The sequence below is a fragment of the Sphingopyxis sp. genome, assembly GCF_051861155.1.
Lineage (GTDB): Bacteria > Pseudomonadota > Alphaproteobacteria > Sphingomonadales > Sphingomonadaceae > Sphingopyxis.
Map to the genome: position 1 here is coordinate 1 of NZ_JBHYDE010000005.1, position 55822 is coordinate 55822.

At 64.0% G+C, this 55822-nt stretch carries 55 protein-coding genes, 1 tRNA gene and 2 rRNA genes (1 of these 58 cut by a window edge); 31 read left to right on the forward strand and 27 right to left on the reverse strand.

What is annotated here, in order from left to right:
- From ACTIFP_RS10005 to ACTIFP_RS10015, 3 genes are all read left to right on the forward strand, one after another.
- A 23S ribosomal RNA gene (locus tag ACTIFP_RS10005) occupies positions 1–205 on the forward strand; the annotation flags it as partial.
- Positions 206–323: 118 nt separating this feature from the next.
- Positions 324–438, forward strand: a 5S ribosomal RNA gene (gene rrf / locus ACTIFP_RS10010).
- Between the two features lie 116 nt (positions 439–554).
- Positions 555–631, forward strand: a tRNA-Met gene (locus ACTIFP_RS10015).
- A gap of 107 nt (positions 632–738) precedes the next feature.
- On the opposite strand, the gene ACTIFP_RS10020 is transcribed toward ACTIFP_RS10015, so the two are convergent.
- Both ACTIFP_RS10020 and ACTIFP_RS10025 read right to left on the reverse strand, forming a co-directional pair.
- Positions 739–1170, reverse strand: coding sequence for a DUF6188 family protein (locus tag ACTIFP_RS10020; RefSeq protein WP_439568576.1), 432 nt, complete (start codon positions 1168–1170; stop codon positions 739–741).
- Positions 1171–1308: 138 nt separating this feature from the next.
- Complete coding sequence (locus tag ACTIFP_RS10025; protein ID WP_439568877.1) at positions 1309–1731, reverse strand: VOC family protein; 423 nt, start codon at positions 1729–1731, stop codon at positions 1309–1311.
- Positions 1732–1812: 81 nt separating this feature from the next.
- On the opposite strand from ACTIFP_RS10025, the gene ACTIFP_RS10030 reads away from it, so the two are divergent.
- From ACTIFP_RS10030 to ACTIFP_RS10040, 3 genes are all read left to right on the forward strand, one after another.
- Positions 1813–3681 (forward strand): ABC-F family ATP-binding cassette domain-containing protein, encoded by a 1869-nt coding sequence (locus ACTIFP_RS10030; protein WP_439568577.1) that lies wholly within the window; start codon positions 1813–1815, stop codon positions 3679–3681.
- A 168-nt stretch (positions 3682–3849) separates the two neighbouring features.
- The gene (gene hppD / locus ACTIFP_RS10035) at positions 3850–4935 is read left to right on the forward strand and encodes a 4-hydroxyphenylpyruvate dioxygenase (RefSeq protein ID WP_439568878.1); all 1086 of its coding nucleotides are present in this window, start codon (positions 3850–3852) and stop codon (positions 4933–4935) included.
- 105 nt (positions 4936–5040) lie between these two features.
- The gene (locus ACTIFP_RS10040) at positions 5041–5592 is read left to right on the forward strand and encodes a VOC family protein (protein WP_439568578.1); all 552 of its coding nucleotides are present in this window, start codon (positions 5041–5043) and stop codon (positions 5590–5592) included.
- Positions 5593–5644: 52 nt separating this feature from the next.
- On the opposite strand, the gene ACTIFP_RS10045 is transcribed toward ACTIFP_RS10040, so the two are convergent.
- The 3 genes from ACTIFP_RS10045 to ACTIFP_RS10055 form a co-directional block, all read right to left on the reverse strand.
- The gene (locus ACTIFP_RS10045) at positions 5645–6298 is read right to left on the reverse strand and encodes a YqaA family protein (RefSeq protein WP_439568879.1); all 654 of its coding nucleotides are present in this window, start codon (positions 6296–6298) and stop codon (positions 5645–5647) included.
- Positions 6299–6456: 158 nt separating this feature from the next.
- A complete protein-coding gene (gene purH, locus ACTIFP_RS10050; protein WP_439568579.1) occupies positions 6457–8049 on the reverse strand; it encodes a bifunctional phosphoribosylaminoimidazolecarboxamide formyltransferase/IMP cyclohydrolase in 1593 nt (530 codons plus the stop codon).
- 288 nt (positions 8050–8337) lie between these two features.
- Positions 8338–9363 (reverse strand): phytase, encoded by a 1026-nt coding sequence (locus ACTIFP_RS10055; protein ID WP_439568580.1) that lies wholly within the window; start codon positions 9361–9363, stop codon positions 8338–8340.
- Positions 9364–9546: 183 nt separating this feature from the next.
- Here ACTIFP_RS10055 and ACTIFP_RS10060 point away from each other — a divergent pair, with 183 nt between their 5' ends.
- Positions 9547–11907 (forward strand): TonB-dependent receptor plug domain-containing protein, encoded by a 2361-nt coding sequence (locus ACTIFP_RS10060; RefSeq protein WP_439568581.1) that lies wholly within the window; start codon positions 9547–9549, stop codon positions 11905–11907.
- A 155-nt stretch (positions 11908–12062) separates the two neighbouring features.
- On the opposite strand, the gene ACTIFP_RS10065 is transcribed toward ACTIFP_RS10060, so the two are convergent.
- The 7 genes from ACTIFP_RS10065 to ACTIFP_RS10095 all read right to left on the reverse strand — a co-directional run bounded on the left by ACTIFP_RS10065 (position 12063) and on the right by ACTIFP_RS10095 (position 17768).
- Positions 12063–13841 carry a heparinase II/III family protein gene (locus tag ACTIFP_RS10065; RefSeq protein WP_439568582.1) on the reverse strand — a complete coding sequence of 593 codons (1779 nt, stop codon included), beginning with the start codon at positions 13839–13841 and terminating at the stop codon, positions 12063–12065.
- A 3-nt stretch (positions 13842–13844) separates the two neighbouring features.
- A complete protein-coding gene (rpe, locus tag ACTIFP_RS10070; RefSeq protein ID WP_439568583.1) occupies positions 13845–14519 on the reverse strand; it encodes a ribulose-phosphate 3-epimerase in 675 nt (224 codons plus the stop codon).
- 225 nt (positions 14520–14744) lie between these two features.
- Positions 14745–14948 carry a toxin-antitoxin system HicB family antitoxin gene (locus ACTIFP_RS10075; RefSeq protein WP_137753440.1) on the reverse strand — a complete coding sequence of 68 codons (204 nt, stop codon included), beginning with the start codon at positions 14946–14948 and terminating at the stop codon, positions 14745–14747.
- 20 nt (positions 14949–14968) lie between these two features.
- Positions 14969–15871, reverse strand: a complete 903-nt coding sequence (locus ACTIFP_RS10080; protein ID WP_439568584.1) for an SPFH domain-containing protein — start codon at positions 15869–15871, stop codon at positions 14969–14971.
- 99 nt (positions 15872–15970) lie between these two features.
- The gene (locus tag ACTIFP_RS10085; RefSeq protein ID WP_439568585.1) at positions 15971–16690 is read right to left on the reverse strand and encodes a YdeI/OmpD-associated family protein; all 720 of its coding nucleotides are present in this window, start codon (positions 16688–16690) and stop codon (positions 15971–15973) included.
- A complete protein-coding gene (locus ACTIFP_RS10090; protein WP_439568586.1) occupies positions 16623–17030 on the reverse strand; it encodes a VOC family protein in 408 nt (135 codons plus the stop codon). The genes ACTIFP_RS10085 and ACTIFP_RS10090 overlap by 68 nt, the downstream gene beginning before the upstream one ends.
- Before the next feature lie 135 nt (positions 17031–17165).
- Entirely contained in the window at positions 17166–17768 is a 603-nt protein-coding gene (locus ACTIFP_RS10095; RefSeq protein ID WP_439568587.1) for a Crp/Fnr family transcriptional regulator, read from the reverse strand.
- A gap of 265 nt (positions 17769–18033) precedes the next feature.
- Here ACTIFP_RS10095 and ACTIFP_RS10100 point away from each other — a divergent pair, with 265 nt between their 5' ends.
- From ACTIFP_RS10100 to ACTIFP_RS10115, 4 genes are read left to right on the forward strand one after another with little or no spacing between them, the layout of a single operon-like run.
- Complete coding sequence (locus ACTIFP_RS10100) at positions 18034–19542, forward strand: serine hydrolase domain-containing protein (protein ID WP_439568588.1); 1509 nt, start codon at positions 18034–18036, stop codon at positions 19540–19542.
- Between the two features lie 52 nt (positions 19543–19594).
- Entirely contained in the window at positions 19595–19969 is a 375-nt protein-coding gene (locus ACTIFP_RS10105; RefSeq protein ID WP_439568589.1) for a DUF6249 domain-containing protein, read from the forward strand.
- Positions 19962–20537 carry an RNA polymerase sigma factor gene (locus ACTIFP_RS10110; protein WP_439568590.1) on the forward strand — a complete coding sequence of 192 codons (576 nt, stop codon included), beginning with the start codon at positions 19962–19964 and terminating at the stop codon, positions 20535–20537. The genes ACTIFP_RS10105 and ACTIFP_RS10110 overlap by 8 nt, the downstream gene beginning before the upstream one ends.
- Positions 20534–20881 (forward strand): hypothetical protein, encoded by a 348-nt coding sequence (locus ACTIFP_RS10115; protein WP_439568591.1) that lies wholly within the window; start codon positions 20534–20536, stop codon positions 20879–20881. The genes ACTIFP_RS10110 and ACTIFP_RS10115 overlap by 4 nt, the downstream gene beginning before the upstream one ends.
- A gap of 144 nt (positions 20882–21025) precedes the next feature.
- Here ACTIFP_RS10115 and ACTIFP_RS10120 read toward each other — a convergent pair whose 3' ends face one another.
- Entirely contained in the window at positions 21026–23137 is a 2112-nt protein-coding gene (locus ACTIFP_RS10120) for a M3 family metallopeptidase (protein ID WP_439568592.1), read from the reverse strand.
- A 264-nt stretch (positions 23138–23401) separates the two neighbouring features.
- Positions 23402–24271 (reverse strand): SMP-30/gluconolactonase/LRE family protein, encoded by an 870-nt coding sequence (locus ACTIFP_RS10125; RefSeq protein WP_439568593.1) that lies wholly within the window; start codon positions 24269–24271, stop codon positions 23402–23404.
- A gap of 502 nt (positions 24272–24773) precedes the next feature.
- Between ACTIFP_RS10125 and ACTIFP_RS10130 the strand changes: the two genes are divergently transcribed.
- From ACTIFP_RS10130 to ACTIFP_RS10145, 4 genes are all read left to right on the forward strand, one after another.
- Complete coding sequence (locus ACTIFP_RS10130) at positions 24774–25928, forward strand: acyl-CoA dehydrogenase family protein (RefSeq protein ID WP_439568594.1); 1155 nt, start codon at positions 24774–24776, stop codon at positions 25926–25928.
- A 194-nt stretch (positions 25929–26122) separates the two neighbouring features.
- Positions 26123–27292 carry an acetyl-CoA C-acetyltransferase gene (locus tag ACTIFP_RS10135; protein WP_439568595.1) on the forward strand — a complete coding sequence of 390 codons (1170 nt, stop codon included), beginning with the start codon at positions 26123–26125 and terminating at the stop codon, positions 27290–27292.
- Between the two features lie 122 nt (positions 27293–27414).
- Positions 27415–28197 (forward strand): SDR family NAD(P)-dependent oxidoreductase, encoded by a 783-nt coding sequence (locus ACTIFP_RS10140; protein WP_439568596.1) that lies wholly within the window; start codon positions 27415–27417, stop codon positions 28195–28197.
- A gap of 1 nt (position 28198) precedes the next feature.
- Positions 28199–28639, forward strand: coding sequence for an acyl-CoA thioesterase (locus tag ACTIFP_RS10145; RefSeq protein WP_439568597.1), 441 nt, complete (start codon positions 28199–28201; stop codon positions 28637–28639).
- 86 nt (positions 28640–28725) lie between these two features.
- Here the strand turns inward: ACTIFP_RS10145 and gmk are convergent, their stop codons facing one another.
- Complete coding sequence (gene gmk / locus ACTIFP_RS10150) at positions 28726–29388, reverse strand: guanylate kinase (protein ID WP_439568598.1); 663 nt, start codon at positions 29386–29388, stop codon at positions 28726–28728.
- Between the two features lie 52 nt (positions 29389–29440).
- Between gmk and ACTIFP_RS10155 the strand changes: the two genes are divergently transcribed.
- Positions 29441–30004: a DUF2585 domain-containing protein gene (locus ACTIFP_RS10155; protein ID WP_439568599.1), complete on the forward strand. Its 564-nt coding sequence runs from the start codon at positions 29441–29443 to the stop codon at positions 30002–30004.
- On the opposite strand, the gene ACTIFP_RS10160 is transcribed toward ACTIFP_RS10155, so the two are convergent.
- Positions 29979–30617, reverse strand: coding sequence for a LysE family translocator (locus ACTIFP_RS10160; RefSeq protein WP_439568600.1), 639 nt, complete (start codon positions 30615–30617; stop codon positions 29979–29981). The genes ACTIFP_RS10155 and ACTIFP_RS10160 overlap by 26 nt on opposite strands.
- Positions 30618–30722: 105 nt before the next feature.
- Between ACTIFP_RS10160 and ACTIFP_RS10165 the strand changes: the two genes are divergently transcribed.
- Positions 30723–31553 carry a LysR family transcriptional regulator gene (locus tag ACTIFP_RS10165; RefSeq protein WP_439568601.1) on the forward strand — a complete coding sequence of 277 codons (831 nt, stop codon included), beginning with the start codon at positions 30723–30725 and terminating at the stop codon, positions 31551–31553.
- 448 nt (positions 31554–32001) lie between these two features.
- On the opposite strand, the gene ACTIFP_RS10170 is transcribed toward ACTIFP_RS10165, so the two are convergent.
- The 8 genes from ACTIFP_RS10170 to ACTIFP_RS10205 all read right to left on the reverse strand — a co-directional run bounded on the left by ACTIFP_RS10170 (position 32002) and on the right by ACTIFP_RS10205 (position 41387).
- On the reverse strand, positions 32002–32754 hold the full coding sequence (locus tag ACTIFP_RS10170; RefSeq protein ID WP_439568602.1) for a transposase: 753 nt from the start codon (positions 32752–32754) through the stop codon (positions 32002–32004).
- Positions 32755–33506: 752 nt separating this feature from the next.
- Positions 33507–33986, reverse strand: coding sequence for a tetratricopeptide repeat protein (locus ACTIFP_RS10175; RefSeq protein WP_439568603.1), 480 nt, complete (start codon positions 33984–33986; stop codon positions 33507–33509).
- Entirely contained in the window at positions 33983–37978 is a 3996-nt protein-coding gene (locus tag ACTIFP_RS10180; protein WP_439568604.1) for an RHS repeat domain-containing protein, read from the reverse strand. Before ACTIFP_RS10180 ends, ACTIFP_RS10175 begins: the two co-directional genes overlap by 4 nt.
- A gap of 74 nt (positions 37979–38052) precedes the next feature.
- Entirely contained in the window at positions 38053–38277 is a 225-nt protein-coding gene (locus ACTIFP_RS10185) for a hypothetical protein (RefSeq protein ID WP_439568605.1), read from the reverse strand.
- Between the two features lie 235 nt (positions 38278–38512).
- Positions 38513–38893, reverse strand: coding sequence for a hypothetical protein (locus ACTIFP_RS10190; protein WP_439568606.1), 381 nt, complete (start codon positions 38891–38893; stop codon positions 38513–38515).
- A 23-nt stretch (positions 38894–38916) separates the two neighbouring features.
- Complete coding sequence (gene fumC, locus ACTIFP_RS10195) at positions 38917–40329, reverse strand: class II fumarate hydratase (protein ID WP_439568607.1); 1413 nt, start codon at positions 40327–40329, stop codon at positions 38917–38919.
- Positions 40326–40637, reverse strand: coding sequence for a hypothetical protein (locus ACTIFP_RS10200; protein WP_439568608.1), 312 nt, complete (start codon positions 40635–40637; stop codon positions 40326–40328). Before ACTIFP_RS10200 ends, fumC begins: the two co-directional genes overlap by 4 nt.
- A 267-nt stretch (positions 40638–40904) precedes the next feature.
- On the reverse strand, positions 40905–41387 hold the full coding sequence (locus ACTIFP_RS10205; protein WP_439568609.1) for an SspB family protein: 483 nt from the start codon (positions 41385–41387) through the stop codon (positions 40905–40907).
- An 87-nt stretch (positions 41388–41474) separates the two neighbouring features.
- Between ACTIFP_RS10205 and hisB the strand changes: the two genes are divergently transcribed.
- The 5 genes from hisB (at position 41475) to ACTIFP_RS10230 (ending at position 45850) form a co-directional block, all read left to right on the forward strand.
- Positions 41475–42062 carry an imidazoleglycerol-phosphate dehydratase HisB gene (gene hisB, locus ACTIFP_RS10210; protein ID WP_439568610.1) on the forward strand — a complete coding sequence of 196 codons (588 nt, stop codon included), beginning with the start codon at positions 41475–41477 and terminating at the stop codon, positions 42060–42062.
- Between the two features lie 106 nt (positions 42063–42168).
- Positions 42169–42774 (forward strand): imidazole glycerol phosphate synthase subunit HisH, encoded by a 606-nt coding sequence (gene hisH / locus ACTIFP_RS10215; protein ID WP_439568611.1) that lies wholly within the window; start codon positions 42169–42171, stop codon positions 42772–42774.
- 145 nt (positions 42775–42919) lie between these two features.
- Positions 42920–43648 carry a 1-(5-phosphoribosyl)-5-[(5-phosphoribosylamino)methylideneamino]imidazole-4-carboxamide isomerase gene (hisA, locus tag ACTIFP_RS10220; RefSeq protein ID WP_439568612.1) on the forward strand — a complete coding sequence of 243 codons (729 nt, stop codon included), beginning with the start codon at positions 42920–42922 and terminating at the stop codon, positions 43646–43648.
- Between the two features lie 118 nt (positions 43649–43766).
- Positions 43767–44531 carry an imidazole glycerol phosphate synthase subunit HisF gene (gene hisF, locus ACTIFP_RS10225; RefSeq protein ID WP_439568613.1) on the forward strand — a complete coding sequence of 255 codons (765 nt, stop codon included), beginning with the start codon at positions 43767–43769 and terminating at the stop codon, positions 44529–44531.
- Positions 44532–44761: 230 nt separating this feature from the next.
- On the forward strand, positions 44762–45850 hold the full coding sequence (locus ACTIFP_RS10230; RefSeq protein WP_439568614.1) for a calcium:proton antiporter: 1089 nt from the start codon (positions 44762–44764) through the stop codon (positions 45848–45850).
- A gap of 139 nt (positions 45851–45989) precedes the next feature.
- Here ACTIFP_RS10230 and ACTIFP_RS10235 read toward each other — a convergent pair whose 3' ends face one another.
- On the reverse strand, positions 45990–47126 hold the full coding sequence (locus ACTIFP_RS10235) for a beta-ketoacyl-ACP synthase III (protein ID WP_439568615.1): 1137 nt from the start codon (positions 47124–47126) through the stop codon (positions 45990–45992).
- Between the two features lie 193 nt (positions 47127–47319).
- On the opposite strand from ACTIFP_RS10235, the gene ACTIFP_RS10240 reads away from it, so the two are divergent.
- Positions 47320–47871 (forward strand): hypothetical protein, encoded by a 552-nt coding sequence (locus ACTIFP_RS10240; protein ID WP_439568616.1) that lies wholly within the window; start codon positions 47320–47322, stop codon positions 47869–47871.
- A gap of 37 nt (positions 47872–47908) precedes the next feature.
- Here ACTIFP_RS10240 and ACTIFP_RS10245 read toward each other — a convergent pair whose 3' ends face one another.
- Positions 47909–48676, reverse strand: coding sequence for a sulfite exporter TauE/SafE family protein (locus ACTIFP_RS10245; protein WP_439568617.1), 768 nt, complete (start codon positions 48674–48676; stop codon positions 47909–47911).
- Between the two features lie 123 nt (positions 48677–48799).
- A complete protein-coding gene (locus ACTIFP_RS10250) occupies positions 48800–49726 on the reverse strand; it encodes a LysR family transcriptional regulator (protein ID WP_439568618.1) in 927 nt (308 codons plus the stop codon).
- 83 nt (positions 49727–49809) lie between these two features.
- On the opposite strand from ACTIFP_RS10250, the gene ACTIFP_RS10255 reads away from it, so the two are divergent.
- The 8 genes from ACTIFP_RS10255 to ACTIFP_RS10290 form a co-directional block, all read left to right on the forward strand.
- The gene (locus ACTIFP_RS10255; RefSeq protein WP_137752014.1) at positions 49810–50145 is read left to right on the forward strand and encodes a hypothetical protein; all 336 of its coding nucleotides are present in this window, start codon (positions 49810–49812) and stop codon (positions 50143–50145) included.
- A 235-nt stretch (positions 50146–50380) separates the two neighbouring features.
- Positions 50381–51145 (forward strand): SDR family NAD(P)-dependent oxidoreductase, encoded by a 765-nt coding sequence (locus ACTIFP_RS10260; RefSeq protein ID WP_439568619.1) that lies wholly within the window; start codon positions 50381–50383, stop codon positions 51143–51145.
- 13 nt (positions 51146–51158) lie between these two features.
- A complete protein-coding gene (locus ACTIFP_RS10265) occupies positions 51159–51806 on the forward strand; it encodes a glutathione S-transferase family protein (protein ID WP_439568620.1) in 648 nt (215 codons plus the stop codon).
- Entirely contained in the window at positions 51803–52783 is a 981-nt protein-coding gene (locus ACTIFP_RS10270) for a thiamine pyrophosphate-dependent dehydrogenase E1 component subunit alpha (RefSeq protein WP_439568621.1), read from the forward strand. Before ACTIFP_RS10265 ends, ACTIFP_RS10270 begins: the two co-directional genes overlap by 4 nt.
- Complete coding sequence (locus ACTIFP_RS10275) at positions 52780–53769, forward strand: alpha-ketoacid dehydrogenase subunit beta (RefSeq protein WP_439568622.1); 990 nt, start codon at positions 52780–52782, stop codon at positions 53767–53769. Before ACTIFP_RS10270 ends, ACTIFP_RS10275 begins: the two co-directional genes overlap by 4 nt.
- Positions 53770–53773: 4 nt before the next feature.
- On the forward strand, positions 53774–54004 hold the full coding sequence (locus tag ACTIFP_RS10280) for a biotin/lipoyl-containing protein (RefSeq protein ID WP_439568623.1): 231 nt from the start codon (positions 53774–53776) through the stop codon (positions 54002–54004).
- Positions 54001–54396 carry a nuclear transport factor 2 family protein gene (locus tag ACTIFP_RS10285; protein ID WP_439568624.1) on the forward strand — a complete coding sequence of 132 codons (396 nt, stop codon included), beginning with the start codon at positions 54001–54003 and terminating at the stop codon, positions 54394–54396. The genes ACTIFP_RS10280 and ACTIFP_RS10285 overlap by 4 nt, the downstream gene beginning before the upstream one ends.
- 3 nt (positions 54397–54399) lie before the next feature.
- A protein-coding gene (locus ACTIFP_RS10290) for an FAD-dependent oxidoreductase (RefSeq protein ID WP_439568625.1) crosses the window boundary here: on the forward strand, positions 54400–55822 show its 5' portion. It continues 209 nt past the right edge of the window; only the first 1423 of its 1632 coding nucleotides appear in the window; its start codon is at positions 54400–54402; its stop codon lies beyond the right edge, outside the window.

A 55822-nucleotide genomic window follows, 5' to 3' on the forward strand; every position in this document is an offset into this window, starting at 1 on the left:
TACCTCTGGTGTACCTGTCGTGGCGCCAGCCGCGCAGCAGGGTAGCTATGTATGGACGGGATAACCGCTGAAAGCATCTAAGCGGGAAGCCTCCCTCAAGATAAGATTTCTTAGAGCCGTGGAAGACCACCACGTTGATAGATCGGATGTAGAAGCGCGGTAACGCGTGGAGCTAACCGATACTAATTGCTCTATTCGCACTTAAGAGTCCCACCATCAACGACACTCCTGAGTGAGTGTCCGCGAAGTGGATGATTGTAAAATAGTCCAAATTGCACGGGCATTCGATTGAAACCCAAATTCGACCCACGCCGGCTTCATTGCTTGGTGACCATGGCGTCAGTGACCCACCCGATCCCATCTCGAACTCGGCCGTGAAACCTGACAGCGCCGATGGTACTATGGCTCAAGCCCTGGAAGAGTAGGACGTCGCCAGGCATTGCAGCCGACGTGAGGACGAATATGGAAAAACCCATTCACAAAGTTAGAGGCCGGCAGAAATGCCGTCCTTTTGCTGTTTTCGCGGAACGCTGTTGGCGCCGCGACATTGGTGGCGCGGGATGGAGCAGCCCGGTAGCTCGTCAGGCTCATAACCTGAAGGTCGTAGGTTCAAATCCTACTCCCGCAACCAAAATAATCCCGCCTTCTCAATGAGTTGGCGGGATTTTTGTGCCTGACGCGAGCTTGCCGATTACGCCGCGGATTGACCGAACGGGGATGAGGGCTGCCGTTACGCTCTTAGCCGGGAACGATCGCAAGCTCGCCGCCGCCTATTGCGATGACGCCCCATCGCTCGCCTCCGGCAATGTAGTGGGCATCCCATCCTTCATAACCGGACGACTGGTTGAACACGTCTATGCGCGTGTTGCCGTCGAACTCGATCCGTAGATCACCCGTTTCCTCGTCAACTTGCAGGGTTCTGACGATTAACGCACCAAGCACGGACGCCGCCCGTTCCTCACCATCGAGCGGCTCGGCGAGCCCGAACAGTTGGCCATCATCCTGGTCGCCAAATGCTACCCGGCCATTTGCGACAATACGCCACGGCACCCTGAAGGCGATCGTGAACTGATCGCCGAAGTCTGCGCGCCAGAACGGTGGTTCCCGCCCAATTAAGCAGGTCCGCCCGACGAACGCCTGTTTGAAATTTTCGATATGATCCCGTTTCATACGCCGATGCTCGCATCCAAGGCGAATGTCTGCAAGTGGTCGTCGACCGGCCTTTGCCGCTTTGCAAATCCTCACTCGCTCTTCGTTATCTTGGCGCGAGCGAGAGGAGAGCTGTCGAGTGGACAGAATCGACGTGGTTCAAGTCGCGAACAATTGCCCCAAATCGGCAAATGCCTTGAACTCGAGCGCGTTACCCGCCGGGTCGAGAAAGAACATCGCTGACTGCTCGCCCGGCTGGCCGGGAAAGCGCGTGTGCGGTTCGATGACAAAGGCGACGCCATGCGCGACTAGCCGCTCGGCGAGTGCCTGCCATTCGGCGGGCGGCAGCACGACCCCGAAATGCGGCACCGGCACTGCATGGCCATCGACCGGATTATGCCCCGCGACGCGGCGCGGCGTATCGACGCGGTGCGCGACGATCTGATGCCCAAAGAGGTTGAAATCAATCCAGTCGGCATCGCTGCGCCCCTCGGGGCAGCCGATGATGGTGCCATAGAAATGGCGCGCGGCGGCCAGATCGTCGACGGGAAAGGCGATGTGAAAGGGGGCAAGGCCGGTCATGCCGACCGTCTTGCCGTAAACGACCCCGATATGCCAGTCATCGGCTTGGGTTGTGCGCCGCAACATGCTAGGCGCGCGCGCATGTTGACGATCAATGGCCTCACGGTTCGCCTCGGCGGACGCACGATACTCGACCGCGCCGCGGCCAGCCTGCCGGCGAAAAGCCGCGTCGGGCTGATCGGGCGCAACGGCGCGGGCAAATCGACGCTGATGAAGGTGATGATCGGCCAGCTCGAGGCCGACGAGGGCGGCATCGAAATGCCGCGCAAGACGCGGCTCGGCTATATCGCGCAGGAAGCGCCGAGCGGCACCGCGACGCCCTTCGACACCGTGCTCGCCGCCGACACCGAACGCGCGGCTTTGCTCACCGCGTCGGAAACCGAACAGGATCCGGGCCAGCTTGGCGACATCCACGAACGGCTGATCGCGATCGACGCCTATACCGCCCCGGCACGCGCCGCGCGCATCCTGATCGGGCTGGGGTTCGACGAGGATATGCAGGGCCAGCCGCTCGACAGCTTTTCGGGTGGATGGAAGATGCGCGTCGCGCTCGCGGCGCTGCTCTTTTCCGAACCCGATCTGTTGCTGCTCGACGAACCGTCGAACCACCTCGACCTTGAAGCGACCTTGTGGCTCGAAAATTTCCTGCGCGCCTATCCGGGCCAGCTCGTCGTCATCAGCCACGAACGCGACCTGCTCAACAATGTCGTCGATCATATCCTGCATCTGGAGGGCGGCAAGGTGACGCTCTATCCCGGCGGCTATGACGCATTCGAGCGCCAGCGCGCCGAACGCGCCGCGCAGCTCGCGGCGGCAAAGGCGTCGCAGGATGCCCAGCGCGCCAAGCTCCAGGATTATGTCGCACGCAACAGCGCGCGCGCCTCGACCGCGAAACAGGCGCAGTCGCGCGCCAAGCTGCTCGCCAAGATGCAGCCGATCGCCGCGCTCGCGGAGGATCAGACGCTCGCGTTCGATTTCCCCAGCCCCGACGAGCTCAAGCCGCCGCTGATCACCCTCGACCTCGCCAGCGTGGGCTATGCGGAACGCCCGGTGCTGCAGCGGCTCAACCTGCGCATCGATCCCGACGACCGCATCGCGCTGCTCGGTCGCAACGGCAATGGCAAGACGACCCTGGCGCGGCTGCTCGCGGCGCAGCTCAGCCCGATGGCGGGCGCGATGGCCGCATCGGGCAAGATGCGCGTCGGCTATTTCACCCAGTACCAGGTCGAGGAACTCGATGGCGCGGACACCCCGCTTGCGCATATGACGCGGGTGATGGAGGGCAAGACGCAGGGCGCGGTGCGTGCCCAGCTCGGCCGCTTCGGCTTTTCGGGTAACAAGGCGACGACCGAGGTCGCAAAACTGTCGGGCGGCGAAAAGGCGCGGCTGGCGCTGGCGCTCATCACCCGCGACGCGCCGCATCTGCTGATCCTCGACGAACCGACCAACCATTTGGACGTCGACGCGCGCGAGGCGCTGGTGCAGGCGCTGAACGGCTTCGACGGCGCGGTGGTGCTGGTCAGCCACGACCGCCACATGCTCGAACTCACCGCCGATCGGCTGGTACTCGTCGACGACGGCACCGCGCGCGAATATTCGGGCAGCATGGACGATTATGTCGACATGATCCTCGGCAAGGGGGCGCCCAAGGACAAGGTGTCGAAGGCCGACAAGAAGGGCGACCGCAAGGCCGCGGCGGCGGCGCGCGAGGCCGCGGCGAAAATCCGCAAGGACGTGTCCGATGCCGAGGCGGACCTTGCCAAATATCAGGTGATCCTCTCCGCGATCGACCGCGCGATGTTCGACCCGCAAGGCGCCGCGAACGAATATAAAGGGCTGACGATGAGCGAGCTGTCGCAGCGCCGCGGCAAGATCGTCGCCGCGCAGGAAGCCGCCGAAGCGCGCTGGGTCGCGGCGGGCGAGGCGCTGGAGGCGTTCGAGGGGGCGTAAACCCCGTCCAAATTTCGTCACCTCGGCGAAGGCCGGGGCCTCTCCATTATGTGCTGATGCGACGTCGAGATCCCGGCCTTCATCGGGATGACCGAAGTGGGAAGTCATTGACTCCCTCACCCCAATCCATCATAATAGTTTCAATTGAAACTAGATGGGACAATGATCATGGCCGACCTGTTCGACAATCCGCTGGGCCTCGACGGTTTTGAATTCGTCGAATTCTCCGCCCCCGAAAAGGGCGTGCTCGAACCGGTTTTCCAGGCGATGGGTTTCGCCCAGATCGCGCATCACCGTTCGAAGGACGTCCAGCTATGGCGGCAGGGCGGCATCAACCTGATCGCCAATTACGAACCCAAATCGCCCGCCGCCTATTTCGCCGCCGAACATGGCCCGTCGGCATGCGGGATGGGCTGGCGCGTCCGCGACGCCGCCAAGGCCTATGCCGAGGCAATCGCGCGCGGCGCCGAGCCGGTCGAAACCACGCCCGGCCCGATGGAATTGCGCCTGCCCGCGATCCGCGGTATCGGCGGCTCGATCATCTATCTGATCGATCGCTATGGCGACGACCTGTCGATCTACGACATCGACTTCGTTTACGAAGAGGGCGTCGATCGCCATCCCGTCGGCGCGGGGATGCAGCTGATCGATCACCTGACCCACAATGTCTATGGCGGCCGCATGGCGCATTGGGCAGCGTTCTACGAGCGTATCGCGGGTTTCCGCGAAATCCGTTATTTCGACATCAAGGGCGAATATACCGGGCTGACATCAAAGGCGATGACCGCCCCCGACGGCAAGATCCGCATTCCGCTGAACGAAGAAGGCGCCGGCGGCGGCGGCCAGATCGAGGAATATCTGCGCGCCTATAATGGCGAGGGCATCCAGCATATCGCGTTCAGCTGCGACAATCTCTACGTCGCGTGGGACAAGCTCAAAGCCCTCGGCAACCCCTTCGCCCCCGCGCCGCCCGCGACCTATTACGAGATGCTCGCCGATCGTCTGCCCGGCCATGGCGAACCGGTCGAGGCGCTGCAATCGCGCGGCATATTGCTCGACGGCTCGACCGAAGACGGCGATCCGCGCCTGCTGCTCCAGATTTTCGGCCAGACCGTGATCGGCCCCGTCTTCTTCGAATTCATCCAGCGCAAAAAGGATGAAGGCTTTGGCGAGGGCAATTTCACCGCGCTGTTCAAATCGATGGAAATGGACCAGATCCGCCGCGGCGCGCTGGAAATCAAAGAGACCGCTTGACCTCTTCACCGTTCGCCCTGAGCTTGTCGAAGGGCTGTCCTTTTCTTTGCGCGAGAAAAGAAGAACGGTGCTTCGACAAGCTCAGCACGAATGGAGTTGGGTAAAATGACCAGCCAGTCCCCCATCAAACTCGGCGGCGTCCACCACGCCGCCTATCGCTGCAAAGACGCGAAGCAGACGGTCGATTGGTACGAGCGCATGCTCGGCATGACCTACACCACCGCGTTCGCCGAGGATCATGTCCCGTCGACCGGCGAGTACGACCCGTATATGCACGTCTTTCTCGACGCCGGGAACGGCAACATCCTCGCGTTTTTCGAGCTGCCCAACCAGCCCGACATGGGCCGCGACGCCAACACCCCGGCGTGGGTCCAGCATCTGGCGTTCAAGGTCGGCAGCTATGACGAGCTGGTCGCGGCCAAGGCGCATTTGGAGGGCGAGGGCGTCGATGTCCTCGGCCCGACCCACCACGGCATCTTCAAATCGATCTATTTCTTCGACCCCAACGGCCACCGGGTCGAGCTGGCATGCGACATCGGCACCGCCGAACAATATGCCGAATTGCGCCGCGTCGCGCCGCTGATGCTCGAGGAATGGAGCCAGACGAAGAAGGCGCCGCGCCACGCGGATTGGTTGCACACGGCGGCGAACGAGTAGGCGAACCCGCCCCCATTTTCGCTCGATACGAACGGGGTTCGGTGTTCGGCCGCTACCTCCGGTCCAGCCCGATGCTCTCCAGCGTCGCGCCGCTGCATTTGTCGGCCTGCTTCGCCTCGCCATCGCCCGACAGCGCGCCGATCACCAGGAAACCCGCGACCACCGCGACGACGAACGCACCCGTCACCCACACCAGATATTTGTCGATGAACGCCTTGATCGGCGCGCCGAACAGCTTGAACAAAATCCCGACCAGCATGAACGAAAAGGCCCGGCTCGCCAGGCTCGCCCACAGGAAGGTCCAGAAATTCATCTGGATGAACCCCGCGGTAATCGTCAGCAGCTTGAACGGGATCGGCGTCGCGCCCTTGATCAGGATGATCTCCGCGCCATAGTCGCGCAGGTAACAGGCGGCGGGCGGAAAGGCATCGGTCAGCCCGAGCACCCCGAGTAGCCACAGGCCGACGCTTTCATAGAGGAAAAAGCCGATCCCATAGCCGAACACCCCGCCCGCGACCGACGCGAGGGTGCAGATCAGCGCATAACGCACCGCCTTTTGCGGATTGGCGAGGCACATCAGCCCCAGCATCGGGTGCGGCGGGATCGGGAAAAAGCTTGCCTCGACGAACGACACCAGCGCCAGCCAATATTCGGCGTGCGGATGCGCCGATTTTTCCATCGTCCAGTTGTACAGGTTCTGGATCATGGACTTGTTGCGGGGGATGGCGGTCATGCTGGTCCTTGTTGTCACGCCGCCATTGCGACCCTCGCTCCCCTATGCCGTTCGTGTCGAGCGAAGTCGAGACACGCGACGCATGCGCGCCCCAAGCGTGTCTCGACTTCGCTCGACCCGAAACGGGGGCATCAATGCCTGAAATGCCGCATCCCGGTGAACACCATCGCCAGCCCGGCCGCATTGGCTGCCGCGATCACCTCGTCGTCGCGGATCGATCCGCCCGGCTGGATGACGCAGGTCGCGCCCGCCTCGACCGCCGCCAGCAAACCGTCGGCAAAGGGGAAGAAAGCATCGCTCGCCACCGCGCTGCCGACGGTGCGGGCTTCAGCCCAGCCGTGCGATTCCGCCGCCTCGCGCGCCTTCACCGCGGCGATGCGCGCGCTGTCGCGGCGGTTCATCTGCCCCGCGCCGATGCCCGCAGTCGATCCGCCCTTGGCGTAAACGATCGCGTTCGATTTGACATGCTTGGCAACCGTCCACGCGAACAGCGCGTCGGTCAGTTCCTCGTCGGTGGGCGCGCGGTCGGTAACGATTTTCAGGTCGGCGTGCGTGATGCGGCCATTGTCGCGGCTTTGGACCAGCCAGCCGCCAGTGATCCCTTTCAAGACCAGCCCGCCGCGCGCCGGGTCGGGCAATTCGCCCGTCAGCAGCAGGCGGAGGTTCTTTTTCTTCGCAAACACCGCGCGCGCGTCGGCGTCGGCGTCGGGGGCGCACACGACTTCGGTAAAGATGCCGCTGATCGCTTCCGCCGTTGCGCCGTCGAGCGGCCGGTTGACCGCGATGATCCCGCCGAACGCCGAGACATCGTCGCATTTCAGCGCCGCGTCATAGGCTTCGGTCAGGTTTGCCGCGCTCGCGACCCCGCACGGGTTGGCGTGCTTGACGATGACGCAGGTCGGATCGGCGTCGCGAAATTCGGCGACCAGCTCGAGCGCCGCGTCGGCATCGTTGATATTGTTGTAGCTGAGCTCCTTGCCCTGCACCTGTTCGGCGCCGGCAATGCCGCGCGGGCCGGGCACGGCGGGGATATAGAGCGCCGCCTTTTGATGCGGATTTTCGCCGTAGCGCAGTTCGCTCGCCAGCCTGGCGGTCAGCGGCAGCGTGTCGGGAAAGGTCTTGCCCTGATCGGCGATCGCGAACCAGCGCGCGATCGTGCCATCATAACTCGCGGTGTGGGCAAAGGCGGTCGCCGCCAGGCGCTTGCGCAGGGCGAGGGTGGTCGCGCCGCCATTGGCGTCCATCTCGGCGATCACCGCGGCATAATCCTCGGGCTCGGTGACGATGCCCACATAGGCGTGGTTTTTCGCCGAAGACCGCACCATCGCGGGGCCGCCGATGTCGATATTTTCGATGATCGTGTCGCGATCGGCGCCCGAGGTGACCGTTTGCAAAAAGGGGTAAAGGTTGACGACGACCAGGTCGATCGCGCCGATCCCATGCGCCTCCATCGCCGCGACATGCGCGGCATCGTCGCGCACCGCCAATATGCCGCCGTGGACGGTCGGGTGCAGCGTCTTGACGCGGCCGTCCATCATCTCGGGAAAACCGGTGAGGTCGGCGACGTCGAGGACATTATGACCCGCCTCGCGCAACGCCCTGGCAGTCCCGCCGGTCGACACCAGCTCGACGCCATGTTTGACGAGGGCGGCGGCAAGCTCGGTCAGCCCGGCCTTGTCGCTGACGGACAAGAGGGCGCGGCGGACGGGAATCAGGTCGGTCATGGGGGTGAGCCTCGGCTGGCGGTGGGATGACGCGGACCCTCTAGGCGCCGGGGGGCTTCAGGGCAAGGTGCCGCTCATCTACCTTGGGTGACGCGGCGGTTTGCTTCTTCCCCCTCGATGGGGGAAGGATATGCAGCCTTATCGCGCAGCGATTAGGCGGAGTTGGATGGGGGTGAGGGCGCGTCCTTGAACCTTCGCTTCAGGCCTAAACCACACCCCCACCGCTGCGACTAGGCAGCAAGCTGCCAAGTCTCGCCGCCTCCCCCATAAAGGGGGAGGGTATCGAGTTTAAAGCCCCAGCGCCGCCGCGATCTGGTCCCAGCGCACCAGCTTGAAATTCTGCGCCTTGGGCGCATTGTCGCCGTCCTGTGCCAGAAAGAGGCCGTCGGGATAGACCGCGCCGAAATTGCCCGCCACCGCTTCAATCCCGTCGGTCTCGCTCGTCGCGCCGAATGCGCCGGCGGTCACCGCAAAGCGTCCGACATATTCGACGCCGGGCAGGCGGAACACCGCATAGGCGTTATCGCCCTGGCTCGACGCGATCAGATAGCGCTGGCCCTTGTGGTCGATCGTCGCCAGCCCTTCCAGGTCGGCGACGAGCCGCTGGTTGTCGATCGGCGCGACCAGCCGCGCCGCGGCGCCGCGACCGTCCTGCTTCAACTCCCACAACCCGCCGACCTCTTCGCCGACATACAGCGTGTCGCCGTCGAAGACGCAGCCTTCGGACTGGGTTGCGATCTTATGCTCCCATTCGACGGCAAAGCGCGGCGTGCCGTCGACCGTCAGCGTCCCGACGCGCACCGTGCCGTCCTTGACGATCAGCGCCGCGGTGATCGGCGCTCCCGGCGCGCCTTTCTTCAGGCACAGGCCATAGGCTTCGCCGCTGCCCGCTGCCGCACGGCCGAGTGCGCTAAGCGCAGGCTTGGCGCCGTCGAGGCGATAGACCGCCAGATGCGCGTTCAGCCCGTCGTTGCGGTCGCTCGCGACAACGATGTCGCCGACGACGTCGACATTGTTGACCAGCCCGCTTTTCAGAAACGCCAGATCCTTGCCGGTCAGGTCATAGACGTGCAGCCCGGCCTTCTTGTCGGTCGCGATGATCAGCGCGCGGCCCGGGTTGGCGGGATCGACCCAGATTGCCGGATCGTCGGCGGCGTCGGCGCGGCCGGTCCCGACCGGGGCGGTTTCGCCGCTCGCGGTCACTGCCACCGGCGGCAGGCCGGTGATGACGGGCGCCGCCTGTCCGGCGCAGCCGCTCAGCAGCGATGCAAAAGCAAGCGAAGTCAGCAGCTTCGATGTGCGGACGGCGGTCATGTCGATTTCCCCTGTTCCTGGCGGCGCCAAAGCCGATTGGCGCGCGCCGTCCCAGCAAAATTACGCGGCGTCAATCCCACAATATTTCCGTCACTTAACCGTCATTCAATCGTCACACGGGTCGCCGCAAACTGTCACATGCCCCCCCTAGAGGCCCGGCAACGATCAAGGGGGTTATGACACATGATTCGAGCTTTCAATCTGAACTCCGCCGCCGCGCTGGCGCTTGCCGTGGCGCTCGCCGCGACCCCCGCCGCCGCGCAGGACGCTGCACAGGATATGGCGCCGATCCAGAATGAGGACGGCAGCATCACGACATCGCAGGACATCGTCGTCCTCGGCAGCATCGGTTACCGTAACCGCAGCGAGGATCAGGCCGAACCGGTCCTTTCCTATGACAGCGAATTTTTCCAGCGCTTTGAACCGCTGACCGCGGGCGACGCGTTGAAACGCGTGCCGTCGGTGACCTTCCTGTCCGACGTCATCGAAAGCGACGGCGCGCGGCTGCGCGGCCTGCCGCCGGGCTATACCCAGATCCTGATCAACGGCGAAAAGGTGCCGGGGTCGAACGCCGACCGCAGCTTCTTTCTCGACCGCATTCCCGCCGAACTGATCGAGCGGGTCGAGATCGTCCGCTCGTCGTCGGCGCGCCGCACCGGCGACGCGGTTGCGGGCACGCTCAACATCAAGCTGCGCGACGGCTATGAACTCGACGGCGGCTATCTGCGCGCCGGCGGGCTCTATTATGACGACAAGGAACTCGAACCCAGCGTCGGCGGCGTGATCGGCGGCGCGCTCGGGCCGGGGCGCTTCCTGCTCGGCGGCAATTTCCAGGGACGCCACAATCCGAAGAAGAAATTCTCGCTACGCTATGACGATTCGCCCGAAAATAATCCAAACTTCGCGACCGACGACTTCAACAATCGCGAAGACCAGGTCGATACCCGCGACGGCAAGGATTATTCGTTCAACGCGACCTATGACATCAAGGGCGACACGACCGATTTTTCGGTGAATGGTTTTTACGTCCACACCGACCGCACCGAGGACGAGCGCAGCTTCGAATATAATCACCCGACCAACATCAATGGCCCGATCCGCGCGACCCCGCCCGGCAATCTGACCGTCGACAACGCCAATGTCTCCACGATCAATCAGGACAATTACAGCGTCAACGGCAAGCTCGCTCACCGCTGGTCAGCGGGCGAGACGAGCCTGAAGGTCGGCTACGCCTATTTCGACGAAGATCGCTTCGAAACCGAATATGAGGTCGAATTCGACCGCACGCTGCCGCGCTTCACCGGCGATCAGACGCTGACCGGGATCACCGACAAGGAATTTTCGGTGCGGCTCGAACATGAAATAGCGCTCGGCGAAGACACCAAGCTGCTGTTCGGCGGCCTGTGGCAGGACAAGGACCGCGATACCGCGATCACCGCGGCGCCGCGCGATCGCTATAACCTGACCGCCGCGAACCGGCAGGGGTACGACCAGTTCACCCGCAACCCGACCGAATTCGCGCGGACGTTCGGGGCGTTCGCGCCGGGGCCGGGCGGGCTCAACACGATCGAGGAAAAGCGGCTCGACGGCTTTGTGCTGGTCGAGGGCGACATGCCCGGCGTCAAATGGGAAGCGGGGGTGCGTTATGAAACTACCGACCTGACCATCGACGATTTCACCGTCCCCGCGGCGCTTCAGCGCACGACGAATGACTATGCCCGGCTGCTGCCCTCGGCGTCGCTCAAGATCGACGTCGGCGCCCGCGGCCGCGTCACCGCGTCGGTCGCGCGCACCAGCCGCCGCCCCGAGTTCAACTTCCTCTCGCCGGCTGAGCTTGAGGCCGAACTTGGCGACAATGACCTGATCGGCAATCCGCTGCTTGATCCTGAAACCGCCTGGGGCTTCGACCTTGGCTATGAACAGCGCCTCGGCCGCGCGGGCATCGCCGGGGTCAACATTTTCTACCGCAAGGTGAACGACCTCATCGAGCTGACCAATATCGGCGGCCCGGGATCGGAAGGCGCGGGCACTTTCAACTACCAGCCGCAGAATGTCGGCGACGGCAAAGTGTGGGGGATCGAGTTCGACGTATCGACCGACCTTGGCTTCGTCGGCCTGCCCGACACCGGGGTGTTCGGCAATATCTCGTGGCTCGACAGCAAGATCGTCGACGAATTCGGCAAGCGCCGCTTCAACGGCCAGAGCGAATATGTCTATAATTTCGGCGTGATCCAGGACATTCCGTCGGTCGGCGCGGCGTTCGGCGCCACCTATCGCAAACAGGGCGGCGCGTTCGACCGCACCGTCGGCGAAGAGGTGTTCACCACCTACGGCGCCGACCTCGAAATCTTCGTCGAAAAACGCTTCGGCAAAAGCTTCACGATCCGCGCGGTGGGGTCGAACCTGCTCAACGGCGCGAAGCGCGAGAGGTTCAACAAGTTCACGACGATCGAGGACCAGAATGATCGCAGCTTCGACGAATATGAGCTCGAAAGCGAAAAGGCCGGCCCGGTGTTCCAGCTGATGGCGCGCTACGCCTTCTAAGAGGGTTCGGACAGCCGGCGCTCAGTCCCTGGAGCGCCGGTTGTCCTCTCCGCTCGTCATTGCGAGCGAAGCGAAGCAATCCAGGGGCGGTCTTACGCCCGCTCTGGATTGCTTCGTCGCTTCGCTCCTCGCAACGACGAGCGCGCGCGACGTTGCTACCCGATATGCTTGAAAATCCAACCGATGCTCGCGCCGCCCGCGGGTGCGGTGCCGGTGACGACCAGCTGTTCGGTCGGGTGCGGGCGGCCCTCGCCGTCGACCCACAGGCTTGGCTCGACATCGAGCGCGCCCTCGGAGGTGCGGAACTGCCACAGCGGCCCGCCGTTGATCCGCAGCAGCGCGCCCAATTTGTCGGCGGTCAGGCTGGCCGAGATATTGCGGCCGAGATGAAAGCGCAGCGCGAATCCCTTGTCGCCCTTGCGCCGGGTGCGCGGGGCGGGGAGCAGCATGTCCTCGCCTCGCAGCTCGCGTCCGTTCGGTGACAGGATCAGCAGGCGGCGGTGAATCAGCCCGTGGCGCCGCGCATAGCCGTCGTGGCTCATCTCGACGCGGCTGCCCTGCGGCGTCTCGCGCCGGTCGAGCTCGACCTCGGTCACCCCCTTGCCCAGCGATCCGTTGGCCAGGATCGCGGTCGAATTGCTGTCGCCCAGGATCAAGGTCGAATGCGCCGCGGTGGTGCGGAGGCCCCGCGCCAGGTCGGCGGGGATCGTCGCGCCGGTCAGCGCCGCGCCGCCGCAATTGACGACGATGCGCTCGTCGCCATCGGACAGCTCGAACGCCAGCGTCGAGGCGCAGCCCGCCTCGGTCACGCGGGCAATGGGGGGAGGCGCCGCGTCGGTCAGCAGCACGACCTTGTTCGCAACCAGCCGCTGATAACCCCAGTCGCGCGCCTGCTTCAGCGGCCGGGTGCGCACCCCGCTTGCCGCGACGATCGCCTGGACATAGGCCGCCGACGTCGCGCCGCTGCCCTGCCAGCTGCCCATGCCGCCGTCGCTGTGCAGCAGCCCGAGCAGCGCCGGCACCGCGCGCGCCAGCACTTCCTGGACGAACGGCGGCACCTCGATGCGGCGCATGTCATAAACCTTGGCAAGCATCGACAGCGCCATGATCGCGTCGAGCTGCGCCTGCGGTGAGCGCGAGATATTGCCGCCGTCGGCATAGAAGCTCGTCTCGAGCACCTTGCGCAGCCCGGCTTCGCCAAAGATCTGCCGCGGCTCGCCGCCGGGCATCAGCAGCGACGCGGCGACGATGCCGACCCACGCGACCATCTGGCCGGTGCCGGGGCGCGTCTTGTCGGCGACGCGGTCGAGGTGGCGTGCGGCGCGCGCGAGGTGGTTGAGCACCGCCGAGCGATAGACCAAGTCGCTCGACGAGAGGATCAGCGGCGCGTGGCTCGCCCAGAACAGGATGCGCCACGCGGTGTTGTCCGCCTTCCACGCCGGTTCGCTCACCGTCTCGCCGTGGGTGCCCAGCCAGTGGCGGACCACCGCTTCGGCGATCGGCACCCCGTCGGCGCGGGTGCCGGTGGCGGCCAGATCGCGCAGCCAGGCAAAGCTGTGGAGATAATCGGCAAAGGTCGGCGCGACCTCAAGCGCGGCGAAATCGAGCTCGCCGAGCGGCAGTTTCAATCCGCGGTGGAGGAAATGGCCGGCGCGGATTGCGGTCCCGGCGCGGGGGTCGCCCGGCACCGGATCGGCCGGCACCCCCAGCAATTTCAGCGGAAAGCGGCCTTTCAGCCGAAAGGCGTGGAGCGGCGTGCGCCAGGTCAGCCGGGTGATCGCATTGGCGACGCGATCGCCGAGCGACAGCCCCTTGTCGGCGGGCAGGCGGATCAGGCGCTTGCCGGGCTCGATCGAATCGTCGACCGGCACGGCGTCGTCGGCCAGATCGAGCGGCGGGTCGGCGGGGGCGGCGGTCAATGGTCTCCCCTCCATCGCTCAACCCTCGCCGCGCAGCCGCCGGATGTTGCCTGCATAGGCATCGGGGCCGCCCTTGAAGGTCGCGGTGCCCGCCACCAGTACGTCGGCGCCCGCCGCGATCGCCAGCGGCGCGGTCCCGGCATCGATCCCGCCGTCGACCTCCAGCCGGATGTCGCGACCGGTCTTGTCGATCATCTTGCGCACCGCCTCGATCTTGCGCAGCTGGCTGGAAATAAAGCTCTGGCCGCCGAAGCCGGGGTTGACGCTCATGATCAGCACCAGGTCGATGTCGTCGATCAGATAGTCGAGCATCTTGGCCGGGGTCGCGGGATTGAGCGACACCCCCGCCTGCTTGCCCAGCGACTTGATGTGCTGAATGCTGCGGTGGATGTGCGGCCCCGCCTCGGGATGCACCGTGATGATATCGGCGCCCGCCGCGGCAAAGGCGTCGAGGAAATGATCGACCGGCGAGATCATCAGATGCACGTCGAAGGGCAGGGCGCTATGCGGGCGCAGCGCCTTCACCACCGCCGGGCCGATCGTCAGATTGGGGACAAAATGGCCGTCCATCACATCGATATGGACCCAGTCGGCGCCCGCCGCCTCGATCGCGCGCACTTCCTGGCCCAGCGCGGCAAAATCGGCGCTGAGGATTGACGGGGCGATGCGGACGGGGGCGAGGGTACTAGTCATGACCATCGGCCTTAACCATCAACTACTGGTGGGGCAAGCGGGGCGCGGACGCTATCGGTGGAAAAGCTGTCTGACGGCGAGCAACGACCGAATACGGGACATTAAGCCCCTCGATATTCATCCATCGTCATTCCCGCGAAAGCGGGAACCCAGGTCGTGCGCTGGCTCGCTGGGTTCCCGCTTTCGCGAGAATGACGAAAGAGGGATGTCGCAGCTTGTTACGCTTCAACCGTTCGCTTTCGGCGGCCGTCCGCGCCGCGCGGGTGCGGCGGCCTTGGGCTTCACCCCGCGCCGCGCCAGCGCCTCGCGCAGCAGTATTTCGATTTCGGCATTGGCGCTGCGCAGCTCGTCCGCCGCCAGCCGCTCGACCGCCGCGTAGAGCGCGGGGTCGAGGCGGAGGGCAAAGGCCTTTTTGGCGGACGCTGGCATTATTTATCTCACCGGTCGGCTCAGTAGAGCGAGCCGGCGTTGACCACGGGCTGGGTGTCGCGCTCGCCGCACAGCACGACCATCAGGTTCGACACCATCACCGCCTTGCGCTCGTCGTCGAGGTCGACGACGCCCTTTTCGGACAATTGGGTCAGCGCCATTTCGACCATCGTCACCGCGCCCTCGACCAGCTTCTTGCGCGCTGCGATCACCGCTTCGGCCTGCTGGCGGCGCAGCATCGCGCCCGCGATTTCCTGCGCATAGGCCAGGTGCGTCAGCCCGCATTCGTCGACGGTGATCCCGGCGACGTCCAGCCGTTCGATCAACGCCTTGCGCAGTTCGACCCCGACCTCCTCATGGTTGCCGCGCAGCGTGATTTCCTGATGCTCGATGTCGTCATAGGGGTAGCGCGAGCCGATCGAACGCACCGCGGCCTCGATCTGCGCCATCACGAATTCCTTGTAATCATCGACGTCGAACAGCGCCTGCGCGGTGTCGGTGACGCGCCACACGACCTGCGCCGCCATTTCAATCGGGTTGCCGCGCAGGTCGTTGACCTTGATCTTGTCCGAAATGACGTTGTTGGCGCGCACCGCGATCTTTTTGCGCATCAGCCAAGGCAGCACCCAGCGCAACCCTTCCGCGCGGTCGGTGCCCTTGTACGCGCCGAACAGCTGGATCGCCGCGGCTTCATTGGGGTTGATCATGTAAAAGCCGCACAGGATCAGAAAACCGACGATCGCCGACAGCGCGACGACCGCCCATTTCCACGCGACCACGACCTCGGCGGTGCCGTTGCTGATCCCCGCCCACGCGGCGACGCCCAGCAACAGCACCCAGATCAGCAGCATCAGATAACCGCTCTGCGTCAGCGCGCGCGTCTCGCGACTGCGATTCAGCGCGGGAGTCCCTCCATCAACCATCTTACCCTCCGACTCGATATAAAGATGATATCATATTTATATCGTTTTGGCGGACGGTCAATCGGATTCGGATGGACGCGGCGTGATCGCCCACGACGGCTATTTGGCGTATTTCCAGAACCGCCCTTTGCCTTCGGCAATCCACGTCAATGCCTCCCCGATGCGCTTCTGTCGCGTCGCATCGGTTTTCGCGTCGCCGATCCAAACATTATACTCCTTCCGGAACGACGGCGATTTGGTGTCAAAAACGGCCTTAGCGGCTGGGTTGGCGGCTAGCGCATCGGTGAACGCCTGCGGAACTTCCACCGGCTTCGAACCGTCGGACTGGCGCGGCGGCAGTTTGATGCCGCGATCGTTGAGCGACATGGCTTCGGCGATCCACGCGGCAAGGTCGTCGTCGGGCGGCAGGTCGGAGAGGGTCGTAAGCCTGCCCATGAAGCGTTTGGCGGCGGGCCGCGCGGCGCTGGATTTCAGCCGCGGGTCGGCCATCAGCGAATCCTTGGCAAAGCTGAACGAGCAATGCTTCGCGTAGGCGGCAAAGATGCACAGATTTTCGCCACCGTGGACAAAGTGCGGAATGCTCCATTTGACCTCCTCGCTCACCTGCGGGCAGGTCGCATGAACGAGCGCGCGCAAATGGCCAAAGATCGGGATCGCGAAATCCGGCAGCTGGTCGGCATAGGCTTCAAATTTGCTCTGTCTTGTTGACGCAGACATTGGATATTCTTTCATTCGGGTCGGTGGACCGGCGTCAATCCGTCGGCATGGCGTCCATGTCCATGAACACGGCTTCCCAAACATGACCGTCGGGATCGGCAAGGTTGCGGTTGTACATGAAACCCAGGTCCTGGACCGGGTTGATGTCGGCGGTACCGCCATGATGCGTTGCCGCCGCATTCATCGCGTCGACCGCGTCGCGGGTGTAGCAGGTCAAGGCAAGCATCACTTCGCTTGAACTTGCGGGCGGGATCGGTCGATTGGTGAAGCCCTGCCATTTGGCGTGCGTGATCAGCATGACGTGGATCGTCTCGGACACCACCATGCAGGCGGTGGTGTCGTCGCTGAACTGCGGATTATTGGTGAAGCCAAGGGCTTCATAAAATGCCTGCGACCGGGTGAGGTCGGTGACCGGCAGGTTTACGAATATCATCTTCGTCATCGATCATGTCCTTTCTCTGCTTCGGCAACCAGGCCGATGCGCCTGGGCGCCCCGTGACCGTCACGGCGATCGCCCGGGCATGATGGTTAGAATGATATCCCGGCCGATGAATTGACCTTTGGTAAGTAAGCGGGATCAGGCGGGGCCGACGCGACCAAAAGCGATTTTCCGACGCAGCCGACTGAGGCTTTCGGGCGTGACGCCAAGCCATGCGGCGATGTGATGCTGTTTCAGCCGCTTGTGAAGTTTCGGCTCCTTGCGGATGAAATCGAGGTAGCGCTGCATCGCGTCGTCGTGCCGAAAGGCGATCTCCATCGGCTCTTTTTCAATGATCCAGTGCCGCTCAAGATAAGCGATGTGAAAGGCGGCGACGTCGGGATGAGCGGCGACCAGGGCCTTGAACGCGGCATAATCATATTCCAGCACTATGCTGTCTTCGATCGCGCTGATCGTGAACAGGCTGGGTTCGCCCAACAAGGTCGCACTGACCGAAGCGGCGATGCGGTTTTCCGGAAAGAAATATTTGAAGATCAGATCGCCGTCGGGTCCGACATAATGCTGTCCAAGCAGACCCTGGACCACAAAGGCGTAGGTCGTCGGCACGTCCCCCGCGCGGATCACGACATCGTCCTTTGCATAGTGTCGCGGGCGCAGCAGCGCCGAAAAGGCACACTCTGCCTCGCCCGACAGCGGCGCATAGTCACGGATTTTGGCAAAGAACGCCGTTGTCGTCGTCATCGCTTGCCTCAGGCAATGGTCGCCGAAGTCATCCTTCAATCACCCGGGAGCGCCGGTCAAGCGTCGTCGCCGGAAGGGAATCGTCATCCTATCTACGCGTGCCGAATCCCTCGAGTTCGGATGTGCGCGGGACGCTGCCGCCGCATGCTCTGACCGCGCCTCCAGGCCCGCTGCGAAAATTGTCGCATCCAAATGGGGTGGATGCTGCATCTAACCCGTCGACATCAACATTAACCGCCATCCGGCTTACACAGGGATTTCGACAATGAAGCTATCAATCCGGCCGACGCCGTTCCTATCGTCGCTTTTGGCCCCCATCCTCGCTTTTACCGCCGCGGTCGCCAGTTCGCCCGCGAGTGCCGGTCCCATCAGCACCACCATGCCCGATACGGCTGCGGGCGCGATCGGCGGACAAGTGATCGCGCATATCAATGCCGACACCCCGGCGAGTATCCAGCAATGGGCCCCGACGATCCTGTCGACGTCGGTCGATGCCGATATGCGGGCGGCGCTTTTCAAGCAGCTTGCGGTGGCGGTGCGCGACAGCGGCGGTGTCGACTTTGTCGATGCGCGCACCCAGGGACCGCTTGGGATGCTCGTGGTGACCATCAAGGGGCGGCGCACCGGCCAACTGGCCGCGCTCGTGCTGCTCCCCGATCCGGACCAGCCCGGCAAGCTGGCCATGGTCGATCTGGTCCCGGTCGATGATCCTGCGCTCTATGCGGCCTGGCCCGAAACCGGCGCGTCGCAGGCCGAGATCGCCCGGCTCGCGGGCGCGGCGCTCGATCAGCTCGCACGCACGACGGACTTTTCGGGATGCCTGAGCATTTCGGACGGCGCGGCCATCGTCTTCGACGAATGCCGCGGGCTGGCCGACCGCAGCTTTGGCGCGAAGGCGGATCGGCAGACGAAATTTCACATCGGATCGATGAACAAGATGTTCACCGCGGTGGCGATTGCCCAGCTTGTGGAAACGGGAAGGCTGCGGTGGGACACGACGCTCGCCGACGTGATGCCCGAATATCCCGATCAGGCGGCGGCGGCGAAAATCACGATGTGGCAGCTCCTGCACCATACCGCCGGGCTGGGCGATTTTTTCGTGCCGGAGTTTTTTCAGAACCGTGAGAAATTCGTCAATCCGGGCGACTATCTCGACCTTATTGCCCGCCAGCCCAAATCATTCGAGCCGGGCCAGGACTGGAATTACAGCAACGCCGGTTATGTCTTGCTGGGCCGGATCGTCGAAAATGTCTCGGGTGAGAGCTACTTCGAATATGTCCGGCGTCACATCTTCGCCCCCGCCGGTATGACCTCCAGCGGCTTCGACAGTCAGGAAGACGTCACCGAGAAACTGGCGACCGGCTATTTCAAAGATGGCGCGTTTGCAACCGCGTGGAAGGCCAATTGGATGACCCTGCCGTTCAAGGGAAGCCCGGCCGGGGGTGGCTATTCGACCAATGGCGATCTGCTGCGCTTTGCCAGCGCGCTGCGCGGCGGAAAGCTGGTCAAGGATGCGACGCTGCAAAAGATGTTCGACGATGGCGTGGCGGTGGGGCCGGGCAAATATGCAGCCGGGTTCGGCGATCGCCCATCGAACGGCCGCCAGATCCGCGGCCATGCGGGTGGTGCGGAAGGGATGAGCGCCAATCTCGCCATCGTCTGGGAAACCGGGGCAGCGGTCGCGGTGACCAGCAATCAGGGCGATACGCCGACCGCGATGCTGCTGAGCGAGCGCATCGCCGATCTGCTCGCCGCCCAGGGGCAAAAGCCTTGATGTCCGGTTATCCGCATCTGATACCCACGCAATTATTTCGGGAGTGACCCTGATGGACTTCGTAATGTTCTTCATTCCGGCGGTGGTGATGCTGACGCCCGTCGCGATCCTTATGATCTTTCTGCGCTACCGCACCGAACTGACCAAGGAACGCTATCGCACGCTGCTGCAGCTCGCCGAAAAAGGCGTCGAATTGCCGCATCACCTGCTGGCGGAGCCGCACGCCTCCGAATCCGACCGGCGCCGGGCGCTGGTGCTCGTCAGCGGCGGCCTCGGACTGATGGCCATGTTCCTGGCCCTGCCGTTCGAGCTCCACAGCGGTCAGCGCATCGCGAGCCTCTGGGGACTCGGCTTGTTGCCGCTGATGACCGGCCTTGGCTATTTCGCGAGCTGGTGGCTCAACCGGCGAGACGATATGCGTGGCTGATCCGATTGGCGCAGCGCAAGTCGATCATGCGTTGGTGGCCCGTGTCCTGCTGACGGATGATCGGCGCGCGTTCGAACAACTTATGCGGCGGCATCAGGGGATGGTGCGCGCGCAGCTGCGCCGTCTGCTGCATGGCGACGAGGCGAGGGCCGATGATCTGGCGCAGGAGGCGTTCCTCTTGGCATGGCGCAAACTGGACCAGTTCCGCGGCGAGGCACGCTTTTCCACCTGGCTCTACCGCATCGCCTATAGCTGCTTTCTTCAGGCCCGCCGCAAACGCTCATCGGCGGCGGACGACGTGGACGGCGATGCGCCCGACCCGCCAATATCGCTGCGTGATGCGGCCGACCTGCGGCTCGATGTCGAGCGCGCGATGCGGCGCTTGTCCGCGGCCGAGCAAGAGGTGCTGCTGCATGTTGTGCAGCTCGGGTTGAGCCATGATGAAGCAGCCTATGTGCTGGCCATGCCGCTCGGCACCGTGAAATCGCATATGAACCGCGGCAAGGCCAGGTTGCGCGCGCTGCTGGCGGACTGGCAAGTCACATCTCAGGAAGGACGTGGGACATGAATGACGAGACCGAAGACGCTGTCGACGCCCTGCTGCGCGAACAGTTCGAAGGACCGGTGGCCGACGATGGCTTTTGCAGTTCCGTGATGGATCGCCTCCCCGCCAGGCGACGCCGCGATCAATGGCCGATGGCGGCCGGGATCTTCGCCGGTGTGGCGGCGTGCTGGTTCAGCCTGTGGTCTGCCCCGATCGCATTCGATGGGTGGCACGACTGGCTATCCGGAGCGCCCTCGGCAGCCACTCTCGCGCTGTTCATCGTCATGATGAGCATGGCGGTTCTGGCCTTGGCCTGGACGATCGCCGAAGCCGATGATCGATACCGCCCCAGGCGGATGGTCCGATGAAACCGTGGGATCGAGCGATGGAATAAGCAGCGCGGTTGCGGTGACCGACGCCGGTTGGTCATGCGCGCTATGGGGCGGCGCTTCGCACCCGGACAAACAAAGGGGGCCATAAAGACCCCCTTTGCCTCCCCGGTTCTGTTCGCTCTATTCGGTCGGAAAGCCGCGCTTTTTCAGCAGCGCCGACACGTCGGGATCGCGGCCGCGGAAGGCGCGGTATGCTTCGGCGCGGTCGGTTTCGTTGCCGGTCATCAGCAAGATGGTGCGGAAACGGTCGGCCACCGCGCGGTCCCACGGGCCGCCCGCTTCCATGAACGCCGCCCAGGTATCGGCGTCCATCGTTTCCGACCACAGATAGCTGTAATAGCCCGCCGAATAGGCGTCCGAGCTGAACAGATGGCTGAATTGCGGCAGGCGGTGGCGCATGACGATCTCGCGGGGCATGCCCATCGCGGCCAGCGTTTCACGCTCGAACTTGTCGACGTCGGTCGGCGGCAGCTTGCGGTCGTGCAGCTTCATGTCGACGATCGCGCTCGACAGATATTCTACCGTCTCAAAGCCCTGGTTGAACTTGCCCGACGCCTCGATCTTGTCGAGCAGCGCCTGCGGCATCGGCGCCCCCGTCTTGTAATGCGTCGCGAATTTCGACAGCACTTCGGGGGTCATCAGCCAATTCTCGTTCACCTGGCTCGGATATTCGACAAAGTCGCGCGGCACCCCGGCGAGCGCCGGATAGTTGATGTGCTGCAGCAGATAGTGGATGCCGTGCCCGAATTCGTGGAACAGCGTCGTCGCGTCGTCGAGGCTGATCAGCGTCGGTTCGCCCTTCGCGGCTTCGGTGAAATTATTGTTGTTCGACGCCAGCACATTGCGCTCGCCGCCCAGCGTCTGCTGGCTGCGATAGGTCGTCATCCATGCGCCTGATCGTTTGCCGTCGCGCGCGAAATTGTCGAGGTAAAAGACCCCGACATTCTCGTTGGTCTTGAGGTTATAGACCTCGAACGTCCGCACCTTGGGGTCGAACACCGGGATCGTGCCGGTGTTTTCGCGGAACCCCAGGTCATAGAGCTTCCCGGCGGACCAGAACATGCCCTCGACCAGCTTGTCGAGCTGGAGGTAAGGCTTCACCTCGCTTTCATCGAGGTCGTATTTCGCCTTGCGGACCTTCTCCGAATAGAAACGATAGTCCCACGGCTCGATGGTGATTTTCGGCCCCTTGCCGGCCTTGGCATCGGCGTCGGCGATCGCCTGCATGTCGGCGACCTCTTCCTTCACCCGCGCCACCGCGGCGGGCCACACCTTCATCATCAGCCCCATCGCATTGGCCGGGGTCTTCGCCATTGTGTCGGCCATGCGGTACGTCGCATGGTTGGGAAAGCCGAGCAGTTCGGCGCGCTGCTGGCGCAGCGCCAGGATTTCGGCGATCGTCGCATTGGTGTCATTGGCGTCGCCATTGTCGCCGCGGCTGACGAACGCCTTATAGACTTTCTCGCGCAGCGCGCGGTTGGTGGCGTTTTGCAGCACCGGCTGCGCCGACGACCGCGTGTTCTTGATCGCCCACTGGCCGGGCTTGCCATTGGCGTCGGCGGCGGCGGCGAGCGAGGCGATAAAGCCTGCGTCGAGTCCCGCCAGTTCGGCCTTGTCGGTGACAAAGGTATAAAGCTTTTCGTCGCCGAGCAGTTTCGACGAGAACGCCGAGAACAGCCCTTCCAGCTTGGAATTCATCGCGACCAGCTTGCTTTTGTCGGCCGCCGACAGATTGGCGCCGTCGCGCACCATCTCGTCATAGCTGCGCTCGACGATGCGGATCTGCTGCGCGTTCAGCCCGCTCGTCTGGCGCGCGTCGTACACCGCCTTGTACCGCGCGAACAGCTTGGGATCGAGGAACAGCTCGGTGTAGAAAGTGGTGAGCTTGGGGCTCCATTCGGCGTCGATGTCCTCGACCCGGTCGTTCGACTTGTTCGACGTCTGCACACCCCACAGCGCATAGATGCGCTCCATCGTGTCGCCGGCGAGCTGCATCGGGATATGCGTATTTTCGAACGTCGGCGCCGCCGGATTGTCGATCACCGCCTGCACCTCGGCCTTCACCTCGGCCATGCCCTGGGTAAAAGCGTCGGGGAACAGTTCGGGATCCATCTTGTCCCACGGCGGCACCCCTTCATAGGGGCCGGTCCATGTCGCAAGCATCGGATTGGCGCCGGTCGGTGCCGGGGCGGGTGCGGGGGATTCGGCGGCGGGCGGGGCGGCAGCGGTCATCGGTCTATCCATGGTGGTGCAACCCGCGAGCAGCGCGGTGGATGCGAACAAAAGCGACAGGCGACAGGCAAAAGGGTGCGCGGTGCGCGGCATCGATATGTCTCCCCGGAGGAAAAGGTTTCGGTCGAAACCATGTTGGACCGAGCCTTAGCCCGAGATTGCGGCGCGGCGCAAGGTTCGGGGGACGAACCGAGTGGGCAGATAAATCCTCCCTGTGGCGAAGCGCTGCGACCTCCCCATCGCTGCGCGACAGGGAGGATCGGGTCACCCCGCAAACATCGGCTGCGCCAATCCCGGCACCGCGACCTGGAATGCAAAGACCCCGCCCGCGTGCGGTTGGCCCAAGCGCTCCTCGTCGGTCAAATTCTTGCCCGCGCTGGTGACGAACGCGGTCTGCATGTCGGCGCCGCCGAATGCGATCATCGTCGGGCGCTGCACCGGCAGCTCGACCGTCTGCAGCAATTCGCCCGCGGGCGACAGGCGCACGACGCGCCACCCGTCCCACAGCGCCGACCAGTAACAGCCCTCGGCATCGACCGCGGCGCCGTCGGGGCGGCCATTGCCATGCGGAAACTGATGGAAGACCCGGCCCTCGCCGAGACTACCCGTCGCGGGATCGACGTCGAACGCACGGATCGCATGCGTCGGGGTATCGGCATGGTAGAAAGTCCGCCCGTCGGGGCTGAACGCCGCGCCGTTGCTGGTCGTGAGACCACCGAAAACTTCGGTCAGCGAGCCATCGGGATCGAGGCGATAGAGCGCTGCGGTCGGGTGCGCCTTGTCGCTCGTCAAACTGCCGACCCACAACCGGCCGTGCGCATCGACGCAGCCGTCGTTGAACCGCTGCTCGGGCTTGTCCGCCAGCGCCGCCGGACCGAACGCCCGCGGCGCCGCGTCCCATGCGTCGATCAGCGCGCAGCTGTCCTCCATCGCGACCACCAGCCCGCCGCCCGCGCGCGGCGCGACGCAGCCGACCTGCTGGTCCAGCCGCATGACCTGGTCGGTTCCGGTCGCCGGGTCGGTGCGGTGGATCGTCCGCCCCTCGATATCGACCCAGTACAGCAGCTGTTCGGGCGCGCTCCAGCGCGGCGATTCGCCGAGCAGCGCGCCGGCGTCGAGGAGAAGTTGGACCATGGTGGGTGTGGTAGCGCGGTGAGGGGGCGCTGCCCAGCGACTGCAATCCTATTCGTCGCTTCGAAGGTGGCCGGGAGCTAGCCGTAACTTTCTTCACCTCGGACCCTTCGACAAGCTTAGGACAGGCTTGATCGGCGTACATTCCATTTGAACAAGTAACCGTTCCCCGGCGAAAGCCGGGGCCTAGGGCGTTGCCGGGCAACGCCCGCTCTCCAACGCTCTGGGCCCCGGCTTTCGCCGGGGAACAGCTGCTTATTTGTCGCAAGGGGGCATACGCCGACTTGATCCGGGGTCTACGCGGTCAAGAGCTGGCGGTTGCTGGACGCCACGATGGATCCCGGATCAAGTCCGGGATGACGGGGGCAAATGGGAGCCGATAAAAGAGTTTCATGCCGTAACGTCTTTCTACTTGACGTGCACGTAAACGTAAGGTCTTTTGGCGACCGAAAAGTTGCGGCCGACTCCCCGCCTGCGTTCGGCTGCCGCAAGGGAAAGGAAAGCCATGTCGCTCGATAATCTGTCGCGCTCCGCCTATACCGACGATCATGAGGCCTTCCGCGCCACGGTGCGCCAGTTCCTCGAAAAAGAAGTCGCGCCGAACGCCGCGCAATGGGCCGAGGACGGCATCGTCCCCAAGTCGATCTGGCCGAAAGCAGGCGAACTCGGCATGTTGTGCCCGACGGTGCCCGAGGAATATGGCGGGCTTGGCCTCGACTTCGGCTACAACGCCATCGTTGACGAAGAGAGCGCCTATTACGGCCGCGCCACCACCGGCTTCTCGCTCCAGTCGGACATCGTCACCAACTATATCGTCAAATATGGCAGCGAGGAGCAGAAGGCGCACTGGCTGCCCAAGATGGTCGCGGGCGAGGTGATCACCGCGATCGCAATGACCGAACCGGGCACGGGCAGCGACCTGCAGGGGATGCGCACGACCGCGAAGAAGGATGGCAATCATTATGTCATCAACGGGTCGAAAACCTATATCACCAACGGCCAGAACGCCGACCTGATCCTCGTCTGCGTCAAGACCGATACCGAGGTCCAGCCCGCGTGGAAGGGTGTGTCGATCGTCCTCGTCGAGGCCGACCGCGAAGGGTATGAGCGCGGCCGCAACCTCGACAAGATCGGGCAGGACGAAGCCGATACGTCGGAAATGTTTTTCAACGACGTCCGCGTTCCGATCACCAACTGCCTCGGCGAAGAGGGGCAGGGCTTCATCTACCTGATGAGCGAACTGCCGCAGGAACGCCTGTCGATCGCGGTGTCGGCGCAGGCGTCGGCGCAGCGCGCGTTCGACGATACGGTCGAATTCACCCGCGACCGCAAGGCATTCGGCAAGCCGATCCTCGATTTCCAGAACACGCGCTTCGTGCTCGCCGACCTCAAGGCCAAGCTGCAGGTCGGCTGGGCGCATTTCGACTGGGCGCTGGCCCGTCACATGAAGAAGGAGCTGACCCCCGAGGAAGGCGCCGCGGCGAAGCTGTGGCACACCGACCTTCAATGGGAAGTCATGGACAAATGCCTCCAGCTGCACGGCGGCGCAGGCTATATGAACGAATATCCGATCGCCCGCGCCTGGCGCGCCGCGCGCGTGACGCGCATCTTTGGCGGCACGAACGAGATTATGAAGGAACTGATCGGGCGTAAGCTCTGACTAACTAAACTCTCTCTCCTTGCGGGAGAGAAAGACTTGGCTTGGCGGCTTGCCGCCTAGCAAGTCTTGTGAGGGGTTCTTACCTTGGCGCTGAAACGCGACCCCTCTCCCAGCTCCGACTAGGCAGCAAGCTGCCAAGTCTCCACGTCCCTCTCCCGCAAGGGGAGAGGGAAGAAGGTGAAAGGACTATCCCCATGGCCCATGCCTATATCGTCGACGCCGTCCGCACTGCCGGCGGCAAGCGCGGCGGCAAGCTCGCCGGTATCCACCCCGTCGACCTTGGTGCGGCGGTGTTCGACGCGATCGCCGACCGCAACGATTTCGACACCTCGAAGATCGACGACGTCATCACCGGCTGCGTGTCGCAGGGCGGGCAGCAGACGATGGACCTTGGCCGCAATGCCGTCCTCGCGTCGAACCTGCCCGATTCGATCCCCGCGGTGACGATCGACCGCCAGTGCGGTTCGTCGCAGCAGGCGATGATGTTCGCGGCGCAGGCGGTGATGTCGGGAACGCAGGACATTGTCCTCGCCAGCGGCATCGAAAGCATGACGCGCGTCCCGATGGGCAGCGTCGCGACCCTGTTCATCAAGGAAGGGCTTGGCCACTACAAGTCCGAGCGGCTCGAGGAAAAATATCCCGGCATCATGTTCAGCCAGTTCATGGGCGCCGAAATGATCGTCAAGAAGCACGGCTTCACCAAGGACGAGCTCGACGCCTACGCGTTTGAAAGCCACCGCCGCGCCAAGGCCGCGACCGAGGCGGGGTATTTCCAGCGCGAAATCGTCGGGCTCGACATCGATACCCCCGACGGCCGTCAGACCCATCTGGTCGACGAAGGCATCCGCTTCGACGCGACGCTGGAAGGCATCGCGGGCGTGAAATTGCTCCAGGAGGGCGGCACGATCACCGCCGCCTCGGCCAGCCAGATCTGCGACGGCGCCAGCGCGGCGCTGATCGTGTCCGAACAGGCGCTGAAAGATCATGGCCTGACCCCGCGCGCGCGCATTCATCATGTGTCGGTGACCGCGGGCGACCCGGTGATCATGCTCGAAGAACCCTTGTTCGCGACCGAAAAGGCGCTGAAGCGCGCGGGGATGAAGATCGCGGATATTGACGCCTATGAGGTCAACGAAGCCTTCGCGCCGGTGCCGCTCGCGTGGCTCAAATATCTCGGCGCCGATCATGCGCGGCTGAACCAGCACGGCGGCGCGATCGCGCTCGGCCATCCGCTTGGCGCTTCGGGCACCAAACTGATGGCGACGCTGCTCGGCGTGCTCGACGCGACGGGGGGCAAATATGGCCTTCAGACGATGTGCGAAGGCGGCGGTCAGGCCAACGTCACGATCATCGAGCGGCTGTAATCACTTCATGTGCTCCTGCGAACGCAGGAGCCCAGGGCGGCGTGGCACTGACGCTGCGTCCTGACGCCCTGGGTTCCGGCTTTCGCCGGAACGCGCAGCAATTTTATGGAAAGGATGCCTCAATGAAACTCGATTCCACCGTATCCGCCGTCGTCACCGGCGGCGCCTCGGGCCTTGGCGCCGCGACCGCGCGCGCGCTTGCCGCGAAGGGCGTCAAGGTCGCGATCTTCGACTTGCAAGAGGAAAAGGGCCAAGCCCTCGCCGCCGAACTCGGCGGGGTGTTCTGCGAATGCAATGTCACCGACGACGCATCGGTCGACGCCGCCTTTGCCAAGTCGCGCGAAGCGATCGGCCAGGAACGCATTCTGGTCAATTGCGCGGGCACCGGCAATGCGATCAAGACCGCGAGCCGCAGCAAGGAAGACGGCAGCATCAAGCATTTCCCGCTCGACGCGTTCAACTGGATCATCCAGATCAACCTCGTCGGCACCTTCCGCTGCATCGCCAAGTCGGCGGCGGGCATGCTGACGCTCGACCCGATGGCAGACGGTGAACGCGGCGCGATCGTCAACACCGCATCGGTCGCCGCCGAGGACGGCCAGATCGGCCAGGCGGCTTACTCCGCATCGAAGGGCGGCGTCGTCGGCATGACGCTCCCGATCGCGCGCGATCTCGGTAACGAGAATATCCGCGTCAACACGATCCTGCCCGGCATCTTCGACACCCCGCTGCTCGCCGGCGCGCCGCAGCCGGTGCGCGACGCGCTCGGTGCCTCGGTGCTCAACCCGAAGCGTCTCGGCGTCCCGGCGGAATATGCCAATCTCGCGCTGTGCATGATCGAAAACGGCTATTTCAACGGCGAGGACGTGCGCCTCGACGGCGGCATCCGCATGGGTCCGCGCTGATATGGCGAAACCGGAGAGCTGGCGGCTGAACCCCGCCAGCTACCCCGTCTGCACCGAATTCCAGACGCGCTTTCAGGACATGGATATCAACGGCCACCTCAACAATGTGGCCTTTGCCGCCCTGTTCGAAAGCGGCCGTGTGTTGCTCAACCGGCAAATTCGTCCTTGGGACGAGCGTCCGGCCAACGAACGCACGATGGTCGCCGCGGTCGAAATCAACTATCTGGCCGAGGGCAATTTCCCCGATCCGGTCCAAATTGCGACCGGCATCGGGCGGCTGGGTACGTCCAGCTGGACGATCGTCCAGGCGATGTTTCAGGGCGGCCGCTGCATCGCCACCTGCGACACCGTGGTCGTCTGCCGCACCGACAATCAGGCAAAACCGCTGCGCGCGGCGATGGTCGCGGAGCTGACCGCCAATCTGGTGACGCCGGCCCAATAAATCGTCATTGCGAGCGTAGCGAAGCAATCCAGTGTAGGCGTAAACCGCTCTGGATTGCTTCGCTACGCTCGCAATGACGATTGCAGCTAAATCGCCGTATCGCCCTCGGGCACCGACCGGATCAGGTCGCGGGCAAAGCCGATCAGCCCGATCTGCCGCCGCCGCTTCAATCGCTCGGCGCGCAGGATCGCCATCACTTCGCCGTAACAATCATCGACATCGTCGTTGATCAGCACATAGTCATAGCCGTCCCAGTGGCTGATCTCGTTTGCGGCGCGCGCCATGCGTGCGGCGATCACCTCGTCGCTGTCGGTCTTGCGCGCGCGCAGGCGGCGTTCCAATTCTTCCATCGTCGGCGGCAGGACAAAGACGCGCACGACGTCGGGGCCCGCCTCCTGATACAGCTGCTGCGCGCCCTGCCAGTCGATGTCGAACAGCACATCCTTGCCCGCGTCGAGCAACTCGTCGACCCGCGCGCGCGGGGTGCCATAGCGATGGCCAAAGACATGCGCCCATTCCAGGAATTCGCCGTCGGCCGCCATCTGCTTGAACGTGTCGACGTCGACGAAATGATAATCGACGCCGTCCTGCTCGCCGGGGCGCATCGGCCGCGTCGTCGCCGAAATCGACAGCGCGATGTCGGGATCGCTCGCCAGCATTTTTTTCGAGATCGTGGTCTTGCCGGCGCCCGACGGCGAGGACAGGGCGAACAATACGCCGCGGCGGTTGAGGTGGACGCTTTCAGCCATGGCCGCTATTCGCGAAAGCGACGCCACGGGTCAAGCGCGAAGGGGACAGGGCATGGCAGGAATTTCGCGCACGGGCTGGCTGGTCGCCGCGGCGCTGCTCGCGGTTTTCACCGCCATCCTGTTCGCGATGGGCCGCCCGCCGATCTGCCCGTGCGGCACGATCAGCCTGTGGCACGGTACCGTCCAGTCGGATCAGAACAGCCAGCAGATTTCGGACTGGTACAGCTTCAGCCACATCATCCACGGCTTCATCTTCTACGGCCTCGGCCGCTGGCTGCTGCCGCGCCAGCCGCTCTGGATCCTGCTCGCGCTGGCGATCGGGATCGAGGCGGCATGGGAAATCCTCGAAAACTCGCCGATCATCATCGACCGCTATCGCGAGGTGACGATGGCGTTCGGCTACAGCGGCGATTCGATCCTCAATTCGGTCAGCGACACGCTGTTCATGATCGCGGGTTTTCTCGCCGCGAGCCGGATGCGCTGGTGGATCACCGTCGCCATCGCCATCGTCTTTGAATTGTTCACGCTGTGGACGATCCGCGACAATCTGACCCTCAACGTCCTGATGCTCGTCTCGCCGATCGAAGCGATCAAGCAGTGGCAGTCGGACCTGTAGCGAGGGCCGCGCCGACCAGCTTGATCGAGGCGGTGAGCAGGAGCACGCCGAGCGCGCGCTCGATCAGCGGCCGCCGCCGTTCGTACCAGGCCCGCGCCCGCGGGGCGGCGAGCAGCGAGGTGACCACCGCATACCACGCCAGCGTCACCGCTGCGGCGATGATGACGACCGCCAGGCCGATCATCCAGTCCAGCGCCGGGGCGATGATCGTCGTCAGCGCGCTCGCGAAAAACAGCCCCGCCTGTGGGCTGGCGATGCCCGTCAGATAACCCGAGCGAAAGGCGGCGGCGCTGTCGAGCGCCGCCGCGGCGATGGGGCGCGCCTGAAAGGACCGGTAGAGAAGCCGGCAGCCATAGCCGCCGAAATAGAGCGCCCCGGCCAGCCGCAGCAGCGGGCCGAACAGCGGATCCTGCATGACCGCCGCGGCGCCGGCGAGCGCGATCAGGCACCAGGACGCATTGGCGGCGGCGGTGCCGGTGGCCGTCTTCATGCCCAGCGCCCGCGAATGGGTGAAGGTCGCCTCGCTCACCCGCGCGAAATTCGGCCCCGGGATCGCGACCTGCATCAACCACAGGCCCGAAAAGGTCAGAAGCGCGAGAAGGGTGCCGTTCATGAGGCGCGAAGTGGCAAAAAGCGGCGGCCAGGAAAAACGCAACTTTCTATCGTCCGGCATTAGCATTACTAATGGGCGGTGCATTCGAAAGCCGCCTATCCACCGATGTCGTCATTGCGGGCCGTCGAGGCCGCGGTGCGGCTGGAAAGCTTCACCGCGGCGGCGCGCGAGCTCAATCTGACGCAGTCGGCGATCAGCCAGGCGGTGCGCTATTTCGAGGCACGCGCCGGCGTCGCGCTGTTTCGCCGCACCGCGAGCGGGCTGCGGGCCACCGACGAAGCAAAGGCCTATGCCGCCACGGTGGCGCAGGCGCTGGCGAATATCCGCGACGCCGCAGAGGCGCTGTCGCCGACGCAGCGGCCGCTCGTCGTCGGCGTCATCCGCTCGCTCCTCCACAATTGGCTGATGCCGCATGTCGCATCCTTCGTCGAACGGCATCCGGACATATCCACCTCGCTTCTCGGGCTGGGACGCGATCCGGGCGAGGCGGCGCAATGCGACGTCGCCCTGGTCATCGCCGAGGATGCGGCGCCGCCCGCCGACGGCGTGCACTTTGGCGGGGAGGCGTTGGTCGCGGTGGCGCGTCCCGACGTCGCGCGGGTGATCGGCGGCTTTCTCGAGGCGCAGGACAGCGCGCGCGTGCCGCTGTTCGGCACGGCCTGGCCGACCTGGTGGCGCGCGGCGACGCCGTCATGGGCGCTGCCGCAGGGTGCGGTCCAGTTTCGCGAAACCTCGGCGGTGCTCAACGCGGTCGAGATGGGGCAGGGCGCCGGGCTGCTCCCGCGGCTGGTCTGCGCGCATGCGATGGCGCGCGGCGATCTGACCGCGGTGTCGGCGATCGCCGTGGGGCGCGGGCGATCCTACTGGCTGTTGACCTCGCACCACCCCCATGCCGCGCTGTACGCAGAGTGGATGCGCTCGCTTCGCGCCGATTGAACGGCGCGATGGATTACGGTGACAGTTTACTCAACCTCCAAATAGTTTCGGTTTCGGTGTCACGTGCAATAATCCCAAACGCCAAAAAGGCGACAGGCGCAACCTCTGCCGTCTGGGAGTTGCTGCACCTGTCGCCGTAATTAGGGGTTTAGTTAACTGTCACCGTAATCAGCCGTAATTCGTAATTACCATTTTACTTGTAGATCAAGGATGCTGCAATTATTGCTACGATTAACGACATTATAGCATGTGTAGCGACAGAAATCCAGAAGGAAATTGGTTCGTCATGCCTTTTTACCACGTTTGGTCGCCAATATGATACACCTGTAATCAATGATGCAATAGAAGCGATCATAAGAATTATAGAAACAGTTCCTAAGAAAAAAAATGCTATCGTTATCATACAATTACCTATTAGAGAAAAATCCCTTAGGGATAGTCATAAGAATTACGGTGACAGGTGCGTCATCCCCGAATTTCGGGAGGGCTTGCGCCCGCGCTTGTCGGGCGTCAGCTTCCGTCCCGTCGTCTGCTCCATTTCCTCCAGCCAGGCCAGAGAGCCGATCGGTCGGCCCAGTGTTTCGGCTTTACGCAGCGCAGCGTAGGTAAATGCCTCGTCGAAATCCTCGCCAAGAAAGGCGGCAAAATTGCCGATCCGCTCAAGCGCCGGTGCGACCGTCACGACGTGATCGTCGGCCCCTGCGATATGCGACCGTGTGCTTGACCAAGGCCAATCTTCGGCGCGGCGCACCAGTCCGGCCCGCACCGGATTGAGCGCGACATAGCGAAATGCGGCGAACAGATGCGGCTCGTCCATCGCGACCGAGCTGAACCGCCCTTGCCACAGATGGCCCGCTACCCGCATCCGGGCGTTGACATAGCCGGTGTAGTGGCGGTGGACATGCCGGAATGTCCGCCCCAGCCCATCTTCATCGCGGGGCACGGCCACGATGTGGACGTGGTTCGGCATCAGGCAGTAAGACCAGATCTCAACGCCATGTCGGGCAGCCGCATCGGCGAGGAGATCGAGGTAGAGCGCATAGTCCCCGTCCTCAAAAAAGGTCCGCTCGCGCCGGTTGCCGCGCTGGGTGATGTGATGCGGAACACCGGGCAGAACCATGCGAGGAAGGCGGGCCATACGTGACAGTGCCGACAAGGCGGCCGCCCCGTCAATCCGCTGCGGTGCTTGTTGCAACCACAACGGATTGATTTAGGGGTTTAGTTAACTGTCACCGTAATCGCACCGTAACCGAAATTAGGGTATAACGCACCTGTCACCGTAATTACGTAATTAATAACGCACCTGTCACCGTAATTACACCATAATCCCTGTCACCGTAATCCTAAGATTCTTTTCCTAAAAAATAAAGTATTCCGCTGAGAGATAGGCAAAATACTATAGCAAGAATTATAAAACCAGCGCCTCTAGGCTCATCTCTTTGACCTTTTGGTAATAGGAATCCTAACAAAATATCCCACATCGTTCTCTCCGCTATTTCTTATTGCCCTTAACGCAAGCTTGAAATACCACCGAGGCTCCTCCGGAACGTATCGCGCCACCTATACCCCCAATAATCGCGCCGCCCGCGGCGCCCGCGGCGGTCCCTGGAGGCCCGCCAAACGATCCGACAACAAAGCCGCTCGCTCCACCGCTCACCATGCCACGATCCGCGCCGCCCTTGGAATTACGGTGGGAATTACGGTGACAGGTGCGTCATCCCCGAATTTCCGGAGGGCTTGCGCCCGCGCTTGGGCTTAACGCAACCGTCACCGTAATTCTGGGTGATATGATGCGGAACACCGGGCAGAACCATGCGCGGAAGGCGGGCCATAGCCTATGTCGATAACAGGCGCGTCACACTCGGACAAATTAGGGGATGACGCACCTGTCACCGTAATTCCAACGGATTGATTTAGGGGTTTAGTTAACTGTCACCGTAATCGCGTAATTTTCTACAGCAGTTTTAACCTATAAGGGGGTGATATATTCTCTTGCATTTGCTTGGACCGAAGTTTCCATGCCTCTGCTAACTTCATGTCGTAAGGAACGATCTTCCCTTCACTATAGTATTGGGACAGCTGGTCGCAAGACGCCGTATCTCCTAGCAATGCTGCCCTCATATACAAGGAAAAAGCTTTTTTTTGGTTTTTCCTTACAAACTTTCCATAGTCATATGAAACGGCCAAATCGAACAAAGCCTCAGGAATGTTCGATGTTTCAAGTGATTTTAGTAAAGATACTCCCTTTTTTTCATCTCGTTCAATAAAATCATTTCCGTTCAGATACCAAGTGGCCAAGGCATAGGTAGCTCTCAAGTCTCCCATTTTTTTAGCTTCGACCAATAAATCATGCGCCTGTAGAAAATCTGGCTTTTCTCTGCGGCAAATATCTAGTGCCTTTGCATATTCATCCGTAGTGTATTGTAAAATCATATCTCGCTTCCAATGGGCTCAAGCGACGCAATTAAGGGGCCGCACGAAGGGGATCTAATCGGGTTGTACGGCCCACATGGGTCAAATGGAATTATCAAGGGCGGAAAAAAAAGTGCTGGCGGCCAAGGCGCTCTCCAGCCCGGCGGGCGAGCACGGGGGACTCTCCGGGCCTTGTCTCCCTTCTCGCCGCCTTTATCGATGCCTTTTCTGGCCTTACCCTTTTCATGTTTTCCTTTAGTAGAGGGTCGCTTTCCTTTTTTGTGTTCGCTTGCTGCCAAGGTCACGCAAACCGTAATATCATCGCAATTGGCAGGTGCGGCGCCTTCGGCGGCTCCTCCACCTTCACTATCGTGGCCGCCCCGCGCTCCGATGTTTGCGCCGCCGATGTTTCCTGGAGGTGTGACTGGTGCCGATACGGGCCTCACCCCTTTGACATCTATTGGAGGACCGTCATATTGCTCCTCGGACAGTCCCCATGGGTCAATAAAATTCACCGGATCCCCGCCAACATAATCATACCAGTTCATCCCATCGGCATAACCAATCGGATCCGTCTGCATGAAGCGCCCAAGCGTCGGCGAGTACATCCGCGCCTTATAATACCAAAGCCCGACCTCGGCCAGCCACGCCTGCCCGGTATAGCCGAACCGCCCGACATTGCCCGCGCCGGGAATGCCATATTCGTCGTAAGCGTTGATCGCGATCGTCGCGCCCGCGCTGTCGGTGACGCTGACGATGCTGCCGCGCTCGTCGGCCATCAGGAACCGCCGGTCGCCCGTCCCCGACCCTTCGTACCAGACGATCGGATTGTCGATGCCGGGGCCGTGGACATAGCGGCGGGTCGTCGTCCCCGCACCGTCATATTCCGCGATCAGGTCGGTGCCGTCATATTGGAACCGCGTCGTCGTGCCCGACTTGGCGGTCTCGTAAAGCCGCCCCAGCGGATCATAGGCCAATGACGCACCGCCGGGGCCGGTCTGGAGCCGATTCTCCGCCGAATAGGCATAAGTATCGCTGCCCGAACTGGTCAGATTGCCGCGCGCATCATAGCCCAATGCGGTACCACCCGCCGCCGTCAGCTGGTTCAGGCCATTCGCCGTATAGCCGCGATCGACATTATAATGGCCGCCCCACGCATAGGCATCATTGCCCCGCGTCGCGTTCGCAATCTGGCTCGCCGGATTATAGGCGAAGGTCTGCGCCAGATCATGCGTCGTCGCCCCGCCGCCCAGATCGTTGGTCAGGCTGGCCAGCCGCGATACCGGGTCATAGCCAAAGCTCTGGATGCCGCCATTGCCAAATGTCACGCTGGTCCGACGACCAAGATTGTCGAACGCATAGGAGGCCAAAACCCCAACGCCGCTCGCCGCGCCATTCTCGCGGATCGCTGTCACGTTGCCCACGACGTCATAGTCCGTATTGATCGTCAGCGCCGAACCCGAATAAGTCATGCTCGTCGGCCGACCCGCGCTGTCATGGCCGTAGCTGAGCCAGCCCAGAGGTGTCATCTGACCAATGACATTGTTCAGCGCGTCGTAGTGGAAGGTTTGCGTCAATCCACCCTGGATCAACCAAGCCGGTCGGCTAAGCAGATCATAGCCATATTGCGCGTCAGGGTCTGTTCCCGGCTGATCTTTCCAGACGAGCCGGTTCAGATTGTCATAGCCATAACCAATGCTCGTCCCATCGCGCAGCCGCCGGCTCGTCACATTGCCATTCGCGTCATAGCCCAGCTGCTCATAATCGCCCGCATTGACCGCATTCGCCCCCTTGATCGCCGAGGGATATTCGGTCTTCGCCAACCGGTCGTGACCGTCATAGCTGTATCCGGTACGATTATTCTCGGCATCGATCGCATGCGCGACGCGGCCGTTGGCGGTGTAGCCCGCGGTCGCCTCGTCGGCCTGCTGCGCGGTGCCATAGGCCGCCTGCACCTTGGTCACCCGCCCCGCGGCATCATAGCTGGTCTTGGCGATGCGATCGGGGCCATGGCTGCCCGTCGTGCCAAGCGAACACGCGCCGGGCAGCGAGCCGAAGGTCGCGGGGTTCATCCGCTGCACGCTGCAATCGACCCGGCCGAGCGCGTCATAGCTCGTCTGCGCCGCCGCATAAGTGGTGCCGCCCGCCGTCAGTTCGGTCTTCACCGGCCGCGCGTTGGCGTCATAAGTGACCGCGACCTGCTCCTGCGACGAGAAACCGGCCCAGGCGGTATCGCCCGCATCGTCGACGCTGCCGACTTCCTTCATCGTCAGCCCGTCATTGCCATAGGTCATCCGCTGCGCCGTCGGCTTGCGCGCCCCGCCGCCGTCGGGATCGGGGCCGACGACCCCGGTCAGCCGCCGCCCGCCGTCGTAGCGATAGGTCGTGGTGTCGCCCGCGCCCGCCAGCGCGCCGTCGATCGTCTTCACATCGCCCCTGGGGTCATAGGTCACCGCGGTGGCCGCCGACACGCTGCCGTCGCCCGCCGCCTGCGTCACCGACGACGGCAGGGTGTTGGCATTATAGGCGATCACCGTCTTCGCTTCGTTCGCCGTCCCCGCGCACGACGCGCCCGCTTGGCATCGCGACACCCCGGTGAGCAGGTGGACGCCGCCGGTCAGCGTGTATGTATAGCGCGTCTGCGGCCGCACGCCGCCCGCGTCGGCGGGGGCGGTTACGGTCAGCACGCCGCCGTGCGTGGCATCGTACGTGTAATCGGTCTGATTGCCCTTGGCATCGCGCGTCCATTCGGGGCTGTTGCAGGTGACCGGATTGGCGCAGCTCGCGGCATAACCCGCGCTCGTCACAATGTCGGCCAGCCCCGATCCGGGCTTGGCCTTCAACGTCGTGCTGGTCACATTGCCGCGCGCGTCATAGGCGTACACCGCCTGATTGCCCTCGGGCTGGGTGATCTGGGTCAGGCGGCCAAAGCCGTCATATTGAAACCCCGTCGTCTGGCTCAGCGCGTTGGTGACCGACGTCGGACGCCCGATCGTCATGTCCGACACCACCGTCGTCGCCTGGCTCAGCGCGTTGGCGACGATTGTCGTCGCGGTGCTGCCCGACACCGAACGGCTGTAATTGGTGGTCACCCCGTCGCGGACGACCGACGTTACCGTGCCGAACGATCGGTTGATTGTCGTCGTATCGCTCGCGGCGCCGGGGCGGCGGATCGCCGACACGGTCGATCCCGCGCCCGAAATGCGCCAGCTGCGCCCCGCCATATCGGTGACGTCGGTGACGTTCGTCGCGGGGTAGGCATAGGTGACGCCGCCCTGCGACGCGGGGCCGACCGCGCTGTTGTAAAAATCGGCGCGCGTGCGGCGGTGCCAGTCGGGGTGCGGCCCCGAACTCCCGGCGCTGCCGTCCAGCGCATAGGTAAAGGCGATCGCATAGCCGGCGTTGTTGCTGATCTGGTTCAATCGCACCGAATCGATCGTGCAATAGACTTCTTCGCCGATGGGGACGTCGGGGCAGATCTGCCATTGGTCATAGGCCAGGCTGACCGCCTTGCCGTCGGGCGCGGCGATCGCGGCCGGTACCCAGGCGCAGGATTGCGTCGTGGTCGGCGCACAATTGGGGTCGCGGCGCATGAATTCGGTCGTGGTGCCATCGGCGGCGCGGTGGACGAATGTTCCGCCGACCAGCGTCAGCGTCGATCCGTTCGCCTGCTGCGACGTCCCGCCGTTGAACCATTCGGTGCGTCCGCCGAACGCCACCGATCGATTGACCGAAAATTCGTTCAGCATCACCGAATCCCAGCGATGGCCGTTGAACCCGCTGGTCCACGGCCCGTCGCGGACCAGTTCCAGTTCCGATTCGCCCGCGCCGATTGACCCTTCGACCAACCCCATGACATAATCGCCATGGGTCAGGTCGACGCCGTTCGCGTCCAGGTTGCGATAGGTCGGCGCGATCTGCGCCATCGCCGGCGCCGCAAGGCCGGTGCACAAGATGGTCGAAAGGCACAGCCGCGCAACGCAGCCGCGCCCTTTGCCCGAAGTGGACAGCATGATATTTCTCCTGATTGGGGGATATTGACCTGATGGTGCCGCGCCCTGCCGCCGGGGTGGGGCGCGGCGGCCGCTTACGGCGGCGGGTTGGGCGAGTTGGTCGTTTTCAGCCGGGTGCGGTTGTCGGCCTTGTCATGCTCGTAATCGACCGTGACATTGTTGTTCACGCTGCCGGTGCGCACGACCTTGCTCAGTCGGCCCTTCGCGTCATAGCTGTAGGTGACGGTCTCCGCCGCGACCGCCGGGGACATTCCGCCCAGCAGCACGGGGGCCGCAAGCAGCAGCCGATCAATCTTCATCGATTTTCTCCTGATTTCATGAGTTTCCGATGCGACTGCACCGTCGACTCATTGCGGCACGGACAAAGCGAAGCGCAAGAAAATGGGCCGAAACTCCCGAAGGAGCCGGCCCAGATCGCAATTGTCCATGATGCGAACTTTGTGCCACATCAGCGTCACGATGTCAAGAAAAATAACCTATTTGGCAAATATCTGGATATGGCTCAGCCCGCGGCGTGATCACAGCTGGCTGCCGTCAATGGAGTGCGGGGCGCCGTCCGTCGGTGTCGACCGGGATCGCCGGGGGCAGCGCGTCGCCCATCGTCTGGCCGTCGGGCGGCGTGTTCGCCGTTTCACCCGCGATGCCGGCATAGGGATCGACGATCCCGGCGCGTGCGATGTCGGGGTCGATCGCGTGCGCGGCTTCGGCGGCCTGCCGCGCTTCGGCGCGCTCGGCCCATTTCTTGGTCAGATACCCCGCCGCGGCCCATGCGGCGAGCGCGGCATAGCGCTGCGGGAACAGCCGCCGCGCCGCGAACAGCGCGCCGGCGCCGATCACGGCGCCCGCGACCGGGTGATTGCCCTTTTGCTTTCCGATGGCGCTGCCCAGAACGCCGCCAACGATCCTGCCAATCATGCCCGTGTCTCCTTCTGCCGCTATCAATCCGCGGATGGGGCTTTGGGTTCCGATCCCAACATCGTCCGCGGGTCGACCAGCCGGTCAAAGGTCGCGGCATCGACATAACCCAGCGCCAGCGCCGCCTCCTTCAGCGTGCTGCCGCTGTCATGCGCGTGCTTGGCGATCTTCGCCGCCCGGTCATAACCGATTGCGGGGGCGAGCGCGGTGACGAGCATCAGCGACCGGTCGACCAGCTCGGCGATGCGCCCCCGATTGGGTTCGATCCCCGCGACGCAGCGCTCGGCAAACCCTGTCATCCCGGTGCTCAGCAGGTCGATCGAGCGCAGCACATTGGCGCCGATCAGCGGTTTGAACACGTTGAGCTCCAGATGCCCCTGCATCCCGCCGACGGTCACCGCCTGATGGTTGCCGATCACTTGGCCCGCGACCATCGTCAGCATTTCGCACTGGGTCGGATTGACCTTGCCCGGCATGATCGAGCTGCCCGGTTCGTTCGCCGGCAGTTCGAGTTCGCCGAGTCCCGCGCGCGGTCCCGATCCGAGCAGGCGGATGTCGTTGGCGATTTTGGTGAGGCTGACGGCCAACGTGTTGAGCGCCCCGGAAAACTCCACCAGCGCGTCGTTGGTCGCCAGCGCCTCGAACTTGTTATCGGCAGCGTGAAACGCAATTCCGGTCAATGCGCTGATTTCGAACGCGAAATCTTCGTCGAACCCCGCCGGGGCATTCAATCCGGTGCCCACCGCAGTCCCGCCCTGGGCCAGGTCGTAAAGGTGAATAACGGCGCTTGTGATCCGGGTCGACGCCTTTGCCAACTGCCAGCCATAGCCGGAAAATTCCTGCCCCAATGTCAGCGGCGTGGCATCCTGCAGGTGGGTGCGCCCGATCTTTACCAGATCGCGCCATTGCTGGGCCTTGTCGGCGATGGCGTCGTGCAGCCTGCGCAGCGCCGGGGTCAATCGATCGCGCGTCGCAAGGCTCGTCGCGACATGCAGCGCGGTCGGAAAACTGTCGTTCGACGACTGGCTCATATTGACATGATCGTTGGGATGCACCGGCGCCTTGCCCCCGCGCTGCCCGGTCAGCACCTCATTGGCGCGCCCGGCGATCACTTCGTTGACGTTCATGTTCGACTGGGTGCCGCTGCCCGTCTGCCAGATGGTCAGCGGGAACTGGTCGTCATGCTCGCCCGCCACCACTTCCGCCGCCGCCGCCTCGATGGCGTCGGCCAGCTTGGGATCCAGGCCATGCTTGCGGTTCACCCGCGCCGCCGCCTGCTTGACCAGCGCCAGCGCATGAATGATCCCGATCGGCATCCGCTCGTGCGCGCCAAAGGGGAAATTCTCGATCGATCGCTGGGTCTGCGCCCCCCAATAGGCGTCGGCCGGAACCTCGACCGCACCGATGCTGTCGGTCTCGGTTCGCGTTCCGCTCATCCCACCAGCATCCGCGTCACCAGCACCGACCCCGCCCAGATCATCGCGACCAGCCCCAGCAACTGCCAATAACCGGTTTCGCCGACCCGGCGGCGCAGCCAGGCGGCGATCAGCCAGACCAGCACGAGCGCGGGGGTCAGGATCATCAGGCTGAACCGCAGCAGGCCGTCGGCAATCTGGCCGCGCGAGGTCGCTTCCTCGAACAGGCTATAGCCCTCGACGCTCCACCAAAAGGCGGCGGTCAGCACCAGCATCCCCGCGAGGGCCCAATATTGCCAGAACCGGCTGGGGGGCCATGGCGGTGCCATCAGGGCCAGACTCCGCCCGTAACGCCTTCGAGGCGTCGAAATGGCGAAGACATCGGGATTGGGTGGCCGCAGCGGCTAGTGGTTCTAACCGCAAGGCCACCCAATCCCGAGATCGAAGCCATTTCGGCGTCCTTTCGGGATTTGACCGATTTTGTCCATGGCCGCGTCAGCGAGCCTTGGGATATATTCATATGCCTGCGCCTCGCTTCCTCGCCCTGAACAAAATCGCCTCAAACCTCGAAGGCGTTACGGGCGGAGTCTGGCCCCTTATTTCCGCTTGCCGAAATCCACCGTCACGACGTTCGACCCATCCTCGCTCACCGGGTCGGGGCGGTCGTTGTCGGCCTCGTCATGCGGTTCGGGCTGGGCGGCATCGTCGTCGCTGACCTGGAATTGCAGCCCGAAATCGACCGACGGATCGACGAAGGCGGTGATCGCGGCATAGGGGATGGTCAGGATCGACGGCGTCTGGTTGAACGACAGGCCGACGCTGAAATGATCTTGGCCGACCTTCAGGTCCCAGAAACGGTTCTGCAGCACGATCGTCATTTCGTCGGGGAATTTGGCGATCAGGTGCGCCGGAATATCGACCCCCGCGGCCTGCGTCTTGAACGTGATATAGAAATGATGCTCACCGGGCAGGCTGTCATAGCCCTCGACCTGGCCCAGCACGCGGCCGACCACGGCGCGCAGCGCATCCTGCACGATTTCGTCATAGGGAATCAGGCTGTCGCGGACTTCGTCACTCATGGGCGAGGGGGATGAACGGACGGGGCGGGTGGGTCAAGGGGGGAGAGTCGCCTTGCATGGCGAAAAGTGGGTGCTATGGGGCAGGTCATGCGAACCGCCACCGTCCAGCGCACGACCAAGGAAACCGACATCGCGATCGCCGTCAACCTCGACGGCACCGGCGATTATGCGGTTTCGACCGGCATCGGTTTCCTCGACCATATGGTCGAGCAATTGTCGCGCCACTCGCTGATCGACATTTCGATGCAGGTAAAGGGCGACCTCCACATCGACCAGCACCACACGGTCGAGGATTCGGCGCTCGCGCTCGGCGAAGCGGTGGCCCAGGCGCTCGGCGACAAGCGCGGCATCGCGCGCTATGGCGAGGCGCATGCGCCGATGGACGAAACGCTGACGCGCTGCGTGCTCGACATTTCGGGGCGCCCGCACTGCGTTTACAAGTCCGGCTTTTCGCAGCCGCGGCTGGGCGAGATGGACACCGAGATGTTCCCGCACTGGTTCCACAGCTTTGCCCAGACCGCGGGCATCACGCTGCACATCGAGACGCTCTACGGCGAGAATAATCACCATATTGCCGAAAGCATGTACAAGGCGCTGGCGCGCGCGCTGCGCCAGGCGGTGGAAATCGACCCGCGCAAGGGCGACGCGATCCCCTCGACCAAGGGGGTGCTGTGATTCTCCCCTCCCGCTTGCGGGAGGGGTCGGGGGAGGGCCTGTTTCAGGCCACCGCCGCTAGACAGACATGCCCTCCCCTAACCCCTCCCGCAAGCGGGAGGGGGACTTGACCATTGCCCTGATCGACTATGGCGCGGGCAATCTTCGCTCGGTGCATAATGCGCTCGTCGCCGCGGGCGCCGACGGCGTGGTGGTCACCGCCGACCCCGATATTGTCGCCAAGGCCGACCGGATCGTGCTGCCCGGCGTCGGCGCTTTTGCCGCGTGCATGAGCGGGCTGTCCGCCATCGACGGATTGATTGAAGCGATGGAACGTCGCGTGCGCGGCGAGGGCGCGCCTTTCCTCGGCATCTGCGTCGGCATGCAATTGCTCGCCGACGCGGGCGAGGAGCATGGCACGCACACGGGCCTCGGCTGGATCGGCGGCACCGTCCGCGCCTTTGCCCCCGCGCCGGGGCTGCGCATCCCGCACATGGGCTGGAATGATGTTGTGCCGACCGCCCCGCACCCGGTGATCGCGGCGGGCGAGGCCTATTATCTCCACGGCTATCATTTCGCCGATGCCGCCGATGTTGCGGCGACCAGCACCCACGGCGCGACGTTTACCGCCGCGGTGGCGCGGGACAATATCGTCGGGGTCCAATATCATCCCGAAAAAAGCCAGGCCTACGGCCTCGCAACGCTTGAAAGGTTTTTGAAGTGGCGGCCATAGCGTCCGCCCTTTCCTTCAGGGGAGGGCAGCGAGACTTGGCGGCTTGCTGCCTAGTCGCAGCGGGTGGGGGCCAGCGGCCTCGCACTACTCTGCCACCCCCCACCCCAACGCCTCCCCTGAAGGGGACGGGCTTTAGGAACGCATTATGCCCCTGACCATCTTCCCCGCGATCGACCTCAAGGGCGGGCAGGTCGTGCGGCTGGCCGAAGGCGATATGGATCGCGCGACCGTCTATGGCGATGATCCGGCGGCGCAGGCGCGGCTGTTCGCCGCCGCCGGCGCGAGCCACCTCCACGTCGTCGATCTCGACGGCGCCTTTGCGGGCGAAAGCGTCAACGGCGCCGCGGTCGAAAGCATCGTCGCGGCCTTCCCCGGCAAGGTGCAGGTCGGCGGCGGGATCCGGAATCGCGAAGGCGTCGACCGCTGGCTCGCGCTCGGCGTCGCGCGGGTGATCATCGGCACCGCGGCGCTGAAAGACCCGGAATTCGTCAAATCGGCGGCGCGTGATCTGCCCGGGCGCATCATCGTCGGGGTCGACGCCCGCGACGGCATGGTCGCGACCGAGGGCTGGGCCGACGTCTCCGACGTCCGCGTCGAGGATCTGGCGCGGCGGTTCGAGGATGCCGGGGTAGCGGCGCTGCTGTTCACCGACGTCGGCCGCGACGGATTGCTCAAGGGCTGCAATGTCGAGGCGACGGTGGCGCTGGCGCGGTCGGTCGATATTCCCGTGATCGCATCGGGCGGCGTCGCCGACTTGCGCGACATCCACGCGCTGCGCCCGCATGTCGACGACGGTATCGAAGGCGTCATCACCGGGCGCGCGCTCTACGACGGCCGCCTGGACTTGGCTGAAGCGATTGCAGCGGGGCGGTGATGAGCAATCTCCATCCTGCTCCCCGGCGAAAGCCGGGGTCCAGAGCGCCACAAAACCTGCGTTGCGTGATTACGCCCTGGGCCCCGGCGTTCGCCGGGGAACAGGAAAGGGTGTCCGCATGACCGTCCGCGTCCGCGTCATCCCCTGCCTCGACGTCGCCGACGGCCGCGTCGTCAAGGGCGTCAATTTCGTCGACCTGCGCGATGCCGGCGACCCGGTCGAGGCGGCGCGCGCCTATGACGCCGCGGGCGCCGACGAACTGTGCTTCCTCGACATCAGCGCCAGCCATCAGGGCCGCGGCACCTTGCTCGATATGGTCAGCCGCACCGCCGCGGTCTGCTTCATGCCGCTCACCGTCGGCGGCGGGGTGCGCAGCGCCGACGACGCGCGCGCGCTGCTGCTCGCGGGCGCCGACAAGGTCGCGGTCAACAGCGCCGCGGTCGCGCGCCCCGAACTCGTCGCCGACATCGCCGACCGCTTCGGCAGCCAGTGCGCGGTGGGCAGTATCGATGCACGCCGGGTCGCGGACGGCCGGTGGGAAATCTTCACCCACGGCGGGCGCCAGCCGACAGGGATCGACGCACTCGAACATGCCGCCCGCCTCGCCGAACTCGGCGCGGGCGAATTGCTCGTCACCAGCATGGACCGCGACGGCACCAAGGACGGTTACGACCTCGCACTCACCCGCGCCATCGCCGACGCGGTCAGCGTCCCGGTGATCGCGTCGGGCGGGGTCGGCAATCTCGACCATCTCGTCGCGGGCGTCATCGACGGGGGCGCCAGCGCCGTCCTCGCCGCCAGCATCTTCCACTTCGGCGAAGCGACGATCGCCGATGCCCATGCGCGCCTCGCCGCGGCCGGATTGCCCGTGCGGTCGCACTGACCCCCTTCCCCCTTGATGGGGGAAGGATACGAAGCCTTGCGTCTTCAGGCGCTAGGCGCAGTTGGATGGGGGTGAGGGTGCGTCCTTGCACCGTCGCACCAGGGCGATACCGCTGCGACTAAGCCAGCAAGCTGGCAAGTCTCGCTGCCTCCCCCATCAAGGGGGAGGTATTCGGGCTTTCTGGCGGTTGAGGGGTGGCGCCGGGGGGACCGGCCTGCAATAGAAGCCGCATGACTTCCAAACTCCGCCTCGCCGACCGGACCCACGATTTCTTCCCGATCCTCGGCCTTGTCGCGGCGCTCGCCAGCCTTGCGATGCCGCTCAATGCCTGGCTGGTCGCGATCATCCTGATGGGCGCGGTCGTCGCGGCGGTGCATCATGCCGAGGTGATCGCGCACCGCGTCGGCGAACCGTTCGGCACGCTGATCCTCGCGCTCGCGGTGACGGTGATCGAGGTCGGGCTGATCCTCACCCTGATGCAGGCCGAACCCGAAAAGGCGCAGACGCTGGCGCGCGATACGGTGTTCGCCGCGGTGATGGTGATCGTCAACCTGCTGATGGGGCTGTGCCTGCTCAGCGGCGCGATCCGTCATCATGAACAGCGGTTCCAGCGGACCGGGATCGGCGCCGCGCTCGCGACGCTGACCGTGCTGACCGTCGTGACGCTGGTGCTGCCCAATTTTACGTCGAGCGTGCCCGGTCCCTTTTATTCGGCGACCCAGCTCGGCTTCGTCGCGGCGGTCTCGTTGATCCTTTACGGCACCTTCGCGCTGGTCCAGACGGTTCGGCACCGCGACTATTTCCTTCCCGACGGCGATGCCGACGGCGACGGCGTGCCCGACGCGCATGCCGAACCGCCGACGATCCAGCGCACCGCGATCTCGGGCGCGCTCTTGCTCGCCAGCCTGTTCGCGGTGGTGCTGCTGGCCAAGAATCTGTCGCCGGTGATGGGATCGCTGCTCGCCGAATGGGGCGCCCCGCCGGCGGTGCTCGGGGTGCTGATCGCGGCGCTGATCCTCGCGCCCGAGGGGCTGGCGGCGGTGCGCGCGGCAAAGGCCGACCGCCTCCAGACCAGCCTCAATCTCGCCCTGGGCTCGGCGCTCGCGACGATCGGTCTCACCATCCCCGCCGTTGCAATCCTGTCGATCGTCACCGACCTTCCGATCAGCCTCGGCCTCGACGCCAAATCGACGGTGCTGCTGTTCCTGTCGCTGATCGTCGCGTCGCAGACGCTGGCGAACGGTCGCACCACGGTGCTGCAGGGGGTGATCCACCTGATGCTGTTCGCGATCTATCTGTTCACTACGTTCGTGCCGTAGAACTGACATCTCTTATTCTCGTCATGCTGAACTTGTTTCAGCATCCATGGCCTGCGCTCTGGTTCGCCGCCGCGGTTGAGGCGAGATCGGGCCATGGACCCTGAAACAAGTTCAGGGTGACGAAGCAAAAAAAGGTGGTTCAGGTCTTCCGCACAAACACCGTCCCCGCGCTATACCCCGCGCCGAACGAACAGATCAGCCCGGTGTCGCCCGCGACCATGTCTTCATGGTTCAGGTGAAAGGCGATGATCGATCCCGCGCTCGACGTATTGCCATAGGTGTCGAGCACGGTCGGGCTTTCGTCCTCGCTCGCCTCGTGCCCCAAGACCCGCTGCGCGATCAGCCGGTTCATATTGGTGTTCGCCTGGTGAAGCCACAGCCGCCGCATGTCGGCGCCTTCAAGGCCCAGCACCTCCATCTGCTCGACGATCATGTTGGCGACCATCGGCACGACCTCCTTGAACACCTTGCGGCCTTCCTGGACGAACAATTTGTCGCTTTTCGGCCCGTCCTGCTCGATCGCGCCATGGGCGCGGTTGAGGAAGCCGAAATTGTTGCGGATATTGTTCGAAAAGACGGTCTTCAATTTGGTGCCGAGGATGTCCCAATGCCCCGCGGGCGCGATTTCCTTGTCCTCGACCAGGATCGCGGTCGCGACATCGCCAAAAATGAAATGGCTGTCGCGGTCGCGCCAGTTGAGGTGCCCCGAACAAATCTCGGGATTCACCACCAGCACGCTTTTCGCGTGCCCGGCGCGGATATAATCGGCGGCGGTCTGGATGCCAAAGGTCGCCGAGGAGCAGGCGACATTCATGTCGAAACCAAAACCGTCGATGCCCAGCGCATCCTGAATCTCGACCGCCATCGCGGGATAGGCGCGCTGCATGTTCGACGCCGCGCACAGCACCGCATCGACCTCGCCGGCATCGCGGCCGGCGCGTGCCAGCGCGTCGTTCGCCGCGGCAACGCCGATTTCGGCGAGGATCGACAGCTCGTCATTGCTGCGTTCGGGCAGCCGCGGTGCCATATGTGCGGGGTCAAGAATACCCGCTTTGTCGACGACGAAGCGCGATCCGATGCCGCTCGCCTTTTCGATAAATTCGACACTGGACTCAGTCAGTTCGGCGATTTCGCCCGCCGCGATCGCCGCCGCATTTTCTCTATTGTGCAGCGCAACATAAGCGTTAAAACTGGCGACAAGTTCTTCGTTGGCGATGCGTTCGGCGGGGGTGAAAAGGCCGGTGGCGGAAATGACCGGCTGCGGAGTGTGCGACATGATGGACCTGCGGTGTCTTATGGTTTCAGGACACGCTGATTAGGCCCGCTGGCGCCGCCGCGCAACGCCCCTCGATCAGGCTGAACATATCCCGACGCGATGGTTAACCGGCCGCTAACCATTTTAGTGGCAGATTGCAGAATTGCAGGCCTCCGGGGGGATGGCTCCCCGGGCGCCGTGCGGGAGCACGACCATGGCGACGCGTTCGGGACCGGCAGCCGGTGATCTGTCGATTGCGGAAATCAAGGAATTCGCAGGCTTCCCTGCGGCGACGCAGCGGTACATCCGCCGCTCGCTCGACATTGGGCTGGAACGCGACGACGCGATCGCCCGCTGGTCGCGCGACATGGTCGAGGAAACCGCGATCCGCGTCCAGGCGCGCGTCTATCAGCGGATCACCGATATTCGCGCCCATATTCCCGACGACAGCGGCCTCGACGCGCTCGAACATTTCATGGCGCCGCTGGTCGCGGTGTCGGCGTTCGACCTGGGGCAGGACCGCCTGCCGGGTTTTGCTTCCTACCGCTTTCTGTACGAACGGTTGCTCGGTGCGCATGCGCGGCCGTGGCTGCCCGGCGCCTTCTGCGCTGCCGCGTCGCTGCCGCATCTGCACCCCGACAAGCGGCGTTTGCTGCTCCAGTCGATCAGCGAAGCCGCCGCGACCGCACCCGGCTGGTCGGCGCGCGAACCGAGCTTTTACCCCGAATGGGTCGAAAAGATCGACGAGACCAAACCGGCGAATTGAGAGGTTGGTCGGCTATTGCGGCAAACCGGCCCTTTGCTCAGATCAACGCCCGATACAGCCCAAACGCACTCGTAGCGGTCAGCACCACCCCGACCATCACCAGCATGATCTTGGGCGAAAAGCGCTTGGCCATATAGGCGCCGAGCGGGGCCGCGGCGACCCCGCCGATGATCAGGCCGAGCGTCGGGCCAAGGATTTCCTCGAACCCCAGATTGGCGATAAACGCCACCGACACCGCGACCGCCAGGAAAAACTCGACGCTGTTGACGGTGCCGACGATCTTGCGGGGTTCGCCGCCCTGGACGAGCAGGTTCGAGGTGACGACCGGACCCCAGCCGCCGCCGCCCGCGGCATCAAGGAAGCCGCCGACGACCGCCAGCGGCGCAACCACCTTGGGCTTCGAGATTTTCGGGGGATACAGCAGGCCGCGCACCAACAGCCAGACGCCGATCAGCACCAGATACCCGAGCACGAACGGCTTCACGACATCGGCGTGAAGCGACGTCAGGACATAGGCGCCCAGCACCCCGCCGATCACGCCCGGAATCAGCAGCCGCCAGAACAGCGGCCAGTCGATATTGCGATGGAGCAAATGGCTGATCCCCGACGCGCCGGTCGTGAAAATCTCGACGACATGGATGCGCGCCGATGCGGTGGCGGGCGGCACCCCGAGCACCGCGACGAGCAGCGTGTTACAGATCACGCCGAATGCCATGCCCAGCGCGCCATCGACCAGCTGCGCGGCAAAGCCGATCAGGATGAACGGCAACAGGGCGGTAAAGTCGATTGCCGCGAATTCCATCATCTAACATCCCAACCCTTTTAGTTGACAACCTGCTGCCGGGATTTGCGCCGCTATGCGAGTCCAATTTTTCTGCTGCCGGTGAAGGGATTTGTTTCCGCGCCCAGCCGAACGCCCCATCCAGCGTCAGCGGTTCAGGTCTTCGGGCAGATGGTCGCGCGCATAATCGATGAAGGCGCGCAATTTGGGCATCACCTGCTTGCGGCTGGGATAATAGAGGAACAGCCCCGCGGTCGACACGGCGCGTTCGCCCATCACGATCTCCAGCTCTCCCCGCTCGATATGCTCCTTCAACACCGGCTCGGCGGTCATGCCCAGCGCGACGCCGCTGCGCACCGCCATGATCATCGCCGACTGCTCGTTGACGATCACCGGGCCGGTCACCGCGACTTCGACCTCGCGATTGCCCTCCATGAATGACCAAGGGAGCAGCCCGCCGCTCGCCAGGCGCAGCCGCACGCAGCGGTGATGGCGCAGATCGGCCAGGTCCCGCGGTCGGCCATAGCGCTCGAGATAGGCGGGAGCGCCAAAGACGGTAAAGCGGAAGGGCGTCGTCAACCGCACCGCGATCACGTCGGCGTCGAGCGATTCGCCCATCCGCACCCCGGCGTCGAACCCCCCGGCGCTCAAATCGCTGAGGCCGTCGTCGCCAAAGATTTCGAGTTCGATGTCGGGATAGGCGTCGCAGAAACCCGCCAGTATCGGTTCGAACATCGGCTGGATCGCGCCGCGCATCAGGTTGATACGCAGCCGCCCGGCGGGCCGGTTGCCCAGATTGCGCGCCGCTTCATAGGCTTCGGCCAGCCCCGAATAGGCGGGCGCGGCGCGTTCGAAAAACATCTCGCCTGCCTGGGTCAGCCCGACGCTGCGCGTCGTGCGCATGAACAAAGGCGCGCCGACGCGTGCCTCCAGCCCCTTGATCGTCTGGCTGATCGCCGAGGGTGAGACGCCAAGATCGGATGCGGCGGCGGAAAAGCTGCGCCTTTCCGCGACGCGCAGGAAAGCTTCGATCCCGTCGAGCGCCCCATGGGGGATTGTTAAATCCTGCTTCAAAGCACTTGCAGATTATAGAGGATTATCTATGTGCGCAACCGCGCCTAAAAAGGTTGCACAACGAAACGAAAGGAACCTCTCCCATGGCCTATCAGATCTCCTCTTTCCGCCGCTTTCCCGCCGCTTTCGCCATCGTCGCCGCATCGGCGCTGGCCTTCACCGGCCTGATGGCAACCGCAACCCCCGCTTACGCCCAGTCGGGTAGCGACTATCGCTGCGCCGGTCTGGCCGAACAGGCCCATGTCGCCGCAACCGGCGTCGACGGCGGCAAGCAGGCGAGCGCCAAGCGCTTCGTTTCGACCGGCAAGAAGCTGTGCGAAGCAGGCAACGAACGCGCCGCCGCCAAGCAGTTCCGCGCCGCGCTGAAGATCGCCGGCGTCGCCGAAGTCGAAACCGACAGCCAGATGGCGTCGCGCTAAGACGAGCCGCTAAGCCAGACACGACACCAATCTCCGGACCGTCCTCTCCCTCTCCCCGACGGTTCCACTAAACTGGGGCGGCACTCGTACAGAGGCCGCCCCATTTGTTTGTGCGGGACTCTTGTCGCCCCGACGCCGAAAATGGCATAGATCGATCCGCGCTCCCATTTTTGCTGATGTCCCTGCGCGGTCCAGCCCGATACTCTCCTCGCCAAAATGACATGAGGAGGATGCGATGGACCTGGGTCTCAAGGGCAAGAAAGTCATCATGAACGGCGGCGCGCATGGTCTGGGGCTCGCTTCGCTCAAGATTTTTGCCGCCGAGGGCGCCGACGTCGCCTTTTTCTCGCGCGACGCCGACAAGGTGAAGGCGGCGGTCGCGGCGATCGATGCGGCGGGGCCGGGCAAGGTCCATGGCGACCAATTCGACATGACCGGCAACCCCGACGGCTATCGCGCCTGGCTCGAAAAGGCGCGCGACACGCTCGGCGGCTGCGACATCTTCATCCACACCGCCAGCTCCTCGGGGCAGGGCGCGACCGGCGACTGGCAGCGCGGGCTCGACATGGACGTCATGGGCGCCGTTCACGGCGTTGAGACGCTGACCGAGGCGCTGGCGGCGTCGGGGTCGGGATCGATCATCTTCATGTCGTCGACCGCGGCGGTCGAGACCTTCATCGTGCCGCAGGCGTTCAACGCGCTGAAAGCCGCGCTGATCACCTATGGCTCGCAATTGAGCCAGGCGCTCGCGGCGCAGAATATCCGCGTCAATATCGTCTCGCCCGGCGCGATCTATTATCCCGGCGGCAATTGGGAGGTCATCAAGTCGGCGGTCCCTGCGCTCTATGACGCGACCTTGGCGCAAATGCCGATGGGGCGGTTCGGCGAGGCGGAGGAAGTGGCAAAGGGAATCGTCTTCATGGCCTCGCCCGCCTGTCCCTATATGACCGGCGCACATCTGGTGATCGACGGCGGCTTCACCAAGCGCGTCCAGTTTTGATCGGGGGGCGGCGATGAAACTCTATCAATCACTCGGCCCCAATCCGCGCGTGGTGCTGATGTACCTTGCCGAAACGGGGGTGGCGGTCGATCGCCAGTTCATCGACATCATGGCGGCCGAGAACCGGCAGCCGGAGTTTTGCACGAAGAGCCCGCTCGGGCACACGCCTTTGCTCGAACTCGACGATGGCAGCTGTATCGCGGAGAGCATAGCGATCTGCGAATATCTCGACGAGACGGCGGCAGGGCATGCGTTGCTCGGCGCGACGGCGGAGGAACGCGCGAAGACGCGCATGTTGGCGCGGATCGTCGACCAGCTTGTCGTCGTGCCGATGACCGCGGGTTTCCGCGGCGCTGAGGGTCTCCCGATGTTCCAGAGCCGGATGCTCTGCCTGCCCGATGCCGCAGCCGATCTGAAGCGGCTTGCCGCCGATGGGCTCGCGTCGGTCGACAACATGATCGGCGCCGGGCCGTGGGCGCTCGGCGCACGTTTCAGCCTCGCTGACATCATCCTCTATTCCTTTGTCGAGTTCGGCGCGATGGTCGGGCAGCCGCTCGATCCGGCGCTCGCCAATTTGGCCACTTGGCGCGAGCGCGTCGCGGCCCGCCCAAGTGCTGCCGCCAGCGCCAACCCCAAACTGGGCATCGGAGAGCCTGCATGACCGAAACGACGATCGATCGCGAAAAACTGCGCGACATATACACCCGCACGATGCGCGTCGCGCGCGCCGACGAGAAATTCCGTTCGCTGCTGATGACCGGCAAGCTCGCGGTCATCTATTACACCGTGCGCGGGCAGGAACTGGTGTCGGCGGCGGCGATGGCGGCGCTGAACCAGGACGATTATCTCGTCACAACGTACCGCGGCCAGCACGACCAGATCGCCAAGGGGGTGCCGCTGAACCCCTTGTTCGCCGAGATTGCGGGCAAGGTCGGCGGCACCTGCCGCGGCAAGGGCGGGTCGATGCACATCACCCATCCCGAAACCGGCGTGATGGTGACGACGGGGGTCGTCGGATCGGGGCTGCCAATCGCCAACGGCCTCGCGCTCGCATCGCAGAACCGTGGCGATGGCAAGGTAACGATGGTCTGCTTCGGCGACGGCGCAACCAATATCGGTGCGTTCCACGAGGCGATGAACATGGCGCAGCTGTGGAAGCTGCCGGTGATCTTCCTCTGCCAGAACAACCGTTACGGCGAGCACACCGCCTTTGCCGATCACACCAAGGTCGATTCGATCGTCACTCGCGCCAAGGCCTATGGGATGGCCGGGGTGCACGTCGACGGCAATGACGCGATCGCGATGTACAACACCACCAAGGCTGCGGTCGACCGCGCCCGCGCGGGCGAGGGGCCGACGCTGATCGAGGCGATGTGCTACCGGATGATGGGCCACTTCTTCGGCGCCGATTTTTCCTACATGCCGCCCGAGCATCTTGCCGAGATGGCCGCCGAAGATCCGCTGCCGCGACTCCGCCAGTTGATGCTCGACCACCAGTTCACCGAGGCCGAGCTCGACGCGATCGTCGCCGACCTCGACGCGCAGATGGACGCCGCCGCCGAGTTCGCCGCGAACAGCCCGCTGCCGGGGCCCGAGGAAATCCGCAAGGACGTCTTCGAAGAGGAGATCGCGGCATGACCCAGATCACGATGACACAGGCGATCAACCGCGCGATCGACGAAGCGATGGCCGAGGACGAAGGTGTGATCCTGCTCGGCGAGGATGTCGCGGCGAAGCAGGGCGGGGGCGTGTTCAAAATCTCGTCGGGGCTGACCGAGAAATATGGCGAGAACCGCATCCGCGCGACGCCGATTTCGGAGCAGGCGATCGTCGGCGCCTGCGTCGGCGCGGCGCTCGCGGGTTTCCGGCCGATCGCCGAGATCATGCTGATGAACTTTGTGACGGTCGCGATGGACCAGATCGTCAACCATGCCGCAAAGCTGCGCTTCATGTCGGGCGGGCAGACCAACGTCCCGCTGGTCATCCGCACCACGACCGGCGTCGGGGTCGGCTTCGGCGGTCAGCATTCGGACATGCTCGAGGCGTGGTTCGCGCATGTCGCGGGGTTGAAGATCGTCACGCCGTCGAATGCCGCCGATGCGCAGGGGCTGATGCGCGCCGCGATCGCGTGCAACGACCCGGTGATCTTTATCGAGAATATCCTCTGCTACGGCCTCAAATCCGACGATCCGGGGCCGGGGCATATCGTCCCGCTCGGCAAGGCGGCGGTGGCGCGCGAGGGGAACGACTGCACGATCATCACCTATGGCCGCACCGTGCTCGACGCGCTCGAAATCGCCGAGCGTTTGGCGGGCGAGGGGATTTCGGTCGAGGTGATCGATCTCAGGACCATCGCGCCCTATGACGAAGCGACTGTCACGGCGTCGGTCGAAAAAACCGGCCGCGCGGTCGTGCTCCACGAAGCGGTGAAGCAATATGGCACCGGCGCCGAGATCGCCTCGCGGCTGGGCGAAAAACTGTTCGGCAGGCTCAAAGCCCCAGTCACCCGCATTGGCGGCGCTTTCTCGGCGGTGCCGATGGCGAATGCGCTCGAACAGGCGTGGATCCCCAACAAGGATGCGATTGCCGATGCGGTGCGGACCGCGATGAACTGGAAGGGCTGAGGCGATGGCGGAAGAACTGCGCATCCCGAAGGTCGGCATGTCGGCGACCGAAATGACGCTGAACGAATGGATGTTCGGCGATGGCGAGCGCGTCGAAGTCGGCGACATCCTTTACACCGTCGAAACCGACAAGACGACCGTCGAGGTCGAGGCGCAGGTCGCCGGCATCATCCGCCCGATCGGGATCGAGGGCGAGGTTTATCCGGTCGGCGCGCTCGTCGGCACGATCGAATGACGAGTCCTCTCGAAGCCAGCAAGGCGATGTATGCCGCCGTCGCGCGCGGTGAGTGGGATGCGGTGGCCGATTTCATGGCCGACGACCTCGTGATCTACGAACCGACCTCGCTGCCTTACGGCGGCGAATGGCGCGGGCGCGATGCGCTGCAGCGGCTCTACGCGCATGTGATGACCTTCTGGGAAGACCCCGTCGTCCAGTGGCAGGAACTGGTCGGCGGCGAAAAACATGCTGTGGCGCTGCTTCACTTCACCGTGACCGCGAAATCGAGCGGCAAGCGGTTCGAGACCCATATCGCCGAGGTCACCAAGTTCGACGACGCGGGCAAGATGGCGTCGATGCGCATCCATTATTTCGACACCGCGCATATGGTCGAGCAATTGAAAGCGTAACACATGAGCGAAGCGCCGCACGTCATCGTCCTCGGCACCGGCGGCGCGGGCTTCACCGCGGCGATTTCGGCGCATGAAGCCGGTGCGCGCGTCTCGCTGTTCGAAAAAGGCGACCAGGTCGGCGGCACCACCGCCTGGTCGGGTGGGATGATCTGGATTCCGAACAATCACCATGAAGCGACGTTGGGGGTCGAGGACAGCCGCGCCAAGGCGCTCACCTATCTCATGTCGATGTCGCACGGCCTGATGCAGCAGCCTCTGGTCGAGGCCTTCCTCGACCACGGGCCGGAGATGGTCGCCTTTCTGGAGGCGAACACGCCGGTGCAATTCCGTCCGATCCCCGAATTTCCCGACTATCATGCCGAGTTTCCGGGCGGGATGCCGAACGGTGGCCGCTCGCTCGACTGCCCGCTCTATTCCTTTCACGAACTCGGCGAGTGGGCCGACAAGGTGACACTCTCACCCTATTATCCGATGCCCTATTTCTCGATCTACGACACCCCGCTGGGACAGGCGAAGCCGCAGCCGCTGGCGCCCGAGGAGCTGCAACGGCGGATCGATGGCGATTTGCGCGGCAGCGGGCAGGCGCTGGTCGGGCGGCTCTTGCGCGCCTGTCTCGATCGCGGGATCGAACCGCAGACCGGGCATCGCGCGGTGCGGCTGCTGATGGATGGCGATCGCGTGGCGGGTGTGGTGTTCGAGACGACCGACGGCGAGATCGAGGTCGCCGCCGATGCGGTGGTCCTCGCGACCGGTGGCTTCGAATGGGACGCCGATCTGCTCCGCGCTTTCATCCGCGGCCCGATGACGCACCCGCTCAGCCCGAAAACCAACACCGGCGACGGACTCAAGATGGCGATGCGTGTCGGCGCGATGCTCGGCAATATGCGCGAGGCGTGGTGGATGCCGGTCGCCGAAGTGCCCGAGAGCGAAAGTTCGACCGGCAAGACGCTCGTCGCGGGGCAGCGCAGCCTGCCGCATTCGATCATGGTCAACCGCGCGGGCCGGCGCTTCACCAACGAAGCGGCAAATTACAACGCGATCGGCGCGGCGTTCCACGATCAGGACGTCAGTGCTTTCGATTATGCCAACCTGCCGTGCTGGCTGATCTTCGATCAGCAATATATCGACCGTTTCGGCTTCGGCATGATCAGCGGCGAGCGCGGGGTGGCACCGCCGCAATGGGCGATGCGCGCCGAAAGTCTGCCCCAACTGGCGGCGCGGCTCGGCGTCGACGCCGACGCGCTCGATGCAACGGTCGAGCGCTTCAACACGCATTGCGCGACCGGGCGCGACCCCGATTTCGGACGCGGCGATGCGGCGCACGATCGCTGGTGGGGCGATCCCGACGGACGCGGCTCGACCGCCGCGACGCTGGGGCCGATTGGCAAGGCACCCTTCTTCGCAGTCGAGATCAAGAGCGGCG

Excerpts from the sequence above, each read along its gene's own strand:
- ACTIFP_RS10145 (WP_439568597.1), top strand. The coding sequence starts at position 28,199 with ATGGCGAAACCGGAGAGCTGGCGGCTGAACCCCGCCAGCTACCCCGTC.
- ACTIFP_RS10275 (WP_439568622.1), top strand. The coding sequence starts at position 52,780 with ATGACCCAGATCACGATGACACAGGCGATCAACCGCGCGATCGACGAA.
- ACTIFP_RS10040 (WP_439568578.1), top strand. The coding sequence starts at position 5,041 with ATGACCAGCCAGTCCCCCATCAAACTCGGCGGCGTCCACCACGCCGCC.
- ACTIFP_RS10205 (WP_439568609.1), bottom strand. The coding sequence starts at position 41,387 with ATGAGTGACGAAGTCCGCGACAGCCTGATTCCCTATGACGAAATCGTG.
- ACTIFP_RS10180 (WP_439568604.1), bottom strand. The coding sequence starts at position 37,978 with ATGCTGTCCACTTCGGGCAAAGGGCGCGGCTGCGTTGCGCGGCTGTGC.
- ACTIFP_RS10080 (WP_439568584.1), bottom strand. The coding sequence starts at position 15,871 with ATGGTTGATGGAGGGACTCCCGCGCTGAATCGCAGTCGCGAGACGCGC.
- ACTIFP_RS10230 (WP_439568614.1), top strand. The coding sequence starts at position 44,762 with ATGACTTCCAAACTCCGCCTCGCCGACCGGACCCACGATTTCTTCCCG.
- ACTIFP_RS10025 (WP_439568877.1), bottom strand. The coding sequence starts at position 1,731 with ATGACCGGCCTTGCCCCCTTTCACATCGCCTTTCCCGTCGACGATCTG.
- ACTIFP_RS10105 (WP_439568589.1), top strand. The coding sequence starts at position 19,595 with ATGGACTTCGTAATGTTCTTCATTCCGGCGGTGGTGATGCTGACGCCC.
- ACTIFP_RS10090 (WP_439568586.1), bottom strand. The coding sequence starts at position 17,030 with ATGACGAAGATGATATTCGTAAACCTGCCGGTCACCGACCTCACCCGG.
- ACTIFP_RS10155 (WP_439568599.1), top strand. The coding sequence starts at position 29,441 with ATGGCAGGAATTTCGCGCACGGGCTGGCTGGTCGCCGCGGCGCTGCTC.
- ACTIFP_RS10045 (WP_439568879.1), bottom strand. The coding sequence starts at position 6,298 with ATGATCCAGAACCTGTACAACTGGACGATGGAAAAATCGGCGCATCCG.
- gmk (WP_439568598.1), bottom strand. The coding sequence starts at position 29,388 with ATGGCTGAAAGCGTCCACCTCAACCGCCGCGGCGTATTGTTCGCCCTG.
- ACTIFP_RS10065 (WP_439568582.1), bottom strand. The coding sequence starts at position 13,841 with ATGGAGGGGAGACCATTGACCGCCGCCCCCGCCGACCCGCCGCTCGAT.
- ACTIFP_RS10185 (WP_439568605.1), bottom strand. The coding sequence starts at position 38,277 with ATGAAGATTGATCGGCTGCTGCTTGCGGCCCCCGTGCTGCTGGGCGGA.
- ACTIFP_RS10160 (WP_439568600.1), bottom strand. The coding sequence starts at position 30,617 with ATGAACGGCACCCTTCTCGCGCTTCTGACCTTTTCGGGCCTGTGGTTG.
- hisA (WP_439568612.1), top strand. The coding sequence starts at position 42,920 with ATGCCCCTGACCATCTTCCCCGCGATCGACCTCAAGGGCGGGCAGGTC.
- ACTIFP_RS10125 (WP_439568593.1), bottom strand. The coding sequence starts at position 24,271 with ATGGTCCAACTTCTCCTCGACGCCGGCGCGCTGCTCGGCGAATCGCCG.
- ACTIFP_RS10255 (WP_137752014.1), top strand. The coding sequence starts at position 49,810 with ATGGCCTATCAGATCTCCTCTTTCCGCCGCTTTCCCGCCGCTTTCGCC.
- ACTIFP_RS10055 (WP_439568580.1), bottom strand. The coding sequence starts at position 9,363 with ATGACCGCCGTCCGCACATCGAAGCTGCTGACTTCGCTTGCTTTTGCA.
- ACTIFP_RS10270 (WP_439568621.1), top strand. The coding sequence starts at position 51,803 with ATGACCGAAACGACGATCGATCGCGAAAAACTGCGCGACATATACACC.
- ACTIFP_RS10285 (WP_439568624.1), top strand. The coding sequence starts at position 54,001 with ATGACGAGTCCTCTCGAAGCCAGCAAGGCGATGTATGCCGCCGTCGCG.
- ACTIFP_RS10200 (WP_439568608.1), bottom strand. The coding sequence starts at position 40,637 with ATGGCACCGCCATGGCCCCCCAGCCGGTTCTGGCAATATTGGGCCCTC.
- ACTIFP_RS10115 (WP_439568591.1), top strand. The coding sequence starts at position 20,534 with ATGAATGACGAGACCGAAGACGCTGTCGACGCCCTGCTGCGCGAACAG.
- ACTIFP_RS10140 (WP_439568596.1), top strand. The coding sequence starts at position 27,415 with ATGAAACTCGATTCCACCGTATCCGCCGTCGTCACCGGCGGCGCCTCG.
- purH (WP_439568579.1), bottom strand. The coding sequence starts at position 8,049 with ATGACCGACCTGATTCCCGTCCGCCGCGCCCTCTTGTCCGTCAGCGAC.
- ACTIFP_RS10120 (WP_439568592.1), bottom strand. The coding sequence starts at position 23,137 with ATGACCGCTGCCGCCCCGCCCGCCGCCGAATCCCCCGCACCCGCCCCG.
- ACTIFP_RS10175 (WP_439568603.1), bottom strand. The coding sequence starts at position 33,986 with ATGATTTTACAATACACTACGGATGAATATGCAAAGGCACTAGATATT.
- hisF (WP_439568613.1), top strand. The coding sequence starts at position 43,767 with ATGACCGTCCGCGTCCGCGTCATCCCCTGCCTCGACGTCGCCGACGGC.
- ACTIFP_RS10165 (WP_439568601.1), top strand. The coding sequence starts at position 30,723 with ATGTCGTCATTGCGGGCCGTCGAGGCCGCGGTGCGGCTGGAAAGCTTC.
- ACTIFP_RS10130 (WP_439568594.1), top strand. The coding sequence starts at position 24,774 with ATGTCGCTCGATAATCTGTCGCGCTCCGCCTATACCGACGATCATGAG.
- ACTIFP_RS10020 (WP_439568576.1), bottom strand. The coding sequence starts at position 1,170 with ATGAAACGGGATCATATCGAAAATTTCAAACAGGCGTTCGTCGGGCGG.
- ACTIFP_RS10240 (WP_439568616.1), top strand. The coding sequence starts at position 47,320 with ATGGCGACGCGTTCGGGACCGGCAGCCGGTGATCTGTCGATTGCGGAA.
- ACTIFP_RS10100 (WP_439568588.1), top strand. The coding sequence starts at position 18,034 with ATGAAGCTATCAATCCGGCCGACGCCGTTCCTATCGTCGCTTTTGGCC.
- ACTIFP_RS10135 (WP_439568595.1), top strand. The coding sequence starts at position 26,123 with ATGGCCCATGCCTATATCGTCGACGCCGTCCGCACTGCCGGCGGCAAG.
- ACTIFP_RS10190 (WP_439568606.1), bottom strand. The coding sequence starts at position 38,893 with ATGATTGGCAGGATCGTTGGCGGCGTTCTGGGCAGCGCCATCGGAAAG.
- ACTIFP_RS10095 (WP_439568587.1), bottom strand. The coding sequence starts at position 17,768 with ATGACGACGACAACGGCGTTCTTTGCCAAAATCCGTGACTATGCGCCG.
- ACTIFP_RS10060 (WP_439568581.1), top strand. The coding sequence starts at position 9,547 with ATGATTCGAGCTTTCAATCTGAACTCCGCCGCCGCGCTGGCGCTTGCC.
- ACTIFP_RS10260 (WP_439568619.1), top strand. The coding sequence starts at position 50,381 with ATGGACCTGGGTCTCAAGGGCAAGAAAGTCATCATGAACGGCGGCGCG.
- ACTIFP_RS10075 (WP_137753440.1), bottom strand. The coding sequence starts at position 14,948 with ATGCCAGCGTCCGCCAAAAAGGCCTTTGCCCTCCGCCTCGACCCCGCG.
- ACTIFP_RS10280 (WP_439568623.1), top strand. The coding sequence starts at position 53,774 with ATGGCGGAAGAACTGCGCATCCCGAAGGTCGGCATGTCGGCGACCGAA.
- ACTIFP_RS10245 (WP_439568617.1), bottom strand. The coding sequence starts at position 48,676 with ATGATGGAATTCGCGGCAATCGACTTTACCGCCCTGTTGCCGTTCATC.
- ACTIFP_RS10235 (WP_439568615.1), bottom strand. The coding sequence starts at position 47,126 with ATGTCGCACACTCCGCAGCCGGTCATTTCCGCCACCGGCCTTTTCACC.
- ACTIFP_RS10030 (WP_439568577.1), top strand. The coding sequence starts at position 1,813 with ATGTTGACGATCAATGGCCTCACGGTTCGCCTCGGCGGACGCACGATA.
- hppD (WP_439568878.1), top strand. The coding sequence starts at position 3,850 with ATGGCCGACCTGTTCGACAATCCGCTGGGCCTCGACGGTTTTGAATTC.
- rpe (WP_439568583.1), bottom strand. The coding sequence starts at position 14,519 with ATGACTAGTACCCTCGCCCCCGTCCGCATCGCCCCGTCAATCCTCAGC.
- hisB (WP_439568610.1), top strand. The coding sequence starts at position 41,475 with ATGCGAACCGCCACCGTCCAGCGCACGACCAAGGAAACCGACATCGCG.
- ACTIFP_RS10265 (WP_439568620.1), top strand. The coding sequence starts at position 51,159 with ATGAAACTCTATCAATCACTCGGCCCCAATCCGCGCGTGGTGCTGATG.
- fumC (WP_439568607.1), bottom strand. The coding sequence starts at position 40,329 with ATGAGCGGAACGCGAACCGAGACCGACAGCATCGGTGCGGTCGAGGTT.